Origin of the sequence: Rhizobacter sp. LjRoot28, from assembly GCF_964253025.1 — a bacterium.
GTDB lineage: Bacteria > Pseudomonadota > Gammaproteobacteria > Burkholderiales > Burkholderiaceae_C > Rhizobacter.
This window is the reverse complement of record NZ_CAXUQC020000001.1, coordinates 2,634,675-2,690,333: the sequence shown is the minus strand read 5'-3', so window position 1 is coordinate 2,690,333 and position 55,659 is coordinate 2,634,675. Positions and strand designations below refer to the sequence as shown.

49 protein-coding genes, 1 other RNA gene, 2 pseudogenes and 1 riboswitch (1 of these 53 cut by a window edge) are annotated in these 55,659 nt (G+C 69.2%); of the genes and pseudogenes, 23 read left to right on the top strand and 29 right to left on the bottom strand.

What is annotated here, in order from left to right; translation table 11 throughout:
- The 3 genes from ACSQ2F_RS12285 to yjgA form a co-directional block, all read right to left on the bottom strand.
- Positions 1 to 2,441, bottom strand: partial view of a putative bifunctional diguanylate cyclase/phosphodiesterase gene (locus ACSQ2F_RS12285; protein WP_436023141.1) — the 5' portion only. The gene continues 190 nt to the left of window position 1, outside the view; the window shows 2,441 of its 2,631 coding nt (coding positions 1-2,441); its start codon is at positions 2,439 to 2,441; its stop codon lies beyond the left edge, outside the window.
- A 95-nt stretch (positions 2,442 to 2,536) separates the two neighbouring features.
- Positions 2,537 to 3,139 carry a molybdopterin adenylyltransferase gene (gene mog, locus ACSQ2F_RS12280; protein ID WP_436023139.1) on the bottom strand — a complete coding sequence of 201 codons (603 nt, stop codon included), beginning with the start codon at positions 3,137 to 3,139 and terminating at the stop codon, positions 2,537 to 2,539.
- Positions 3,123 to 3,695, bottom strand: coding sequence for a ribosome biogenesis factor YjgA (yjgA, locus tag ACSQ2F_RS12275; protein ID WP_436023137.1), 573 nt, complete (start codon positions 3,693 to 3,695; stop codon positions 3,123 to 3,125). Before yjgA ends, mog begins: the two co-directional genes overlap by 17 nt.
- Before the next feature lie 183 nt (positions 3,696 to 3,878).
- Between yjgA and pmbA the strand changes: the two genes are divergently transcribed.
- Positions 3,879 to 5,267, top strand: coding sequence for a metalloprotease PmbA (pmbA, locus tag ACSQ2F_RS12270; RefSeq protein WP_436023135.1), 1,389 nt, complete (start codon positions 3,879 to 3,881; stop codon positions 5,265 to 5,267).
- A gap of 155 nt (positions 5,268 to 5,422) precedes the next feature.
- Entirely contained in the window at positions 5,423 to 6,505 is a 1,083-nt protein-coding gene (locus ACSQ2F_RS12265; RefSeq protein ID WP_436023133.1) for a TRAP transporter substrate-binding protein, read from the top strand.
- A gap of 871 nt (positions 6,506 to 7,376) precedes the next feature.
- Here the strand turns inward: ACSQ2F_RS12265 and ACSQ2F_RS12260 are convergent.
- Positions 7,377 to 7,850: pseudogene (locus ACSQ2F_RS12260) on the bottom strand (GreA/GreB family elongation factor).
- Between the two features lie 244 nt (positions 7,851 to 8,094).
- Between ACSQ2F_RS12260 and ACSQ2F_RS12255 the strand changes: the two are divergent.
- The gene (locus ACSQ2F_RS12255; RefSeq protein ID WP_436023131.1) at positions 8,095 to 8,496 is read left to right on the top strand and encodes a hypothetical protein; all 402 of its coding nucleotides are present in this window, start codon (positions 8,095 to 8,097) and stop codon (positions 8,494 to 8,496) included.
- A gap of 73 nt (positions 8,497 to 8,569) precedes the next feature.
- Here the strand turns inward: ACSQ2F_RS12255 and ACSQ2F_RS12250 are convergent, their stop codons facing one another.
- Positions 8,570 to 8,968, bottom strand: coding sequence for a hypothetical protein (locus tag ACSQ2F_RS12250; protein ID WP_436023129.1), 399 nt, complete (start codon positions 8,966 to 8,968; stop codon positions 8,570 to 8,572).
- 118 nt (positions 8,969 to 9,086) lie between these two features.
- On the opposite strand from ACSQ2F_RS12250, the gene ACSQ2F_RS12245 reads away from it, so the two are divergent.
- Positions 9,087 to 10,363 (top strand): IS3 family transposase gene (locus ACSQ2F_RS12245; RefSeq protein ID WP_436023127.1). Its coding sequence is split into 2 segments (ribosomal slippage): positions 9,087 to 9,417 and positions 9,417 to 10,363, totalling 1,278 coding nucleotides; the frame shifts between segments, so codons are not numbered across the junction.
- Between the two features lie 634 nt (positions 10,364 to 10,997).
- On the opposite strand, the gene ACSQ2F_RS12240 is transcribed toward ACSQ2F_RS12245, so the two are convergent.
- The gene (locus ACSQ2F_RS12240; protein ID WP_436023125.1) at positions 10,998 to 11,384 is read right to left on the bottom strand and encodes a hypothetical protein; all 387 of its coding nucleotides are present in this window, start codon (positions 11,382 to 11,384) and stop codon (positions 10,998 to 11,000) included.
- A gap of 104 nt (positions 11,385 to 11,488) precedes the next feature.
- Entirely contained in the window at positions 11,489 to 12,622 is a 1,134-nt protein-coding gene (locus ACSQ2F_RS12235; RefSeq protein ID WP_436023123.1) for a DUF1615 domain-containing protein, read from the bottom strand.
- A 203-nt stretch (positions 12,623 to 12,825) separates the two neighbouring features.
- Here ACSQ2F_RS12235 and paoA point away from each other — a divergent pair, with 203 nt between their 5' ends.
- Genes paoA through paoC form a run of 3 tightly spaced genes read left to right on the top strand, consistent with a single transcriptional unit; the run spans position 12,826 to position 16,630 of the window.
- Positions 12,826 to 13,470 (top strand): aldehyde dehydrogenase iron-sulfur subunit PaoA, encoded by a 645-nt coding sequence (gene paoA / locus ACSQ2F_RS12230; RefSeq protein ID WP_436023121.1) that lies wholly within the window; start codon positions 12,826 to 12,828, stop codon positions 13,468 to 13,470.
- On the top strand, positions 13,467 to 14,417 hold the full coding sequence (locus ACSQ2F_RS12225; protein ID WP_436023119.1) for an FAD binding domain-containing protein: 951 nt from the start codon (positions 13,467 to 13,469) through the stop codon (positions 14,415 to 14,417). The genes paoA and ACSQ2F_RS12225 overlap by 4 nt, the downstream gene beginning before the upstream one ends.
- 2 nt (positions 14,418 to 14,419) lie before the next feature.
- Positions 14,420 to 16,630 (top strand): aldehyde oxidoreductase molybdenum-binding subunit PaoC, encoded by a 2,211-nt coding sequence (gene paoC / locus ACSQ2F_RS12220; RefSeq protein ID WP_436023117.1) that lies wholly within the window; start codon positions 14,420 to 14,422, stop codon positions 16,628 to 16,630.
- A 306-nt stretch (positions 16,631 to 16,936) separates the two neighbouring features.
- On the opposite strand, the gene ACSQ2F_RS12215 is transcribed toward paoC, so the two are convergent.
- The gene (locus ACSQ2F_RS12215; protein WP_436023115.1) at positions 16,937 to 18,244 is read right to left on the bottom strand and encodes a M16 family metallopeptidase; all 1,308 of its coding nucleotides are present in this window, start codon (positions 18,242 to 18,244) and stop codon (positions 16,937 to 16,939) included.
- A gap of 135 nt (positions 18,245 to 18,379) precedes the next feature.
- On the opposite strand from ACSQ2F_RS12215, the gene ACSQ2F_RS12210 reads away from it, so the two are divergent.
- Positions 18,380 to 19,858: an FAD-binding oxidoreductase gene (locus ACSQ2F_RS12210; protein ID WP_436023113.1), complete on the top strand. Its 1,479-nt coding sequence runs from the start codon at positions 18,380 to 18,382 to the stop codon at positions 19,856 to 19,858.
- Positions 19,859 to 19,873: 15 nt separating this feature from the next.
- Here ACSQ2F_RS12210 and ACSQ2F_RS12205 read toward each other — a convergent pair whose 3' ends face one another.
- From ACSQ2F_RS12205 to ACSQ2F_RS12145, 13 genes and pseudogenes are all read right to left on the bottom strand, one after another.
- A complete protein-coding gene (locus ACSQ2F_RS12205; protein ID WP_436023111.1) occupies positions 19,874 to 20,353 on the bottom strand; it encodes a hypothetical protein in 480 nt (159 codons plus the stop codon).
- A complete protein-coding gene (locus tag ACSQ2F_RS12200; RefSeq protein WP_436023109.1) occupies positions 20,350 to 21,858 on the bottom strand; it encodes a TRAP transporter large permease in 1,509 nt (502 codons plus the stop codon). The genes ACSQ2F_RS12205 and ACSQ2F_RS12200 overlap by 4 nt, the downstream gene beginning before the upstream one ends.
- Positions 21,855 to 22,394: a TRAP transporter small permease subunit gene (locus ACSQ2F_RS12195; protein ID WP_436023107.1), complete on the bottom strand. Its 540-nt coding sequence runs from the start codon at positions 22,392 to 22,394 to the stop codon at positions 21,855 to 21,857. The genes ACSQ2F_RS12200 and ACSQ2F_RS12195 overlap by 4 nt, the downstream gene beginning before the upstream one ends.
- A gap of 82 nt (positions 22,395 to 22,476) precedes the next feature.
- Positions 22,477 to 22,827 carry a TIGR01244 family sulfur transferase gene (locus ACSQ2F_RS12190; protein ID WP_436023105.1) on the bottom strand — a complete coding sequence of 117 codons (351 nt, stop codon included), beginning with the start codon at positions 22,825 to 22,827 and terminating at the stop codon, positions 22,477 to 22,479.
- A 22-nt stretch (positions 22,828 to 22,849) separates the two neighbouring features.
- Positions 22,850 to 23,299, bottom strand: coding sequence for a GatB/YqeY domain-containing protein (locus ACSQ2F_RS12185; RefSeq protein ID WP_436023103.1), 450 nt, complete (start codon positions 23,297 to 23,299; stop codon positions 22,850 to 22,852).
- 163 nt (positions 23,300 to 23,462) lie between these two features.
- On the bottom strand, positions 23,463 to 23,675 hold the full coding sequence (gene rpsU / locus ACSQ2F_RS12180) for a 30S ribosomal protein S21 (RefSeq protein ID WP_047503026.1): 213 nt from the start codon (positions 23,673 to 23,675) through the stop codon (positions 23,463 to 23,465).
- A 170-nt stretch (positions 23,676 to 23,845) separates the two neighbouring features.
- Complete coding sequence (gene argG / locus ACSQ2F_RS12175; protein ID WP_436023100.1) at positions 23,846 to 25,180, bottom strand: argininosuccinate synthase; 1,335 nt, start codon at positions 25,178 to 25,180, stop codon at positions 23,846 to 23,848.
- A 98-nt stretch (positions 25,181 to 25,278) separates the two neighbouring features.
- Positions 25,279 to 26,499: an NAD(P)/FAD-dependent oxidoreductase gene (locus tag ACSQ2F_RS12170; RefSeq protein ID WP_436023098.1), complete on the bottom strand. Its 1,221-nt coding sequence runs from the start codon at positions 26,497 to 26,499 to the stop codon at positions 25,279 to 25,281.
- Positions 26,500 to 26,571: 72 nt separating this feature from the next.
- Complete coding sequence (gene ybiB / locus ACSQ2F_RS12165) at positions 26,572 to 27,549, bottom strand: DNA-binding protein YbiB (protein ID WP_436023096.1); 978 nt, start codon at positions 27,547 to 27,549, stop codon at positions 26,572 to 26,574.
- Between the two features lie 192 nt (positions 27,550 to 27,741).
- On the bottom strand, positions 27,742 to 28,092 hold the full coding sequence (locus ACSQ2F_RS12160) for a hypothetical protein (protein ID WP_436023094.1): 351 nt from the start codon (positions 28,090 to 28,092) through the stop codon (positions 27,742 to 27,744).
- A 216-nt stretch (positions 28,093 to 28,308) separates the two neighbouring features.
- Positions 28,309 to 29,679 (bottom strand): amidase family protein, encoded by a 1,371-nt coding sequence (locus ACSQ2F_RS12155; protein WP_436023092.1) that lies wholly within the window; start codon positions 29,677 to 29,679, stop codon positions 28,309 to 28,311.
- 339 nt (positions 29,680 to 30,018) lie between these two features.
- Entirely contained in the window at positions 30,019 to 32,784 is a 2,766-nt protein-coding gene (locus ACSQ2F_RS12150; RefSeq protein ID WP_436023090.1) for a nitrate reductase, read from the bottom strand.
- Positions 32,785 to 32,893: 109 nt separating this feature from the next.
- A pseudogene (locus ACSQ2F_RS12145) lies at positions 32,894 to 34,129 on the bottom strand (NAD(P)/FAD-dependent oxidoreductase); the annotation flags it as partial.
- A gap of 182 nt (positions 34,130 to 34,311) precedes the next feature.
- Between ACSQ2F_RS12145 and ACSQ2F_RS12140 the strand changes: the two are divergent.
- Positions 34,312 to 36,012: a protein kinase domain-containing protein gene (locus ACSQ2F_RS12140; protein ID WP_436023087.1), complete on the top strand. Its 1,701-nt coding sequence runs from the start codon at positions 34,312 to 34,314 to the stop codon at positions 36,010 to 36,012.
- Here the strand turns inward: ACSQ2F_RS12140 and ACSQ2F_RS12135 are convergent.
- Complete coding sequence (locus tag ACSQ2F_RS12135; protein WP_436023085.1) at positions 35,969 to 37,237, bottom strand: MFS transporter; 1,269 nt, start codon at positions 37,235 to 37,237, stop codon at positions 35,969 to 35,971. The two genes, ACSQ2F_RS12140 and ACSQ2F_RS12135, sit on opposite strands and share 44 nt — an antisense overlap.
- A 358-nt stretch (positions 37,238 to 37,595) precedes the next feature.
- Between ACSQ2F_RS12135 and ACSQ2F_RS12130 the strand changes: the two genes are divergently transcribed.
- Positions 37,596 to 38,633 carry a diguanylate cyclase gene (locus ACSQ2F_RS12130; RefSeq protein ID WP_436023083.1) on the top strand — a complete coding sequence of 346 codons (1,038 nt, stop codon included), beginning with the start codon at positions 37,596 to 37,598 and terminating at the stop codon, positions 38,631 to 38,633.
- 188 nt (positions 38,634 to 38,821) lie between these two features.
- Here ACSQ2F_RS12130 and ACSQ2F_RS12125 read toward each other — a convergent pair whose 3' ends face one another.
- From ACSQ2F_RS12125 to ACSQ2F_RS12110, 4 genes are all read right to left on the bottom strand, one after another.
- Positions 38,822 to 39,295, bottom strand: a complete 474-nt coding sequence (locus ACSQ2F_RS12125) for an EVE domain-containing protein (protein ID WP_436023081.1) — start codon at positions 39,293 to 39,295, stop codon at positions 38,822 to 38,824.
- Between the two features lie 351 nt (positions 39,296 to 39,646).
- Positions 39,647 to 39,827, bottom strand: a non-coding RNA gene (gene ssrS, locus ACSQ2F_RS12120) — 6S RNA.
- Positions 39,828 to 39,889: 62 nt separating this feature from the next.
- Positions 39,890 to 40,201, bottom strand: coding sequence for a cell division protein ZapA (locus tag ACSQ2F_RS12115; protein WP_436023079.1), 312 nt, complete (start codon positions 40,199 to 40,201; stop codon positions 39,890 to 39,892).
- Positions 40,198 to 40,434, bottom strand: a complete 237-nt coding sequence (locus ACSQ2F_RS12110; protein ID WP_436023077.1) for a DUF904 domain-containing protein — start codon at positions 40,432 to 40,434, stop codon at positions 40,198 to 40,200. The genes ACSQ2F_RS12115 and ACSQ2F_RS12110 overlap by 4 nt, the downstream gene beginning before the upstream one ends.
- A 62-nt stretch (positions 40,435 to 40,496) precedes the next feature.
- Positions 40,497 to 40,737: riboswitch (cobalamin riboswitch) on the top strand.
- A 65-nt stretch (positions 40,738 to 40,802) separates the two neighbouring features.
- On the opposite strand from ACSQ2F_RS12110, the gene ACSQ2F_RS12105 reads away from it, so the two are divergent.
- From ACSQ2F_RS12105 to ACSQ2F_RS12045, 13 genes are all read left to right on the top strand, one after another.
- A complete protein-coding gene (locus ACSQ2F_RS12105; RefSeq protein WP_436023075.1) occupies positions 40,803 to 42,647 on the top strand; it encodes a TonB-dependent receptor domain-containing protein in 1,845 nt (614 codons plus the stop codon).
- Positions 42,629 to 43,231 (top strand): bifunctional adenosylcobinamide kinase/adenosylcobinamide-phosphate guanylyltransferase, encoded by a 603-nt coding sequence (locus tag ACSQ2F_RS12100; protein WP_436023073.1) that lies wholly within the window; start codon positions 42,629 to 42,631, stop codon positions 43,229 to 43,231. Before ACSQ2F_RS12105 ends, ACSQ2F_RS12100 begins: the two co-directional genes overlap by 19 nt.
- Entirely contained in the window at positions 43,228 to 44,118 is an 891-nt protein-coding gene (locus ACSQ2F_RS12095; RefSeq protein ID WP_436023071.1) for an ABC transporter substrate-binding protein, read from the top strand. Before ACSQ2F_RS12100 ends, ACSQ2F_RS12095 begins: the two co-directional genes overlap by 4 nt.
- Positions 44,115 to 45,137: a FecCD family ABC transporter permease gene (locus ACSQ2F_RS12090; RefSeq protein WP_436023069.1), complete on the top strand. Its 1,023-nt coding sequence runs from the start codon at positions 44,115 to 44,117 to the stop codon at positions 45,135 to 45,137. Before ACSQ2F_RS12095 ends, ACSQ2F_RS12090 begins: the two co-directional genes overlap by 4 nt.
- Positions 45,134 to 45,925, top strand: coding sequence for an ABC transporter ATP-binding protein (locus ACSQ2F_RS12085; RefSeq protein ID WP_436023067.1), 792 nt, complete (start codon positions 45,134 to 45,136; stop codon positions 45,923 to 45,925). Before ACSQ2F_RS12090 ends, ACSQ2F_RS12085 begins: the two co-directional genes overlap by 4 nt.
- 73 nt (positions 45,926 to 45,998) lie before the next feature.
- Positions 45,999 to 46,571: a cob(I)yrinic acid a,c-diamide adenosyltransferase gene (cobO, locus tag ACSQ2F_RS12080; RefSeq protein WP_436023065.1), complete on the top strand. Its 573-nt coding sequence runs from the start codon at positions 45,999 to 46,001 to the stop codon at positions 46,569 to 46,571.
- Positions 46,572 to 46,575: 4 nt separating this feature from the next.
- Entirely contained in the window at positions 46,576 to 47,493 is a 918-nt protein-coding gene (gene cbiB / locus ACSQ2F_RS12075) for an adenosylcobinamide-phosphate synthase CbiB (RefSeq protein WP_436023063.1), read from the top strand.
- 32 nt (positions 47,494 to 47,525) lie between these two features.
- Positions 47,526 to 48,050 (top strand): hypothetical protein, encoded by a 525-nt coding sequence (locus tag ACSQ2F_RS12070; RefSeq protein WP_436023061.1) that lies wholly within the window; start codon positions 47,526 to 47,528, stop codon positions 48,048 to 48,050.
- A gap of 164 nt (positions 48,051 to 48,214) precedes the next feature.
- On the top strand, positions 48,215 to 49,033 hold the full coding sequence (locus ACSQ2F_RS12065) for an aminotransferase class I/II-fold pyridoxal phosphate-dependent enzyme (RefSeq protein ID WP_436023059.1): 819 nt from the start codon (positions 48,215 to 48,217) through the stop codon (positions 49,031 to 49,033).
- Positions 49,030 to 50,529 (top strand): cobyric acid synthase, encoded by a 1,500-nt coding sequence (locus ACSQ2F_RS12060; protein ID WP_436023057.1) that lies wholly within the window; start codon positions 49,030 to 49,032, stop codon positions 50,527 to 50,529. Before ACSQ2F_RS12065 ends, ACSQ2F_RS12060 begins: the two co-directional genes overlap by 4 nt.
- 4 nt (positions 50,530 to 50,533) lie before the next feature.
- Complete coding sequence (cobT, locus tag ACSQ2F_RS12055) at positions 50,534 to 51,577, top strand: nicotinate-nucleotide--dimethylbenzimidazole phosphoribosyltransferase (RefSeq protein WP_436023055.1); 1,044 nt, start codon at positions 50,534 to 50,536, stop codon at positions 51,575 to 51,577.
- Entirely contained in the window at positions 51,577 to 52,380 is an 804-nt protein-coding gene (gene cobS, locus ACSQ2F_RS12050; protein WP_436023053.1) for an adenosylcobinamide-GDP ribazoletransferase, read from the top strand. Before cobT ends, cobS begins: the two co-directional genes overlap by 1 nt.
- Positions 52,377 to 52,928 (top strand): histidine phosphatase family protein, encoded by a 552-nt coding sequence (locus tag ACSQ2F_RS12045; protein ID WP_436023051.1) that lies wholly within the window; start codon positions 52,377 to 52,379, stop codon positions 52,926 to 52,928. The genes cobS and ACSQ2F_RS12045 overlap by 4 nt, the downstream gene beginning before the upstream one ends.
- Here ACSQ2F_RS12045 and nth read toward each other — a convergent pair.
- The 3 genes from nth to ACSQ2F_RS12030 all read right to left on the bottom strand — a co-directional run bounded on the left by nth (position 52,877) and on the right by ACSQ2F_RS12030 (position 55,610).
- Complete coding sequence (gene nth / locus ACSQ2F_RS12040) at positions 52,877 to 53,530, bottom strand: endonuclease III (protein WP_436023049.1); 654 nt, start codon at positions 53,528 to 53,530, stop codon at positions 52,877 to 52,879. The genes ACSQ2F_RS12045 and nth overlap by 52 nt on opposite strands.
- Before the next feature lie 63 nt (positions 53,531 to 53,593).
- Entirely contained in the window at positions 53,594 to 54,253 is a 660-nt protein-coding gene (gene rsxB, locus ACSQ2F_RS12035) for an electron transport complex subunit RsxB (RefSeq protein ID WP_436026808.1), read from the bottom strand.
- 13 nt (positions 54,254 to 54,266) lie between these two features.
- A complete protein-coding gene (locus ACSQ2F_RS12030) occupies positions 54,267 to 55,610 on the bottom strand; it encodes a polyhydroxyalkanoate depolymerase (RefSeq protein ID WP_436023047.1) in 1,344 nt (447 codons plus the stop codon).
- Between the last annotated feature and the right edge of the window lie 49 nt (positions 55,611 to 55,659).

Sequence of the window (55,659 nt, the reverse complement as noted above, 5' to 3'; positions counted from 1 at the left end):
GAGGCGATGGCCTGGTCGTCGGGGTGGCTGGCGACTTCGCGCACGAAGGAGCGGTCGACCTTCAAGGTGTCGATGGGGAAGTTCTTGAGCTGACCGAACGAGGAATAACCCGTGCCGAAGTCGTCGATGGCCAGGCGCACGCCCAGTGCCTTCATGGCCTCGATCTGGCGCCGGGCCCGTTCCACGTCGTGGACGATCATGCCCTCGGTGATCTCGAGTTCCAGGTACTGCGGTGCGAGGCCGGTCTCGGCGAGCACCGATTGCAGGGTCTCCAGCAGGTGCTGGTCATGGAACTGCCGGGCCGACACGTTGACCGCGACGTGAAGCGGGGGCAAACCGTCGCGCTGCCAGGCCATGGCCTGGGTGCAGGCTTCGCGCAGCACCCAGGCGCCGATGGGCACGATGAGGCCCGTGGCCTCGGCCACCGGAATGAAGGTGGCCGGCGGCACGTGGCCGAGGGCGGCGTTGTGCCATCGCAGCAGCGCCTCGGCGCCGCAGATGTGGCCCAGGCGCAGGTCGACCTTGGGTTGGTAGTGCAGGGTGAACTCCTGCCGCTCCAGTGCGCCGCGCAACTGGGCCTCGAGCGCCAGGCGCTCGAGCGAGCGGCTGTCGAGGGCGTCGTCATAGATCTGGAAGACGTTGCGCCCTTCATCCTTGGCCTGGTACAGGGCCGCGTCGGCATGCTGCAGGAGCGAGGTCTCGTCCTCACCGTGGACAGGGTAGAGCGCCCCGCCGATGCTGGCGGTCACGCGGCATTCGAAACCCAGCAGCGGGAACGGCGTGAGCATGGCCGACAGCAGCTTGCGGGCCGCGCGCGCCACCTGCGCCGCGTCTTCGACCTCCTGCAGCAGCACCACGAACTCGTCGCCACCGACATGGGCGACCACATCACTGGCGCGCAAAGTGTCGCGCAGGCGCTGGCCGGCGGCCTGGAGGAGCTGGTCCCCCGCGGCGTGGCCAAGGCTGTCATTGATGGCACGGAAGCGATCCAGGCCCACGTGGAGCACCGCGAACTGGCGCGCATAGCGGCGGGCGGTGGGGATGGCGAGCGACAGCAGGTGTCCGAACATGGCGCGGTTCGGCAGGCCCGTGACGCTGCTGTGCGAGGCCATGTGCTGGGCGCGGGCCTCGGCGAGCATCTGCGCGGTGATCTCCCGCGTGACCCCCCGGTAGCCGGTGAAGCGGCCGGCCGCATCGCGGATTGGCTCGCCACTGACGCTGATGTAGAACGTCTTGCCGCTGGGCAGCGTGCCCTGCATCACCACTTCCCGGAAGGGCTGGTGGGCGTCCAGCATGGCGCGGTAGGCCTCCCAGCTGCTGCCATCGTGCAGGTTGACCTGGCTCTCCCAGATCGGGCGGCCGATGAAGGTCTGCTGGAAGGCGTCGGTGCGGGCGTGGCGGTTCTCCATGCGCACCAGGCGATGAGAGACGTCCTGCTCCCAGTACCAGTCGGACGAGATGCTGGTGAGGGCGCGAAAGCGCGCCTCGCTTTCGCGCAGCTCGGCTTCGATGCGGCGGCGCTCGGTGACGTCGCGCAGGATGCCCCGAAAGCCGACCGGGCGGCCGTGCGGATCGCGCACCAGCTGCACCGAGCCTTCCACCTGGACCCGATGGCCCTTGCGATGGACGTACTCCCACTCCTCGTTGCGGCGGGACACGCCGGTGAGGTAGACCTCGTTGAAGGCCTTGAACACCCGGGCCGCCATGTCGGGCGTCTGGCGCACGCGGTTGTCGCTGGTGATCATCTCGCCCGGCTCGTAGCCCAGCATGCGGTTGAAGGCGGCGTTGTGGTAGACCGGCTTGCCCCGCACGTCCACTTCGTAGTAGGCGTCCTCGATGGTGTCGAGGATGGCGCGGTACTTCTCCTCCGCTTGTCGTGCCTCCTGTCCGGACGCCGCGCGTTCGGCTTCGAGCAGCAACTTGTCGAGCGCGACGCCCACCAGCCCGCCCATGCGCTGCAGTCGCGCCAGCAGCACGGCGTCGCACGGGGCGCCCTCCGACCACAGCACGAGCACGCTCGTGGGTGCATGGTGGCGCCGCAAGGCGACGGCGAGGCCAGTGGCGTCGGGGGCGTGCGCCTTGAGCGCCGGCCAGGCGGTGGCGGCGTGCGGCCCGCAGCCTGCACCGCTGCGCCAGGTTCGCGCCACCCAACCCCAGGGGTCGCCGGGAATCTCCTTGGCCAGGAAGCGGATCTCGCCGAGCCGCGCCGCCTGGAAGCCTGCGGCGGCCTCCACGGCGAGCCATCCCACGTTGGCGTTCGGGCTGACGATGAAGGCCGACACGAAGCCGCCCCGCGTGACGGCACATTCGCAAAGGTGCTGCAGCAGCTGGGGGGCGGCCGAAGCGACGGCGATGGCGTCTTCCACTGCGTCCAGAAAACCGTCCAGGGACACGCGAGGTGGCGTGTCGGCGGGCGGGACGGCCTGGGCAGGCGGGACCATCGGGGCGTTCCTTCAGGGGTGGGGAGGCCAGGCCATGATGGCAGTGATCCGTGAGCGCTTCAAGGCCGCATCAACCCGCGGGGCCGCCCACCGGCTCAGCTGCGCCGCGCCGACTTCGGCCGGAAGGCGGCGCAGACCGTGTCATCCGTCACCAGGTACGGACCGCCGATCAGATCGACGCAGTACGGCACGGCGGCGAAGATGCCCGGCACGGGTGGGGTGGCGCGCGGCAGGCCCTCGAGCGTTTCGGCAATCGACTTCGGCTGCCCCGGCAGGTTCACGATGAGCGACTTGCCGCGCACCACCGCCGTCTGGCGCGACAGGATGGCGGTCGGCACGAAGGCGAGGCTGATCTGGCGCATCTGTTCGCCGAAGCCGGGCAGCACCTTGTGGGCGACGGCCAGCGTCGCCTCGGGTGTCACGTCGCGCGGCGCGGGCCCGGTGCCTCCGGTCGTGAAGACGAGGTCGCAGCCGGCCACGTCGACCAGCTCGCACAGGGCCGCGCTGATGGTGAACTGGTCGTCCGGGATGAGGCGGGTTTCCCACTCCACCGGATTGAACAGAGCGTGGGCCAGCCAGGCCTGCAGCGAGGGGATGCCCTTGTCCTCGTAGACGCCACTGGAGGCGCGGTCGCTGACCGACACGAGGCCGATGCGCACCGGCTCGAAGGTGGGGGTGGGCTCACTCGTCGGCGTCATGGTCGGGCGCTTCGTCGGATTCCTGGTCGGAGACGGTGTGGGTCTTGATGAACTGGAACAGCTCGCGGTAGGCGCGGCCGCTGCGCTGCTCGGGCTCGGCGGCCGCGTCCTTGCGGGCGGCGCGGATCAGGCTGCGCAGCTGCTGCAGGTCGGTGTCCGGGTGCTCCGACGTCCAGCGGGTGAGCGCGTCGTCGCTTGCGATGAGTTCGGCACGCCAGCGCTCGGCCTGGTGCAGGGCGAGCGAGTCCTTCGCGTGGCCCAGCTGGAAGGCGGCCACGGCTTCGCGGATGGGCTCGACCTCGACGCGGCGCATCAGCTTGCCGATGTACTGCATCTGCCGGCGTCGGCCCTCATGCGAGCGGGTGCGCTTGTACTGCTGCACCGCATCGAGGAGCGGCTCGTCCAGGCGCAGGCTCTGGAGCTGGCCTTCGGAAAGGGCGACGAGCTGCTCGCCGAGCGTCTGCAGCGCGTGCGACTCCTGCTTGAGGCGCGTCTTGCTGGGCCGCTCGTAGCCGGGGTCGTCGTAGTCGGGAGCGTTGTCGTCGGGGGAGGGCATGAGGGGCGCGGGCGAAAGGTGCAGCAGAACGGGCAGGGCGGTGAGGCAAGCGGGCGAGGCGCCCTGGCCGGCCTCGGACCCGGCCGGAACGGCCCTGCCGGGATGGTTGCTGCCATTGTCGCCGGTATGATAGCCGCGGCCCTTGCGGGCCCTCTTTTCTTCCCAGCTTCCGGCCCTGACCGCATGCCCACCTCCCAGACCCCCGCCCACGGTTTTTCGTACGGACGCGCCACGTTCGAGCAACTGGTCGAAGACGCCCTCGCGCATGCGAAGAAGCTCGGGGCCAGCGAAGCCGGGGTCGAGGTGTCCGAAGGTGCGGGACTGTCGGTCTCGGTGCGCAAGGGCGAGATCGAGAACGTCGAGCGCAACCGGGACAAGTCCCTCGGCGTCACGGTCTACATCGGCCGCCAGCGGGGCAACGCCAGCACGTCCGACTTCTCCCGCGCAGCGCTCGAGCAGACGGTGCAGGCCGCCTATGACATCGCCCGCTTCACGGCGGAGGACCCGGCTGCCGGCCTGCCCGAGGCCGACGACCTCGCGACGCCCGAACAAGCCGCGCGCGACCTGGACCTCTTCCACCCGTGGGCGATCGATGCGGCGGGCGCCGCCGAACTGGCCCTCCGCTGCGAAGCGGCCGCGCTGTCCACCGACCCGCGCATCACCAACTCCGAAGGCGCCGGCGTCTCCGCGCAGCAGTCGCACTTCTTCGCTGGCAACACGCGCGGCTTCCGCGGGGGCTATGCGAGTTCTCGTCATTCGCTGTCGGTGGCGCCCATCGCGTCGCTGCCCGGCCGCGGCGGCGACGACATGCAGCGCGACGCCTGGTACAGCTCCATGCGCTCGGCCGACGAACTGGCCGCACCTGAGGCCGTGGGCCGCTATGCCGCCGAACGGGCGCTGTCGCGACTGAAGTCTCGCAAGATCAAGACCTGCGAAGTGCCGGTGCTGTTCGAGAACACGCTGGCCGCTGGCCTGCTGGGGGCGTACGTGCAAGCCACCAGCGGTGGCGCCCTGTACCGCAAGTCCACCTTCCTGCTCGACAGCCTGGGCAAGCCCGCCATGGCGTCGCACCTCGACATCCACGAAGACCCGCACATCCCGCGCGCCAAGGGCAGTGCCCCCTTCGACGACGAAGGCGTGCTGACGCAGGTGCGCGACGTGGTGCGCGAGGGCGTGGTGCAGAACTACTTCCTGTCGAGCTACTCGGCGCGCAAGCTCGGCATGCGCACCACGGGCCATGCCGGCGGCTCGCAGAACCTCGTCCTCACCAGCCGGCTCACCGAGGCCGGCGACGACCTCGACGCCATGCTGCGCAAGCTCGGCCGCGGGCTGTTCGTCATCGAGCTCATGGGGCAAGGCGTCAACTACGTGACCGGCGACTACTCCCGCGGAGCCGCCGGGTTCTGGGTCGAGAACGGCCGCATCGCCTACCCGGTGCACGAGATCACCATCGCCGGCAACCTGCGCGACATGCTGAAGGGCATCGTGGCGGTGGGCGCCGACGCCTACACCATGGGCACCAAGACCATCGGCTCCGTGCTGATCGACCGGATGAAGATCGCCGGCTCGTGATGTTTGACCGATGAAGCCGGCTCGCAGCGATTGCGACGTCGCGGGGGGCCGCACGACCGGGGTAAATACCGGGCGGAGTGGCAGGAGCCCCCTCCTAGAATCCCGCCGATCTGCCCCGTTCGGGGCAAACCCTTAGTTCTTGACCAGGAGTTTCCATGGAACGTCGTTCCTTCATCCGCCAGACCGGCATCGCCGGCGTGCTGGCGGCCGGGGCCGCACCGGCCGTCGTCCACGCCCAGGCCAACGTGCGCTGGCGCATGGCATCGAGCTTCCCCAAGTCGCTCGACACCATCTACGGCGGCGGCGAGGTGTTCGCCAAGAAGGTCGGCGAGATGACGGGCGGCAAGTTCCAGATCTCGGTGCATGCCGGCGGTGAACTCATGCCGCCGCTGGGGGTGCTCGACGGCGTGCAGGCCGGCACCGTGGAGTGCGGCCACACCGTGCCGTACTACTACTTCGGCAAGGACCCGACGTTCGCCATCGGCGCGTCCATTCCGTTCGGCCTCAACAGCCGCCAGATGAGCTCGTGGATGATGGAGGGCAACGGCCTGAAGCTGATGCGCGAGTTCTACTCGAACTACAACTTCATCAACTTCCCCTGCGGCAACACCGGCGCCCAGATGGGGGGCTGGTTCCGCAAGGAGCTCAAGACCCTGGCCGACATGAAGGGCCTGAAGTTCCGCATCGGTGGCTTCGCCGGCAAGATCATCGAGCGCCTCGGTGGCGTGCCCCAGAACCTGCCGGGCGGCGAGGTGTACCAGGCGCTCGAGAAGGGCACGATCGACGCAGCCGAGTGGGTCGGCCCGTACGACGACCTGAAGCTCGGCTTCTACAAGGTCGCCCCCTTCTATGTGTACCCCGGTTGGTGGGAAGGCGGCCCGCAGGTCGACATGTTCATCAACAAGAAGGCCTGGGACGGTCTGTCGCCCGAATACAAGGCCATCGTGGAGGCCGCCTCGACCTACACCCACATGGACATGCAGGCCAAGTACGACGGCCGCAACCCTGCTGCCCTCAAGCAGCTCGTGGCGAACAAGACCAAGCTCGTCGCCTTCCCCAAGGCCGTGATGGACGCCGCCTTCAAGGAGTCGATGGAGGTCTACGCCGAGCTGTCCGCCAGCAACCCCGCCTGGAAGAAGATCTACGCCGACTACTCGACCTTCCGCAAGGACCAGAACCTGTGGTTCCGGTTCTGTGAGGCGCGCTTCGACAGCTTCATGCAGTCGGCGAAGCTCTGATCGCGACGGGTTGATGGCCATGGCGGCGGCCCGGGAGGGTGCCGCCATGACACGGGACGTGCGGACACCAAGCACAGCGGCCAGTCGGATGGCACCCGCCGTGGCCCGCGTGGAGCTCAAGTCTCGGACTGCTGCCCATACCCGGTCTCTCAATGGGAGGCCCGAGGCACGAGTCCGACTTTGTAGGATCATCCGGGACGTTGAGCTCGGCCGACCCTTTGCAGATCTCCGCGTGTGCACGCAGACGGACGCGCTAACACTCAGCAGGATGTTCCGCCTTCCGCGGAACGACGCGCATGCCTCGATTCAATCGAGCGCTCACGGAGGCAGACCCCGCGAGGCCGAGCCTGGCGAGAAGTCCTGGCGTCATCACGTCCTCGGCGCTCGCCGCGCGAGTCCCGCGGAGAAGGAGCAGCAGGGCCGAATAAGCTGAAGCTGGTGTTCAGGTGCTCTTTTGGTGACGTTTCTGCACCAGCAGAAAAGTTACTCGCCCGCCGGGGCGAACTCCCGGCGCGGTTTCACGCAGGAGAGAGACGATGGCGGTCGCGGAGGACAGGGTCAATTCATCCCTGCAACAAGGGAGGGTCGAGTCTCCCGTTTTGCAGATCGGCATTGGCCGATGCAAAAAGGCAGACCTGACCCCGGCCCTTCCAGTTGTGCCTGGCCAGTGAGGCCCGAGACACGCGCTGCCCAATCGGTCACTCACGACCGTCACAGCGGCAACGTCTGAGACCACGGGATCGTCTGTTTGAGCCTGACAGCGGAAGCAGAGCCACGGTCCTGGAGCCTGCCGGATCGTGCAGCATCGTCCGCTGGCCCATGCCCTCATGGGAGCTCTTTCTGATCGATTCGGCGTGAACTTGCTGGCGGCTTAAAGCACCCGCAGCACCTCAAACTGCTGTCGGATCGGTATCGACACCTGATCACCCTCGCATTTGCCCAGCATGGCCATGCCCAACGGGGCTTTGCTGCTGATGACCTAAACGAGCCGCGAGCCGCTGATCAGCTTCATGCTGCCCCCATCCGGGCCGAGAAAGAGCTGTTGCTGCTTGTCATCGGAGTCAGCGAGGCATACCAGCGCGCCGAGCTGTATGCCTTTGCTGGGGTCGTAGGGGAGCGGGCGGAATTGGCGCCAGTTCGCCATGGCTTGGCGGATCGCTTCAGCACGACGAGCTTGGCCGGTAGCGAGGTAGGCAGCCTCGAGACCCAATGTGTCGTATCTGTTCTCGGAAACGTTCTCTTCGTGAGTCGCCGTTTCATGGGCCGCCCGCGCTGCCTGTTCGGCTTGCAGCAGGTCTGCTGCGAGACGTTCCAGCACCTGCTGCTGCAGCAAGAATTTGTCCATGATGAATGGTAGGCGGCTCGAACAAGCGGGGGCGGACTTGATTACAACAAAGTAGGGTCAAGTCTCCCATTTTGCAGATCCGCATTGGCGATGCAAAAAGGCAGACCCGACCCCGGCCCTCGAGACGCGCGGTGCCAGCGGGTTGCCCGCGTCCGTCACGGCGGCAGTGTCCGATAGAGTGGGATCGTCTGTTCCAGGCTGACCGCGGTCATCGACTCCGGCGTCCCGCAGGTAAGCTGTGCGCATGAAACTGTTCAGCGCATTCCGCTCCCTCGCTCCATTTGGTTCAAGGCGCCGCGACGCGCAATCGCCTGCAAAGCGCTTGCAGGTTTGGGAGCTGGTCGTCGGACCGACCGTGCTGGGCCAAATGGAGTTCCTCTCGTACGAAACGCCATGGATCACGGCATTCTTTCGACCGACCCCTGATTTTCAAAGGTGGGTGCCGCTGATCGAATGGCTGAAGCAGCGCGAGGCCGCGCAGGACGACGACGACGAAGAGCAGCCGACTCCGCCTGAAGTCGAGCTCCTGTTGGTCGAGAAGCACGCTGCAGGAGGGCTTGTGGCCATTGAGCGCGAAGATCCGAGCGAGCCGAGAAGGACCGTGTTCCACTTCAACGACGATTTCACCCTCGTCAGTTTTCGCTGACGTGTGGATAGCGTCCTTCGCTGTCGGGGCGACAGAGCCGCTTCAGGTTGAAGGGGCCGGTTCGCAGGCGTCCTCACCCCGTCGTGTGCCAATACAGGAATACGAAGTCTGTCGAAGACTCGCACGCAAAGCACTCTTCCGTCCCGCTGAGCTTTGGCTCAAGCCAGAGCAGCCGATGGACCTCCGCAGGAGGTTCAAAACCCAGGATCTCTTCCCGTGGAAAGCACAGAGCCGACCCTGCCCGCAGGCGGCGGTCGTACGCGATCATCCACGGTTCCGGATCACAGGTCGCGACCTCCAGCCCATCCAGTGCCTCCACCGTCAATCCTTGATGGCGAATGATCGCAAGCAGTGCCACCGCAGCAAAGTGATGAACAGAGTCGAACGAACTCTTCTGTCCCCTGATGAAGTAGTTCTCTTCACACTCGCCGCGAGATCGGTCGACGACGGCAATCTGGACGCAGTGATCCATGCCTTGAGGCAAGGCAAGGTGTGCAAGGACCTGGCGAGCGAGCACGGTGTGAGCTGGCCCCCTGAATGACCGGACGCAGCCTATCGCTTATCTTACGGATAGGAATAGGACTGTGAGTATGACTAGGCATACGGAGACCATCGAGGTCATCACGAGGGACCAGCGCCGCAGGCGTTGGTCCCTGGTCGAGAAGGCCGCGCTGGTGAAGCGCACGTACGAGCCCGGCATGAGCGTGTCGCTCGTGGCCCGACAGGAAGGCGTGTCGGCCAGCCTGCTGTTCCAGTGGCGCAAGCTCGAACGGCAAGGTGCTCTGACGGCCGTCTCCGCCGGCGAGGCCGTGGTCCCGGCGTCGGAGCTGGCCGCGGCGCGGGTGGAGATCGCGAAGCTGCAGCGCGTGCTCGGCAAGAAGACCTTGGAGAACGAGATCCTCAAGGAAGCAGTGGAGTACGCCGCCGAAAAAAAGTGGATTGCGCGCTCGCCCTTGTTGCCCGGGGACGAGGAATGACGCGCGTGTGCGAGGCACTCGGTTTGGCGCGATCAAACGTTCATGCACGCGCGAACCGATCCGAGTCGTGGGCCGATGGCCGCACGCAGCGAACGCCCGACACCGACGAGCAGTTGCTGACGGACATCCGCGAGCAGATCGCTGCGTTGCCCAGCTACGGCTATCGGCGCGCTTGCGCGCTGGTGAACCGCCAACGCGCGAGGGTCGGCGGAGCGCGCGTGAATCCAAAGCGCGCGTACCGCGTGATGTCCGGCAGCGGGCTGCTGCTGCCCAGAGCCCCAAGGCGTCGCCAGTCCAGCAGGCCTCATGAGGGCAAGGTCGCGGTGCCGGCGAGCGATCTGCGCTGGTGTTCCGACGGGTTCGAGATCAAGTGCGACTCCGGCGAGACGGTGACGGCGACCTTCGCGAAGGACTGCTGTGATCGAGAGATCCTTGCCTTCCGCGCGTGGAACGGCAAGGGCCTGCCTGGCGAGCCGGTCTGCGAAATGCTCATCGAGGCCGTGGAGAAGCGCTTCGGCAGCGTTGAGGCGATCCCTGCCACGCACACGCTGGAGTTCCTCAGCGACAACGGCAGCGCGTACATCGCTCACGCTACGAGGAACGTGGCCAGGTCGCTGGGACTCAAGCCGATCAACACGCCGGTCTGCAGCCCTCAGAGCAACGGCATGGCCGAGAGCTTCGTGAACACGTTCAAGCGCGACTACGTCAGCCGGATGGACCTGAGCGATGCCGTCGTCGTGCTGGCGCAGCTTCCGGCCGCGTTCGAACACTTCAACGAGATACACCCGCACTCGAGCCTCAAGATGAAATCGCCGCGCGAGTTCAGGCGGCACCTTGCTGAGCAATCCCGCCGCCCTCAGCTCGAACAACCGGCGCTACATTGCGCATAGGCTGCGTCCGGGAATGCAGGGGCAAGATCAGGTGTGGGGCGGTGGAGAGTCCATGTGGGGATGCTAGCGCTGCACGCCCGGTTCAGGCGCTGAAAGCGGTCTGCAGCACCTCGCTGTACTGATTGGGGGAAGCAGCACTCGTCAATCGCAGAGTGCCCCTACAACAGGTGGTTGGACTTCCACTCCTGGGTCCACGCATACACCTCCACATGGTGAACGGAACAATGGTTGTCCTCCCGCTCGCTAGCGAGCATCGACGTGGTCAATTCGAAGCCGGCGCAATCCGCAGAGCGGAGGTGTTCATGATCGCACTCGCCGGCGTCAAGGCTTTTCAGGAGCGCGTCCAGGCGGTTTCGCAAGAACTCCAAGCCATCGCGATCCGCGTGCACGGTTGCCGATTGACCATCGGAACCAGAGGTGACGCTTAAGAGGTACGGGGGCTCATACATGCTGACCCAATGGAATGGAGGTTGCGATTGTGTCAGGACCACGTACCGCGGATGTTGCTACTTCACAGTATCGACTGCCCGGAATGTTGCTCCCTCGATCGTGTGGAGCGTGGTGCTTGGAGACCGTCTGCTTCCGCTGTGCATGTCGGCGGTCCCCTTCAGGCTGGAAGCGTTTGGTCGGCCTTCTATCGGCACTGCGTTGGCTGCCAGCGTTCAATCCAGTCAAGAACCTGGTTGGTCGTGGCACCAACAACTGAAGGCCACAGATCCAGAGCGGCCAGCTTGACCGTTGGGAGGCTCAAGCTGCGCACGGCTTCTCGGGCGGTCAATACGGCGGCCCGCTCCGGGCGAGCGCATAGTTTCAGCAGCACGCGAGCACTTGCAACGGTGTCTATGCCGCCCAGGAGGTATGCCATGCGCTCTTGCAGGTCGCCTGCAAGTAGCACGACTTGCCGCTCGAATCGATCCCACTCATCAGGTGACAGTCGCTCGACCTGGCATTGCACTTCATCGAATTCGACGTCGGACCAGAAGTCATCGGAGGCCCGCGCTACACGCTCGAAATCGATCACTCCGTCTCCTGGGAACTTCAGCGCCGAATGCCAAGGGCGCTTCACGGTGGGAGCGGGCCTTCCATGAAGCATCACACTTCGACATCATGAACTTTAACGCGGGTTCAACGGCGCACCAGTGTCCCGAGCCGCTCGATACACCGCCCGTGCCGCTCATCCACCCGCGATGCGAACCACTGGGTGGTCAGCTTGCGAGTGATCTTGGGGCTCTTGAGGGCGATGCGCGGCACGACGGCCCTGGGCAGCTTGCGGCCGTCCAGTTCTTCGGCGTAGGCGAACACGCGCTCGTAGAGCGCGGTGGTTTCGAAGCTCGCTTCGTCGCCACGTTCGAGGGCGCGTCGCACGTCGCCTTCGCTGAGCTTGAGCCGGCCGGCGATGGTCATTGCAGCGCGCTCGGTTTCGCCCATGCGTGCATCGGACGAGCGAGAGACGAGGTCGCCGTCAAGGGCCAGCGTCAGGCCGGTCGCCACGGCCAGGGCATTCTGGAAGGCGGCGTTGCGGCTCGCGAGGCGGCCGGCGTTGAAGTCCGCGAAGCGGTAGATCGGCGCGTCGTAGGGCGCCTCGTAGCCCAGCAGGTGGGCGGCGCCGAAGTACAGGCCGCCGCGCCGGGTGAACACCTCGCGGCGAATGGAGTCGTTCACCTCGTAGGGGTAGCGCCGCGCCTCGGCGTGGGCCCGGGCAAACGCGATGCTGACCTGCATGGGCCCGCCCGTGCGCACGGGGTTGCTGTCGCCGAAGAAGCGCTTGCCCATCGGCACCATGCCGATGAAGTCCTCGAAGACCTGGCTCAACTGACCTTCCGTCTTGACCGCGTTCAAGCGCTCGGCATAGCTGCGGCCGTTCGGGGAGTCGACGCTCAGTGCGGCCCGGACGGCGAGCATCGGCACGCCAGCCTCGTCAGCGCGGCGCTCGATTTCCTTCCACGCGATGGATGACAGGCCCGGAACGGCAGGGTCCGCCTTGTAGCCGGACTCCTGCTCGACGATGGCCATCACCGCGCACAGGTTGGGCACCGTGGAGGGGATCTCGAGGGTGGCCAGGGCCGCGTGGATGTCCGTGGCCCAGCCGGCGGGGTCGGGGACCCGCTCCTGCAGCAGCGCCGTCACCGCGCGGCGCGCCTCGGTGGGTCCGAGCCCGTCCGGTCTGGGCGCGGGTGCCGGTCCGGCGCATCCGGCCAGGACGGTCGCCATCGCCAGGACGATGGAGGCAGGGAAAGGGGCGCAGCGGAAGGCGGGCATGGATGGCGGCAGGGGCGATCGGTTCGACCCCCGAATCTACTGCAGGCGGCGCGCCGGGCTACGTTGAACGATCGTCGCGTTCGGGAACAGCGCTTGCCCTGCTCTGGCCTTGCTCCGTTGACAGGAGCCGGTTCCACTCGAGCCACCGCCGTCGGCTTGTCCCTGGATCGCGCCCCCCGCCTTTACTTCCGTGAGGATCTGCCATGGACCCGTCCGCCGACTTCCCCATTTCCCGCCGTGACCTGCTGATTGCCGGTGCTGCCACGTCTGCTGCGACCGCGCCGGCGGCCAGTGCCGAGGCGCCCGCACGGCCATCGCTGGCCGCGGGCAACGTGCCCACGATGAGCGTGACCCTGGAGGTCAATGGCAAGGCGCACACGCTGGACGTCGACACGCGCACCTCGCTGCTCGATCTGCTCCGGGAGCACCTGCACCTGACTGGCACCAAGAAGGGGTGCGATCACGGACAGTGTGGCGCCTGCACGGCGCTGGTCGACGGACGGCGCATCAACACCTGCCTGACCCTGGCCGTGATGCACGAGGGCGCGCGCATCACCACCATCGAGGGCCTGGGGCAGCCGGGGCAGTTGCACCCCATGCAGGCCGCCTTCGTCAAGCACGACGGCTACCAGTGTGGCTACTGCACCCCCGGCCAGATCTGCTCGGCCGTGGCCGTGCTGGACGAGGTGCGGGCCGGCATTCCGAGCCACGTGACCGACGACCTGACCGTTCGACCCTTGCTCTCGGAGGCGGAGCTGCGCGAGCGCATGAGCGGCAACATCTGTCGATGTGGCGCCTATTCCAACATCGTGGAGGCGATCACCGAGGTCGCCGGGAGTCGCGCATGAATCCCTTCACCTACGAACGAGCTCGCTCGCCGGCCGAGGCCGCGGCCGCGGCCGCCCGCACGCCAGGCGCCCGCTTCATCGCCGGTGGCACCAACCTGCTGGACCTGATGAAGCTGCGCATCGAGGCGCCCACCCACCTCATTGATGTCAACGGCCTCGGCCTCGACCGCATCGAGGCGACGCCGGAGGGCGGCCTGCGCATCGGGGCGCTGGTGCGCAACACCGATCTGGCGGCCGACGAGCGGGTGCGCCGCGACCACGCGGTGCTGTCGCGCGCCCTGCTGGCCGGCGCATCGGGGCAGTTGCGCAACAAGGCCACCACGGCCGGCAACCTGCTGCAACGCACCCGCTGTCCCTACTTCTACGACACCGACCAGCCCTGCAACAAGCGGCAGCCCGGCAGCGGCTGCAGTGCGATCGGGGGTTACAGCCGCCAGCTCGCGGTGGTCGGCACCAGCGAGGCCTGCATTGCCACTCACCCGAGCGACATGGCCGTCGCGATGCGGGTCCTGGACGCCACGGTCGAGACGGTCAGGGCGGAGGGCTCGTCGCGCCGCATCCCCATTGCCGACTTCCATCGGCTGCCCGGCAACACGCCACACGTGGAGACGGCCCTCGAGCGGGGTGAACTCATCACCGCGGTGACCCTGCCGCCGCCCGCGGGTGGCACGCACGTGTACCGCAAGGTGCGGGACCGCGCCTCCTATGCGTTTGCCCTCGTGTCGGTGGCGGCGATCCTGCAGCGGGATGGCACCGGCCGCGTCGCACTGGGCGGCGTGGCGCACAAGCCGTGGCGGGTGGAGGCTGCGGAAGCGGATCTGCCACGGGGTGCCAAGGCGGTGACGGCCAAGCTGCTGTCGGGCGCCCGACCCACCGAGGACAACGCCTTCAAGCTGCCCCTGGTCGAGCGCACGCTCGGCGCCGTGATCGCCTCGACGAGGACCTGACCATGAAATTCGACACCCCTGCCACGACGAACCCGATCGATCAGCTCAAGGTGGTGGGACGGCCCACCGACCGCATCGACGGCCCATTGAAGACGAGCGGCACGGCCCGCTATGCCTACGAGCGACACGATGCCGTCCCCCAGGCCGCTTATGGCGTGGTGGTTGGATCTGCCATCGCGAAAGGCAGGATCCTGTCCATCGACGATCGGGCCGCGCGCGCCGCGCCCGGTGTGCTGGGCGTGGTGACCGCCGCCAACGCCGGCAAGCTGGGCAAGGGCAACTTCAACACGGCTCGGTTGCTGGCCGGGCCGGGCGTGCAGCACTATCACCAGGCCGTCGCGCTGGTCGTGGCCGAAACCTTCGAACAGGCGAGGGCGGCCGCGCAACTGGTGCACGTGCGCTACGAACCCGCCCGAGGGCAGTACGACCTGACGAATGCGAAGGCCGGTGCCAAACCACCCAAGCCGAACGACTTCAACGGCCCGTCGAACACCGCCGTGGGCGACTTCACCGGCGCGTATGCGGCGGCGCCGGTCACGCTCGATGTCACGTACACCACCCCGGACCAGTCCCACGCGATGATGGAGCCGCATGCATCGACCGCCGCCTGGCAGGGCGATCGGCTCACGGTATGGACCTCCAACCAGATGATCGACTGGAGCACGGGCGACCTGGCGAAGACGCTCGGCATCCCCAAGGCGAAGGTCCGCCTGGTGTCGCCCTATGTCGGCGGCGGGTTCGGCGGCAAGCTCTTCGTGCGCACCGATGCCGTGCTGGCCGCACTCGGCGCGCGGGCCACCGGCCGCCCGGTCAAGGTGGCGCTGCAGCGGCCGCTGATGATCAACAACACGACGCACCGGCCGGCGACCATCCAGCGCATTCGCATCGGTGCCGATGCCGAGGGCCGCATCACCGCGATCGCGCACGAGAGCTGGTCAGGCGACCTGCCCGGCGGCGGCCCGGAAACCGCGGTCAACCAGACCCGGCTGCTCTACGCCGGCGCCAACCGCATGACGTCCATGAAACTCGCCGTGCTGGACCTGCCCGAGGGCAATGCGATGCGTGCGCCCGGCGAGGCGCCCGGCATGATGGCGCTCGAGATCGCGATGGACGAGATGGCCGAACGGCTGAAGCTCGACCCGGTGGAGTTCCGCATTCGCAACGACACGCAGGTGGACCCAGAGAAGCCGGCGCGGCCCTTTTCGCAGCGACGCCTGATCGAATGCCTGCGCACCGGCGCGGACAAGTTCGGCTGGGCCGCGCGCAACCCGGCGCCCGGGCAGACGCGGGACGGCCGCTGGCTGGTGGGCACGGGTGTGGCTGCGGCCTTTCGGAACAACCTCGTGATGAAGTCCGGGGCGCGGGTTCGGCTCGATGCGCGCGGCGTGGTGACGGTAGAGACCGACATGACCGACATCGGCACCGGCAGCTACACCATCATTGCGCAGACCGCTGCGGAGGTGATGGGCGTGCCGCTGGAGCAGGTGGTGGTGCGGCTCGGTGACTCCACCTTCCCGGTGTCGGCCGGCTCGGGCGGGCAGTGGGGTGCGAACAGCGCGACGGCCGGTGTGTATGCGGCCTGCATGAAGCTGCGCCAGGCGGTGGCTGCCAAGCTGGGCATGACGTCACCCGACGTGGTCTTCGCGGATGCCCAAGTGCGAGATGGCGGCCGCGCCGTTCCGCTGGCCGAGGCGGCGGGCGGCCAAGGGCTGGTCGTCGAGGACTTCATGGAATACGGCGACCTGGACAAGCGCTACCAGCAGTCCACGTTCGGCGCCCACTTCGTCGAGGTGGGAGTGGATGCCGCGACGGGCGAGGTGCGGGTGCGGCGCATGCTGGCGGTGTGCGCCGCGGGGCGCATTCTCAACCCCAAGTCGGCCCGCAGCCAGGTGATCGGCGCGATGACCATGGGCGTGGGGGCCGCGTTGATGGAGGAGCTGGCCGTGGACAAGCGGCGCGGGTTCTTCGTGAACCACGACCTCGCCAGCTATGAGGTGCCGGTGCATGCCGACATTCCGCACCAGGAGGTGATCTTCCTGGACGAGACCGACCCGATTTCATCGCCGATGAAGGCCAAGGGCGTGGGCGAGCTGGGTCTGTGTGGCGTGGCCGCGGCCATCGCGAATGCGGTGTACCACGCGACGGGCGTGCGGGTGAGGGACTACCCCATCACGCTCGACAAGCTCATTGCGCAGTTACCAGACGCCGCCTGACGTGCGCCACGCACGCGCAATGCGCTGACGGCAGGGGGTTGATCGACCTTGGCCGGTACGGCCAAGGAAAGCGCCCGAGCCGGCTTGCCGGCTCAGAGCCAGTGCCAGAGAGCGAGCGCCCATCGAGGCAGAGGCAGGGCCGGGCGGGGACGGTAGGTCTGGCGATACGCTGCAATCATGGCGGTCTCCATGGACTGTGATTGCATACAGTATAGGCCTGGGCGCCCACCATGCCAAGGCCCTGCGACACCCACCGGGTAACCGGACGTTGCCTCGCCGCTCCTTCGTGGCAGGGCGCCTCGGGCTTCAGCGTCGGGCCGCGGCCATCAGTTCTTCCAGTCGGTGGCTGGTGCCGGCCGGCACCTTGCCCGCCACGGCGATGGCGGGCTTCGCCTGGAGCAGCGCCTCGAAGGCCTGTCGCACCTGTTCGGCGTTCACCGCCTCGATGCCGGCTGCCATCTCGGCGCGCGAACGCACGCGGCCAAAGGCGAACACGTCCTGCGCAGCAGCTTCCAGCCGGCGTACCGGCCGTTCGTGAGTGCGCAGCTGCCGCACGGCGATCTGGTTGCGGGCGCGCTCCAGGTCCACGGGATCGATGCGCTCGACCTGGCGGGCCAGGAGGCCGGCGATGCCGGCCACGCATTCCTGCAGCTGCGACGGCGAGGTGGACGCCTCGATGACGAACTGGCCGCTGAGGTCGAAGACGTCCGCGGAACAGGAGGCGTAGTAGACGAGACCGCGACGCTCGCGGATCTCGTCCATGAGCGGCGAGCTCATGCCGTCGCCGAACAGCGCTGCGGCGACGACGGCGGCCTGGTGGTCTTCGCTCAGGCGGGGCACGGGGTACCCGAGGACAACGTGGGTCTGGCTGAAGCCCGGCTGCCGCTTGGTCGCGGCGCCGCCCACGTGGGCGGGCGGCGGGACGACGTTCTCCGGGCCGCCGGGCATGCTGCCGAACGCCGCCTCGGCCTCCCGCGCCATGGCGTCGGGGTCGACGTTGCCCGCAATGGCCACGATCACGTTGCCGGCGGTGTACTGGCGTTGCACGTAGCCGAGCAGGTCGTCGCGGGTGAATCGTTCGATGTTGCGCCGCGTGCCGATGACGGGTTGCGCCAGCGGGTGGTTGCCGAAGCACAGCTTGTCGAAGAGCTTGTAGGCAGTCGACAGCGGATCGTCCTCGTCCTCGGTGAACTCGTGCAGGATGACCTGCCGCTCGCGCTCGAGCTCCGCCTCGGGAAAGGTGCTGTTGCGCACGATGTCGCCCAGCATGCCGACGAAGCGCGCGGCGTCGCGGGCCAGGCCGCGCATGTGGTACGCCGTGTGGTCCTTGTCGGTGTGGGCGTTGACGTCGGCGCCCAGGCGCTCGGCGTCGAGGTTGATCTGCTGGCAGCTGCGCGAGGTGGTGCCCTTGAACGCCATGTGCTCGACGACGTGGCTGATGCCGTTGAGCAGTCGGCTCTCGTGGCGGCTGCCGGTTCGCACGAACACGCTGATCTGGACGCTCTCCACATTCGGCAGGCGCAAGGTCACCACCCTCACGCCGTTGGGCAGGGTGACGAGGTGGGTGTCGGGGTCGGCAGCGAAGGGCGCCGATGGCACGGGAGAGACGGACATGGGCATGGAGCTGGAAGCCAGGGAGCAGGGCAGAGCAGGGTGGGCCGGAGCCAGAACCCGATTGTCGCCGGTCAGGTCCGGTTCGCCCCTCGGAGGGGCTCCGCCTACGCGCCGGTGCTGGCAGACTCCGCACCCATGTCGCCGCCGCATTCGTCCCGCCCGCCAGCCATCGAGCCCTTCGCCGGGGAGCCGCATGCGCCGACCGATCCCGCCCGCCGAAGGCTCGTGCAGGCGTTGGGGGCTGCCGGCCTGCTCATGCTGGCGCCGGCGCTCGGCGCGGCGCCATTGGTGCTTCGCGTGGACAACGTGACGGCCCTCTATCCGGTGACCGTGGCCCGCATCGAACGGCCGGAGACGGTGGCGGAAGTGGCGGCGATGGTCACGGCCTGGCCCGGCGCCATCGGCGTCGGGGGCGGGCGCTTCAGCATGGGAGGGCAGGTCGCCGTGGCGGACGGCCTGCACCTCGACTTGCGAGGTTTGAACCAGCTGGTCTGGCTGCGTGCCGACGAGCGACGTGTGCGCGTGCAGGCCGGCATGCGCTGGCGCGCGCTGCAGGAGGTGCTCGACCCGCTGGGCCTGGCCGTCCACACCATGCAGAGCTACGCCAACTTCACCGTGGGAGGCTCAGTGTCCGTCAACGCCCACGGCCGCTACGTGGGCCACGGACCGGTGGGCCAGAGCGTGCAGGCCCTGGCCCTGGTGCTGGCGGACGGCTCGGTGGTGGAGGCGAGCCGCGAGCAGCACCCCGAGCTCTTTGCCGCGGCGATCGGCGGGTACGGCGCGGTGGGCGTCATCGTGGAGGTGGAGTTGGCCCTCGCGGAGAACGTGCGCATCGAGCGGCGTGTGAAGGAGCTGCCGCTGGCGGCGTACCGCGCCCACTTCGAGCAGGCCGTCCGCGGCCACGCCACCAGCGTGCTGCACAACGCCGACTTGCGGCCGCCGGCCTTCGATCGGCCGGTGTGCGTGACCTGGCATCGCACGGACGCCGCTGTCACGGACCCGCTGCGCCTGACGCCTCACGGGGCGAGCCACGGCCTGGAGCAGACGGCCCTGTGGGCGGTGACGGAGTTGCCGGGCGGGGGTGGCTTGCGCCGCAAGGTGATCGACCCCCTGCGGCTCGGTTCACCGGCGGTGTGCTGGCTCAATCGAGAGGCCAGCCTCGACGTCGCCGAGCTGGAGCCACGCACGCGCCGCATCACGACCTACGCCCTGCAGGAGTACTTCGTGCCGCCGCGCCACTTCGAGGCCTTCGTGCAGGGCATGGCCCAGGTGCTGCAGCGGCACCGGGTGCACGTGGTGAACGTGTCGGTGCGGCACACGCCGGCCGATACCGTCGCGCTGCTGCCGTGGGCGCGGGAGGAGGTCTTCTCCTTCGTGCTCTACCACAAGCAGCGCACCTCGGACGAGGCCTGCGAGGCGGTGGGCATGTGGACGCGCGAGTTGATTGACCTGGCGCTGGCGCACGAGGGGCGCTACTACCTGCCCTACCAGCTGCACGCCACCCGGGCGCAGTTCGAACGCGCCTATCCGGAGGTGCAGGCCTTGCGGGCACTCAAGGCGCGGGTCGACCCGGCGGGCCGGTTCAGCAACAGCCTGTGGGCGCGCTACCTCTGATCGAGCCACCGGGGATCAGCGCGCGGACTGGCGCAGACCCGGCGACAAGGCGTAGTGCGTGAAGGTGGTGAGCAGCTCATGGTCGGCCGCATGGAAGACGGTCACCATGCCGGCGCCGGAACGCACCACCAAGCGGGGCGCCACCAGCCAGGCGAGGTAGGGCACGTAGATCATCTTCGCGTGGCTGACATCGGCCCACGCCACCCGCTTCGGCCAGATCCACGTCTGCCGGATGAATTCCGCGTTTACCTCGGTGCGGCTGCGCCAGACCCAGAGCGTGACGATCACCAGTACCGCGAGACCGGCCGCGACGAGCGCCTTCGCCTCGAACGAGGCCTGCTGCACGGCGGGCTTGTCCATGGCCTGCCAGCCGGCGGCGAACACCCAGGCGGTGAGCGCCGTCACCAGCGCGCGAACGACGACCGGAAAGGCCGGGCCTTCGGCGCTGGGTGCGGCCTCGGCGTTCGGGCCGACCGGTGCCACGGCGTCACTCACGGCGCCGAAGCCGGTGCGGCCGCGGGCTCCGCCGGGGTCTCATTGAAGAGATCGCTCATGTCGTCGGTGGACGGCTCGGGTGCCATCTCCTCGACGGGCGCCTCGATCTGCACCTTGTCCAGGTCGACCTTGACCTCCTCGTCGAGCAGGAAGGTCACTGTCTGCGGGACGAAGATCACGATCACCACCAGCAGCAACTGCAGCATCACCCAGGGAATGGCGCCGAGGTAGATGTCGGACGACAGCACCTTGCGGGGCAGCGAGCCGTTCTTGAACAGCGAATCGGAGATGCCGCGCAGGTAGAACAGCGCGAAGCCGAAGGGCGGGTGCATGAAGCTCGTCTGCATGTTCACGCACAGCAGCACGCCGAACCAGATGAGGTTGATGCCCATCTTGTCGGCCACGGGGCCCAGCATCGGCAGGATGATGAATGCGATCTCGAAGAAGTCGAGGAAGAACGCCAGGAAGAAGATGAAGATGTTGACGACGATGAGGAAGCCCGTCTGGCCGCCCGGCAGGTTGGTCAGCAGGTGCTCGATCCACAGGCCGCCGTCGACGCCCTGGAACACGAGCGAGAACACACGCGATCCGATCAGGATGAACACCACCATGGCGGTGATGCGCATGGTGCCGGCCATGGCGCCCTTCATCAGCGGCCAGTTCATGCGTCCGTGCAGCGCGGCCAGGATGAGCGCGCCGACGGCCCCCATGGCGCCCGCCTCGGTAGGCGTCGCCACGGCGATGTCGATGCCGGGCAGGCCGCCCATGCTGCCGAGCACGGCGAAGATGAGAATGGCCGAGGGGATGATGCCCCGCAGGCACTTCTTCCACAGCGCCCAGCCGTCCAGCGTGCGCGCCTCCTTCGGCACGCCGGGCACGTGCCCCGGCTTGATGCGGCTCAGCAGGAAGGTGTAGAGCGCGAACAGCACCACCTGCAGGATGGACGGGCCCCAGGCGCCGCGGTACATGTCACCCACCGACTTGCCGAGCTGGTCGGCCAGCACCACGAGCACGAGCGACGGCGGCACGATCTGGGTGATCGTGCCCGAGGCCGCCAGCACGCCGGTGGCATAGCGCATGTTGTAGCCGTAGCGCATCATCACCGGCAACGAGATCATCGCCATGGCGATCACCTGTCCGGCCACGGTGCCCGTGATGGCGCCGAGGATGAAGCCGACGATGATCACCGAGTAGCCGAGGCCGCCGCGCACCGGCCCGAAGAGCTGGCCCATGGAGTCGAGCATGTCCTCTGCCAGCCCGCACTTCTCGAGGACGGCGCCCATCAGCGTGAAGAACGGAATGGCCAGCAGCAGGTCGTTCGAGAGGATGCCGAACACGTTCAGCGGCAGCGCCGTCATGAACGCGGGCGGGAACCAGCCCATGTTGATGGCGATGAAGGCGCACAGCAGGCCGAGGGCGGAGAGCGAGAAGGCCACCGGGAAGCCGATCAGCATGACCAGGATCAGCCCCCCGAACATCATCGGGGCGAAATCTTGCATGCTCATTGGAGCGGTCTTTCGTAGGTGGTGTCCATGTCGTGCACGCCGAGCAGCCAGCCGACGCGCTTGATGATCTCGGAGACGCCCTGCAGCAGCACGAGCCCGAAGCCGAGCGGCAGCATGAGCACGGCCGGCCAGCGGATGAGGCCGCCGGCGTTGCCCGACACCTCGCCCGACTGGTACATGCCGACGAAGTAGGGCCACGAGAGCCAGAGCATCAGCGTCATGACCGGCAGCAGGAAGAACACGAGGCCGAAGAGGTCGATGAAGACCTTGCCGCGGCCCTTCAGCCGGCCGTAGATCACATCGACCCGCACGTGTTCATTGACCTTCAGCACATGGGCCGCGCCCAGCATCACGCAGGCGGCGAAGAGGTACCACTGGATCTCGAGCCAGGCATTGGAGCTGTTGCTGAAGATGAACCGGATGATGGCGTTGCCGGCGCTGATGAGGCACGAGGCGATGACGGCCACGGCGGCGATCCAGCCGGTCTTGTGGGTCAGCCAGTCGATGCCGCGGGACAGGAGGAGCAAGGCTTTCATGCGAACACCCGCTGAGGAAAAGGACTACGGGAAGGGTCAACCGCACCCCGGCCGCGCGGCCGGGCATCGGGCGCCCCGGGGTTCACGGGCGCGATGCGCTGGCCGCCTGGAACAGCTTGCCCACGCGGGCGCCGCTGCGGCAGAACGCCAGGATGGGCTTGGGCAGCGAATCCAGCAGTTCGCCGAAGCGGGCGATCTCTTCGGGCGACTGGTAGCCGCCGGCCACCGGCAGGTGCACATAGGCCAGGCCGGCGTCGCGAGCAGCCGCTTCCATGGCGGCGCTGGTCGGCTGGTCGGGGCCGTGCTCGAAGTCCGGACGGTTGTTGATCACGCTGCGAAAGCCCTGGGCGGCCGCCCAGGCCATCGCCTCGGGCTGCAACTGCGCCGTCGCGCAGACCTCATCGCTCAGGCGTTGGAGGGTGGGTTCGCTCATCGCTTGGCCTCCGGACGTGGTTTCAGCGGGCCAGGGCCTGCTTGACGGCGGTGGACACCTGGGCCATGTCGGCCTTGCCGGCGAGTTGCGCCTTGGCAGCGGCCATCACGCGGCCCATGTCGCCGGGGCCCGCGGCGCCCAGCTCAGCCACGATCGCGCCCACGGCGGCGGCCACTTCGTCGGCGCCCATGCGCTGCGGCAGGTAGGCCTCGAGCACCGCAAGTTCAGCGCTTTCCTTGTCGACCAGGTCCTGCCGGCCGCCAGCGGTGAACTGGGTGATGGAGTCCTTGCGCTGCTTGACCAGCTTGTCGACGATGGCGATCACGGCCACGTCGTCGAGCTCGACGCGCTCATCGACTTCCTTCTGCTTGAGTGCGGCCAGCAGCCCGCGAATGGTCAGCAGGCGGGCCGAATCCTTGGCGCGCATCGCCGCTTTCATGTCGTCGTTGATCTTGTCTTTGAGGGGGCTCATGGCGGCTCCTGGGTCGGTACGGAAAGGGCGCGGCGGGTCGCGGGCAGATTCAGCGGGGGGCGAGCGAGCGGGTCGGGCGCAAGGTGAATGAGGTAAGTTGAAAGGGGCAGGGCAGAAACAACAAAGCCCGCATGAGCGGGCTTGGCGTGCTGAGCGGGAGGGCTCAGTACAGGCGCTTCGGCAGCTGCATGCTGCGGATGCGCTTGAAGTGGCGCTTGACGGCGGCAGCCTTCTTGCGCTTGCGCTCAGCCGTGGGCTTCTCGTAGAACTCGCGGGCGCGGAGGTCGGTCAGCAGGCCCAGCTTTTCAATCGTGCGCTTGAAGCGGCGCAGGGCCACGTCGAAGGGCTCGTTCTCTTTAACGCGAATCGAAGTCATAGATCCAGATGTTTGTGCGCTCGGTGTTCGCCCGGTGTCTCGAAGTGGAGGTTCCGGAATCCAGCCTCAAGGCCTGGACGAATCGACGCGCGGGTTTGCCAGCAAAGACGGCGATTATAGACACCGTCTTTGGCTGGCGCAAGCCATTCGTCAGTGCGTGCCCGCCTGCATCACTTCTCGGTGCCGCCCAGGCGCGGCATGGCCGTGCCGGTGCCCGGCGACAGCAGGCCCACCTTGGCGTAGGTTTCCAGCTTGTCGCGCGTGTCGATGATGTCGAGGTTGCGCATGGTCAGCTGGCCGATGCGGTCCTGCGGGGAGAAGGTGGACTCGCCCTTTTCCATCGTCAGGCGCTCGGGCTTGTAGGTGAGGTTGGACGACACCGTGTTCAGGATCGAGTAGTCGTTGCCACGGCGCAGTTCGATGGTCACCTCGCCGGTGATGGCGCGGGCCACCCAGCGCTGGGCGGTCTCGCGCAGCATGATGGCCTGCGGGTCGAACCAGCGGCCCTGGTAGAGCAGGCGGCCGAGACGGCGGCCGTTGTCGCGGTACTGCTCGATGGTGTCTTCGTTGTGGATGCCGGTGATCAGGCGCTCGTAGGCGATGAACAGCAGCGCGAGGCCGGGGGCCTCGTAGATGCCGCGGCTCTTGGCCTCGATGATGCGGTTCTCGATCTGGTCGCTCATCCCGAGGCCGTGGCGGCCGCCAATGCGGTTGGCTTCCATCAGCAGGTCGACCGGGCTCGCGAACTCGACGCCGTTCAGGGCGACCGGGTGGCCCTCCTCGAAGCGAACCGTGACTTCCTCACGCTTGACCTCGACGTCGTCGCGCCAGAACGCCACGCCCATGATGGGCTGCACGATCTTCATGCCGCTGCTGAGCAGCTCCAGGTCCTTCGCCTCGTGGGTGGCGCCGAGCATGTTGGAGTCGGTCGAGTACGCCTTCTCGGCGGACATCTTGTAGGCGAAGCCGGCCTGGCGCATGAACTCCGACATCTCGGCGCGGCCGCCGAGTTCGTCGATGAACTGCTGGTCGAGCCAGGGCTTGTAGATCTTCAGGCCCGGGTTGGCGAGCAGCCCGTAGCGGTAGAAGCGCTCGATGTCGTTGCCCTTGAAGGTGCTGCCGTCACCCCAGATGTTGACGTCGTCTTCCTTCATGGCGGCCACGAGCATGGTGCCCGTGACGGCGCGGCCGATCGGCGTGGTGTTGAAGTAGGTGACGCCGGCGGTGGAGATGTGGAAGGCGCCGGCCTGCAGGGCGGCGATGCCTTCGGCCACGAGCTGGCTGCGGCAGTCGATGAGGCGGGCCGCCTCGGCACCGTACTGCAGCGCGCGGCGCGGGATGTCTTCGTAGTCGGGCTCGTCCGGCTGGCCCAGGTTGGCGGTGTAGGCGTAGGGGATCGCACCCTTGTTGCGCATCCAGTGGAGCGCCGCGCTGGTGTCGAGTCCGCCGGAAAACGCGATGCCGACCTTCTGGCCGGCAGGCAGTTGCTGAAGAATGGTTGCCATGGTGTGAATGAGCCGCGAGCTGGGGGTGTTCAAAGGCGCCGACGCGCCAACCCGGCATTGTCGGGCAATTTCGGGCCGGCCCCGCGATTTCGTGGCGATCAGGCCCTGTCGGCGGCGGCCGCGGCCCCGATCGCACGACCGCACGCGGCGCCGCTGGCCCAGGCCCACTGGAAGTTGTAGCCGCCCAGCCAGCCGGTCACGTCCACCACCTCGCCGATGAAGTGCAGGCCGGGCACGCTGCGGCTCTCCAGCGTCTGCGAGCTCAGCCCCTGCGTGTCCACGCCGCCGGCCATCACCTCGGCCTTGCGGTAGCCCTCGGTGCCGCTCGGCGTGAGCTGCCACGACTGCAGGCTCGCGGCCAGTCGGTCCAGGTCCTTGTCCTTGGTCTCGGCAATCGGGCGATCGGAGAGGCCGGGCTCCTCGCCCAGCCACGCCTCGGCCAAGCGCGCAGGCAGGAAGCGCAGCAGTTCGTTGCCGACCTTGCGCCGCGAGGCGAGCTTGGCCTCGCGCAGGGCCGTGCCCAGGGCCTGGCCCGGCGCCAAGTCGATGGTGATCGGCGTGCCGCCGCGCCAGTAGCTCGAGATCTGCAGCACCGCCGGCCCGCTCAAGCCCCGGTGGGTGAAGAGAAGGTCTTCCAGGAATTCGCCGCCGCCCTTGGCGGGACCCGTGCGGATCGTGACCGGCAGGGACAGGCCGGCCAGCGGCACGAAGGGCGCCCATGCGGCCGAATCGAAGGTCAAGGGCACGAGCGCGGGCCGCGTCTCGATGATCCGGTGGCCGAACTGGCGGGCGAGCCGCAGGCCGAAGTCGGTGGCGCCGATCTGCGGCACGGGCAGGCCGCCGGTGGCGACCACCACCCGCGCGCTGCGCACCACGCCGCGATCGGTATCGACCTCAAAGGCCGCACCCGCCTGGCGCACGGCCTGGACGCCGCACGGCTGCCAGCGTGTCACGCGCCCCTGATCGCATTCGCGCAGCAGCATGGCGATGATGTCCTCGGCCGATTCATCGCAGAAGAGCTGGCCCTTGTGCTTCTCGTGCCAGGCGATGCGGTGCCGCTGCACGAGCGCGATGAAATCCTGGGGCGTGTAGCGGGCGAGGGCGGACCGGCAGAAGCGCGGGTTGTCCGACAGGAAGTTGGCCGGGCCGGCATCGCGGTTGGTGAAGTTGCACCGGCCGCCGCCCGAGATGCGGATCTTCTCGGCCACCTTGGCCGAATGGTCGATGACCAGCACGCGCGCGCCGGCCTGGCCGGCAATGCCGGCACAGAACAGGCCGGCAGCGCCGGCGCCGATGACGACGGCGTCGTAGGAATGCATGGGAAGGCGCCGCAGGTCGCGCGGGCAAAGGCAGGGATTATCGCGGGCCGCCGCGGGGCCGCCGGCGCGGTCTCAGGCGGCTGTCTCCGACGACGCGGATGCACCGGCCTGGGCGGCCGGCGTGCCGGACACGGCCGCCAGGGTCTTGAGCAGGCAGTCCACCTGCCGCAGCAAGGGTTCCGGTGCAGGCTTCTCGCCGCTCAGGACCGACTGGATGTAGAGCGCGGTCGTGGGCGCATCGCAGGTGCGCGGCAGCACCGGCAGCTCGCGCAGCACGCCTTCGTGCGCGCCAAGGGACAGGTCGGGGCGGGGCTCGCCGCGCACGAACACGTCGAGCTTGGGCAGGCGCCGCGCATCGGCGACGGGTTCGCCCTCGGTCCCGCGCATCAGCACCGCATTGGCGCCGATGTGCTGGAGGAAGGCGGCGTGCATGTGGGCGTACTCCGGGTGGGTGTAGTTGACGATGCGCACTGAACCCGAACTGCTGAACGGATCCAGCAGCTTCGCCACGGTGTGGGCCGGGTTGCGCAGGCCGATGACCCAGCGGGCGTCCAGCAGCCGCGCAAGCGGCGGGCACAGGCGGTCGGTGCGCATGTACACCGGCTCGCGCCGGGCCCAGGCCTGCGCGGCTTCCTCGGGCGAGGTGGCGGCCGGCAGACCGAGGTCGTGGAACACCTCCGCCGTCGTGACTCGGGTCGGGTCCTCCGGCATGCCGTGCACGAGCACGGGCACGCCCTCCTGGGCCAGCATCAAGGCCAGCAGCGGCGTGAGGTTGGGCAGCTTGCGCGCGCCGTTGTACGACGGCAGCACGACCGCCGGGCCGGGCGCCTGCAAGGGCACGCAGCGCTCCGTGACCGCGTCGAGAAAGCCCGCGAGCTCGTCGGTCGTCTCGCCCTTGATGCGCATCGCGACGGCGAAAGCGCCGACCTCCAGGTCGGTGGCCTGGCCGTCCAGCACCTGCGCCATCAGGTCCCGGGACTGCGCCCGGTCGAGCGGACGGGCGCCGTCCTTGCCGCGGCCGATTTCCTTGATGTATGCGCTGATGCTCATGGGTGGGTTCCTGGCGTGGATTCAGCAAGAGCCGGGCCAGAAGCCCAGGCTTGCCGTGTCGGCCGATTCTAGGAGCCCACGCGGGACGCCGCGCAACCCGAGCGTCACCCTGCAAGGCAACGCGTCCTTCCGCGACGCGCCCGGATTGGCGTGGTAGCCGACGGCATGCCAAGCGGGTGGCGGCGCGAGCGGTCAGCCGCAACGGTATGCAGTGCCGCGCGCCGTTGCCAGGGCATAGCGAAGGTCGCGCTCCGCGAGCACCAGGTGCGTCGCGCCCAACGTCCGTGCCTCGGCGAGCAGCTGTTCCCGTACGCGCTGCAGGTCGGCCGCAGGCGAGCCGCTGTCGCGCAGGCTGCGCGCGTTCAGTTCACCCACTGCCGTGCAGCCGCGCACCGCCGCAGCGTCCACTTCCTCCACCGGTGGTCCTTGTGGCGCGACCGTCGTGCACCCTGTCGCAACGACGATGCCGGCGGCGAGCAGCAGGTTGTGCAAGCGTGGCAGCGTCGCCAATGGACGCGCGCCAACGAGATGGGCTTGGATCATGGAAGAGGCCGATGGAGCGAAGGCCTCAATCTGCGCCGAAGCTTCGGGCGCTGCAAAGGCGTTCCGGAATGCCCCGGCTGTCGTTGCAGGAAAGCGATCCGAGCCGCCTGGTGAGTCGCGCAGTGGAAGACAAGCTCGGGCCCGTTGCTGGCGGCCTCTGCCGGCAGACGCTTGACGAGCACGTCGCGACAGCGTCAACGACCCTTCAGCCGAAGGTCAATCGGCCTGCAGCGCGCTCAACCATCCGGCGATGGAGATTGTCGTCCGGTCCTGCAAAAACGGGCCGATCACCTGGACACCGATTGGCAACCTGTCCGGCGTGCAGCCGATCGGTGCCGAGGTCGCCGGCAGGTTGGCAAAGGTGGCGACGCCAGGCCAGGCCAGTTGTGCGCCGTAGGGCGTGGCCTCGCCATCGATCATCAACGTCGTACTGGCCATGTCCGGAAGGTCAATGTGCGGATAGGCCACGGTGCCGAAGGTCGGCGCGACGACAGCGTCGAAGCGTTCGAACAGGGCCTGCCACTGACGGCGAAGCCGGATCTGCTTGTCGAGCAGGTCGAACCACTCGTGTGCCGAGAGCACCTTCTCGACGTCTGGCGCACCGCGCGTCACGATTGCCGTCAGCATGGCCACGTAGTCGTCGTGCGCAATGCCCAGGTCCGGCAGCAGCGCGCTCTCGCGGGCGATGTCTGCGCCGGCGCGTGACGCATTGCGGCAGAGGCCTTCCAATGCGTCGCGGATGACGGCATCGGTGCGGGCCCGCGGGTGAGTGTCGAGAACCAGCAGTCGGCAATCGGCAAGGCCCCGCACCTTCGGGGCCGGCGGATCCGCGCGCCACGCGACGCTGTCCATGGAACCCGCGCCGGCGAGAACGCCCAGAGCGATTTCAAGGTCGACGACGTTGAGCGCCAATGGCCCGACCACCGCCAGGTCCACTTCGGCACCGTCGGTGCCGGGAAACACGTGCCCTTGGCTGGGAACCAGGCCAAAGCTCGGCTTGAGGCCGAACACCCCGCAGAACGCGGCAGGGACACGAATCGAACCGCCGATGTCGGAACCGCATTCGAGGGCCACCATGCCCGACGCGAGCGCCGCCGCCGAGCCGCCCGACGACCCGCCAGGGCCGCGCGAGGGATCGTGTGGGTTCACGGTCCGACCGTAGACCGGATTCGTGCTCTGCCAGTCGGCGAGCGACGGCGCCACGTTGGTCTTGCCGAGGATGACGGCGCCGGCAGCCTTCAGGCGTTCGACGGCGAGCGCGTCCTTCTTCGGCCGGAAGTCTCGGAACGGCGGCAGCCCCCAGGTGGTCGGCAGGCCGGCGACGTCGAACGATTCCTTGACTGTCATCGGCAGACCGAGCAGTGGTAGCCGGTCGCCTTGCGCGCGTTGCCGGTCCCGCATCGCTGCCTGTTCGCGCGCGCGGTCGAAGTCCCGGACCACGACCGCGTTGAGCGTGGCGTCGAGTCGTTCAATGCGCGCGATCGCCGCATCGCAAGCTTCGCGCGCGCTGATTCGCCCCGACGCAATCGCGGCAACGAGGGCATGGCCGGAATCCATCTCGAAGTCGGACAAAGAGGCTTGCGTCATGGGAGCACTCCCTCACTGCGGGCGGCGATGATGGCACGGCCTGTCGGAAACCCAGACATGGGACATTCCCGACGCGGGAATGCGGCAGGGCGGTCAAGTCGGAGAGTGCCCTGCGCGGCCACTTGTCGCGGGCGACGGTGCGCCTGCCCCAGCGGGGGCTGCTGCCAAGGGGTCGTCAAGTCACTGGGGTGCCGACCGCGGGCACACACACACCGAGCGTGGGGTCGCTTGCGCGATGTCCACCCGAGTCTTCGGTAGACACCATCGTTGCCGCCTCGGTTGCCAGCTTCACGACGGGATGGCCGCGTACCCTTGTTGCACGGTCGCGCAGTTGCGGTCCTACGCGACGGCCACTCCCTGCGCCACCATGCGCTTGAGTTCCGGCACGCATGAACCGCAGTTGGTGCCGCACTTCAGCTCGGTCTGCAGTTGCAGCAAACGCTCCGCGGGCGGGCCGTCGCAGCGGGCGAGCACTTCGACGATGCGGGGTTCGGTGACGTTGAAGCAGGTGCACACCTGCCGACCCCGGGCCTGCACCGCGACGGGCGCTTCGGCGCCGGGGACCAGGAGCAGGCGGCCGTAGGCCTGGGCGGGCAGCTCGTCTTGCAGCAACGGGCGCAACCAGACTTCTGCACTGATGTCGCCGCCAAGCAGGAAGGCCTGCAGCTGGGTCTGCCCGTCGATGGGGGCGAGCCGCATCGTGCGGCGCTGGCCGCGGCGCCGGTCTTCGTAGCGCAGGGCCTGCCCCTCATCGAGGCCGATGATCCGCTCGATGCGCTGCAGGAGTTCGGCGGGCGCTGGCTCAGGGCCGGCGGCGCGCAGCAGAACCCCGGTGCGCTCCCGGCCGAACGGCACGCAGCTGGCAAAGGCGAACTCGCCCATCAGCGCCTTGAGCTGCTCGCGCGCGCGCAGCGCGAGGTCCTTGGGCAGCCAGGCGAGCGCCAGCAGCCGCCAGGGCAGGTCGGCGCGTTGCACCCGGATGGCGGCGTGCTTGAGTTCCGGCTGTCGTGAGATGGGGCAGTACGCGGATGTCGTCAGCGCGTTCACGCCGTGCAGGACGGTGCCGTCGGTTGCACGGCCGGAAAGGAATTCCTCGCCCCAGTGCATCGCCATGAAGGCCTGTGATTCCGCGACCTCGTCGCTCGGTTGAACCGGAACGACGAGGCTGCCGCGGCGTGACGTGACCTGAACCAGGTCGCCCGCTGCCAGCGCGAGGCGCGTCAGGTCCGCCGGATGCATGTCGAGCGAGGGCTCGGGCACATGACCGAACAGCCGGCCGATGGTGCCGGTGCGGCTCATGCCGTGCCACTGGTCGCGCAGTCGGCCGGTGGTGAGGGACAACGGGTAGTCGCCGTCGCGGCCCTCGGCGAGCGGCACGAACGCCGCGTCGTGAAAGCGCGCGCGGCCGTCGCTCGTGGGAAAGACGCCGTCTTCGTACAGGCGAAGTCGGCCCTCGGTGGCGCCGGACGGGAAGGGCCACTGCGCGGGGCGCATCGCCAGGCGCGCGTAGGACAGGCCAGTGATGTCGAGGTCACGGCCGCGCGTGCTCTCGCGGTGTTCGTTCCAGACGGCTTCGGGCGACGCGTAGGGAAAGAGCGACGGCAGGCCGGGGCGCAACCGCGCCTCGAGGCGCCGGGCGAAGTCGCAGGCGGCGGCCCAGTCGTGGCGTGCGCCGCCGGGCGGTGGCACCGCCGGGCGCACGCGCGAGATCCGCCGCTCGCTGTTGGTCACCGTGCCGTCCTTCTCGCCCCAGGTCGTGGCGGGCAGCAGCAGGTCGGCGTACTGGCAGGTCGCCGTGGTGGAGAACGCCTCCTGCACCACCACGAACTCGGCGCGCTGCAGGGCGCGGCGCACCAGGGTCTGGTCGGGCATGGACTGGGCGGGGTTGGTGCAGCTGATCCACAGCGCGCGAATCTCGCCGGCGGCCGCCGCCTCGAACATCTCGACCGCCGTCTTGCCGGGCTTTCCAGGCACGTCCGGCACTCCCCACAGGCGCGCCACTTCGGCGCGATGCTGCGGGTTGCCCAGGTCGCGATGGGCGCTCAGCAGGTTGGCCATGCCGCCCACTTCCCGCCCGCCCATCGCATTGGGTTGTCCGGTGAGCGAGAAAGGGCCCGCGCCGGGCTTGCCGATCTGGCCGGTGGCGAGGTGCAGGTTGATGAGCGCGGCGTTCTTGGCCGTGCCGCTGCTGCTCTGATTGAGGCCCTGGCAGTAGAGCGACAGGGTTCGGCCGCCGGCATTGGCGAACCAGCGCGCGGCCTGTGCCAGGTCCGCTTCGGCAATGCCGCAGAGTCGGGCGGCCACCGCAGCCGGGTAGTCGCGGACACGCTGGTGCAGGGCGTCGAAGCCCGTGGTGTGCTCCGCGATGAAGGCGCCATCGACCCAGCCTTCGGCCAGCATGACGTTGAGCATGCCATGGCAGAGGGCGACGTCGGTGCCCGGTTGGATGGCGAGGTGCAGGTCGGCGGCGCCCGCGGTGTCGGTGCGGCGCGGATCCACCACGATGACCTTCATGGACGGGTTGGCGGCGCGTGCATCCTCGATGCGCCGGTAGAGGATGGGGTGCGCCCAGGCCGGGTTGGCGCCCGTGATGAAGAGCGTGCTGGCGTGCGGGATGTCGTCGTAGCAGGCCGGTGGCGCATCGGCCCCCAGCGTGGCCTTGTAGCCGGCCACGGCGCTGCTCATGCACAGGCGCGAGTTGGTGTCGATGTTGTTGGTGCCGAGCAGGCCTTTGGCCAGCTTGTTGAAGACGTAGTAGTCCTCGGTGAGTAACTGGCCCGAGATGTAGAAGCCGACTGAGTCCGGCCCGTGCTCGCGCACCGTTGCGGCAAAGCGGTCCGCGGCAAGGTCGAGGGCCGAGTCCCAGCTGATGTCGTGCGGCGCATCGCCCCGCTGCGGTCGGAGGGCCGGCTGCAGCAGCCGCGCCTGCAGGGTGATGGGCGCGGCCGCGGTGTGGTGCAGCGAACTGCCCTTGGTGCACAGGCGCCCGAAGTTGGCCGGATGATCGGGGTCGCCGCGCACCCCGGTGATCTGGGCGCCATCGGACTCGATGATGACCCCGCAGCCGACACCGCAGTACGGACAGGTTGATCGCGTTTCAGTCATGCAGGAACTCGTTCAAGGATGCGGCGACCCCGGGCAGTCTTTGCCCGGCGGCGAGGCCGTGAGACGGTCGACGTCAGGAGAATGCAGGGGAGGGCGGCGCCTTGACGGACGGCACCGGTGTTGCCTCGGCATGGCCGGCAGGCTCGCCGAACATCAGGCGGTCGCGCAGCGCGCCGATGCTGCGCCCTTCGCGAAGCAGGCGGAAGTACCAGCTGCCGTCGGCGGTGTCGCCGTACATGCAGGCGCCCACCAGGCGGTCGTCCTTGATGACGAGCTTGCGGTAGACGCCACCGTAGGGGTCGTTGAGCACGATCTCCTCGCAGCCGTCGCCTCCCATGAAGTTGCCGGCGGAGAAGAGCTCGATGCCGGTGACCTTGAGCTTGGTGGACGTCTGCGAGCCGAGGTAGCGGCCGATGCCGAACTCGGCCAGGTGCGTCGCGCAGACCTTGCCCTGTTCGAACAGCGGGGCCACGAGCCCGTAGGCCACGCCGCGGTGGGCCGCACACTCGCCGACGGAGTAGATGCGCGGGTCCGTCACGGTCTGCATGGTGTCGGTGACGACGATGCCGCGGTGGCAGTGCAGGCCGATCTTCTCGGCCAGTTCGGTGTTGGGGCGGATGCCGGCGGCCATCACCACCAGCTCGGCCGGAATCTCGGAGCCGTCCTTGAACTGCACGGCCTTCACGCGGCCGTCCGCATCACCCAGCAGCGCCTGGGTGTGTGCGGCCATCATGAAGCGCAGGCCACGCGATTCGAGCGTCGCGCGCAGGAGCGAGGCGGCCTGGTCGTCGAGCTGGCGCTCCATCAACCAGGGGGCCACATGCACCACCGTGACCTGCATGCCGCGCAGCATCAGGCCGTGGGCCGCCTCGAGGCCGAGCAGGCCCCCGCCGATCACGACCGCATGGCGGTAGCGGGTGGCGGCCTCGATCATGGCGCTGGTGTCGGCGATGTCACGGTAGGCGATGACGCCCTCCAGCGAGTGGCCCGGCACGGGAAGCACGAAGGGCTTGGAGCCGGTGGCAATCAGCAGGCGGTCGTAGGATTCCTCGGTTCCGTCGTCGGCCCGGACGATGCGGCGCCGGCGATCGACCTCCACCACCTTGCGACCCAGGTGCAGGGTGATGCCGTGGTCCTCGTACCAGGCAAGGGGATTGAGGACGATCTCATCCAGCGTCTGCTCGCCCGCGAGCACGGGCGACAGCATGATGCGGTTGTAGTTCGGATGCGGCTCTGCGCCGAACACCGTGATGTCGTAGCGGTCGGGTGCGAGGCGCAGCAGCTCCTCCAGCGTGCGCACGCCGGCCATGCCGTTGCCCACCATCACGAGCTTCATCTTCTTCATGCCGCTTGTCCTCGCTGTCTCCTCGGTGCAAGGGAGTTAGCAAGCACGGTGCCAGTTTTCGGGGCTCGCATCGGCTGCAATGTGGTGCCATGGTGCGATGGCCGCACTGTTTACGGGCAGGCATCTTGCTTCTTTTGGCCCGCCTTCCACTTCGGCACTCGCAAGGTGCATCCAACGCCCTCATGAGCTTCGACATCGACATCGGCCACTGCAGCCAGGCCGGCCCGCGCGAGCGCAACGAGGACTTCGGTGCCGCCGTGCCTCCGGCGCCCCACGACGAGGCGCTCGGCTTCGTGGCCGCCATTGCCGATGGCGTCTCGCGCGGCGGACAGGGCCGCATGGCGGCGCAGACCAGCGTCACGTCCCTGGTGCAGGACTACTTCGCTGCGCCTCCCACATGGGACACGACGGTGGTGCTCGATCGCATCATCGGTGCACAGAACGCCTGGCTTGCCGCGCACAACCGGCGCCAGTCCGGTGCGGCCATGTGCACCTTGACGGCGTTGACCTTGCGCGGGCAGACCTGGACCGTCGCACATGTCGGCGACACCCGCGCCTACCTTCTGCGCGGCGGCGAGTGCCGCCAGCTCACGCAGGACCATTGCATCGACCATCCCGACCTGCGCAGCCAGCTCACCCGCGCGATGGGGCAGGACGATGCGGTTCGCATCGACTACCTGCAGGGTGACCTGCAGCTCGGGGACACCTTCGTGCTCGTTTCCGATGGCGTGCACGGGCGGCTCGGCGCGGCGCGTCTCAGGGCGCTGGCGTCGGAGCCCGACGTGCAGCAGGCGAGCGAGCAGCTCGTCGCCGCGGCGTTGGCCGCAGGCAGCCAGGACAACGCGACCGCGCTCGTGCTGAGGGTGCGGGGCCTGGCCCGCTCGCGGCTGGAGGATGCGCTGGTGCGCAGCCGTCAGCTGCCAGTGCCGCCTAAATACAAGCCGGGGGATGCGGTGGACGGGCTCGTCGTCGAGTCGCTGGTGGCCGACTCCGGCGTTCACCTGGCGTACCGGGTCCGGTGCGTGGCGGATGGGGCATGGCTGTTGCTCAAGACGCTGCACCCCTCGCGTGCGGGCGACCCCCAGGAGCGAGCGATGCTGGCGCATGAAGCCTGGCTTGCCGCCCGCGTGGGTGAGCGAGGCGACTCGGGCTTTGCGCGCCTGCGCGAGCCCGCCGGACCGACGGCGTTCTACCTGCTCTACGACTGGCACGACGGTGAGACGCTCGAGACCCTGGCCGCCCGGGTCGGGCCGGGCGGGGTCGCAGTGGGTGACGCGGTCGCCTGGGCCCGCGCGGCCGTTCGCGCCATCGGGCGACTGCACCGTCTCGGCGTGATCCACCGCGACGTCAAGCCGTCGAACCTGCACCTCGGACGGGACGGGGAGCTGCGGTTGCTCGACCTGGGCGTGGCGCTCTCGGGCAACGAGCCGGAGGAGCAGCGCAGCCTGCACGCGGGCACGCCCAGCTACATGAACCCCGAGCTCTGGGACGACGAACCGGTGGACGCGCAGACGGACCTCTTCGCCCTGGCGGTGTCGATCTACCAGCTGCTGACCGGCCACCTGCCGTTCGGCAACATCGAGCCGTACCAGAAACAGCGCTATCGCCGCGACCCGAAGCCGCCCTCGCGCGTGCGCCCCGACGTGCCCATCTGGCTAGACCACGTGCTGCTGAAGGCCTTGTCGCTCGACAAGCGCCATCGCTTCGAGACCGCGGAGGAGCTGGCGCTCGCCCTCGACCGCGGTGCGTCACGCCCCCTGAACGCCCCAGCGGCCACACCGATGGCGGTGCGCGATCCGGTGGTGCTGTGGCAGGTGGCGTGCGCCATGTCGGTGCTGTTCAACCTGATGCTGGTCTGGTGGCTGCTGTTCCTGCCGACCTGACGGGCTCGGCCACGTGCGGGCGTGCACGCCCGCCTTTCTCGGCCCAGGTGCGCGTCCAGCGCAGCTGCATGCGCCTCATCATCACCAGCACCGCCAGGGCCAGCGCGGCAAAGAGCAGGAAGCCCCACACATAGCTGCCCGCATGCTGTTTCGACAGGCCCATGGCGTTGGGCACCAGGCCCCCGCCGAGGGCACCGATCTCGCCGATCATCGAACCGGCCACGGCCGTGCTGAGCGGCCAGCGCAGCGGCACGAGCTGGAAGAGTGCGCCGTTGCCGGCGCCCAGCGCTGCAAAGCACAGCATGAAGAGCAGCGTCGACAACGCGAGCGAGCCGCCCGCGAAGCCGCAGGCCACCAGCGTGACGACGACGATGGCCAGCACGGCCGTGAGCGTGTTGATGCCACCGAGCCGGTCGGAGATCCAACCGCCGAAGACGCGCACCGTGGCGCCCATGAAGGCGGCCAGCATGGTCAGTTGGCCTGCCTCGACCTTGCTGACGCCGAACTGGTCGAAGTAGTAGGTCGGCAGGAAAGTGGTGAGACCGATGAAGCCGCCGAAGGTGATGCCGTAGATGAGGCTGAAGGCCCAGCCGTCCTTCTCGAACAAGCAGGCGACGTGCTCGCGGAAGCTGGCATGGTGGTTGACGTCGGCAGGCTCCTGCGCGAAGAGCACCATCACCACCATCGGAATGGCGATCGCGACGGCCGCGATGCCGTAGACGGCCTGCCAACCGAAGGCCTGGGCGAGGGGCGGCGCCACGAGCACCGAGACCGCCGTGCCGATGTTGCCGGCACCCACCAGCCCCATGGCCAGTCCCTTGTGCCGCGCCGGGAACGAGCCCGACCCGAGCGAGAGCGCCACGCCGAAGCTCGCGCCGGCGATCCCGAGCAGTACGCCCATGGCGAGCAGGTCGTTGAAGGAATCGACGAAGAAGAAGCCGAACAGCATGGCCACCGCGATGAGGCCCATTTCGACGAGTGTGGCGTTCTTGCGGCCGATGTACTGCGCCAGCACCCCGAGCGGGAAGCGCATCAAGGCGCCCGCGATGATGGGGACCGAAAGCATCAGGCCCTTCTCGGCCGGGCTCAGCGAGTACGTCTCGCTGATGAACGGCGCCATGGCGCCGTTGAGCACCCAGATGCAGCATGAGAAGCTGAAGTACAGGAACGAGGCGAACAGCGTCGGGCTGTGCCCCGACTTCAGGAAGGCTTTGAAACCGGTCACGGGCAATCCTCAGTGTGCGAGCGCCCCAACGCAGGGCGGACGCGTTTGTTGTGCGCCTGCCGATGCGAAAGCCATGCCAGCCGACGGGGCGCGACGCGCCCCGCTTCAGGGAGCCGCCGGCGCATTGCGGTCGGCTCGGGCAAGGTGAGGGCCCCGTTTCGAGGCATCCTTCCCCCCGTGATTCGGGTGGTGCGGCGGCCAGCGGCGGGCGCCGGTCTCACCGGCCGCTATGATCAAGCTAGGGGTTTGCAGAGTCCCGCAGCAGTGCATAAATAGACACCGGTGAGATCCACCGGACAGGGCTGCCCGCCGGGCCCCGAGGCCTACACACTGCCTGCGGGCACGGACGAGAAAACGAATGACGGAATCGAATCAGCTGGCCTTGTCGGCGCGTGCCGAACGCGCGGCGGGCCTGGCCCAGGCGCTGGGGCTCGCCCCTGAAGCGCTGGGCGTCGTGCTGCTCACGCTGCTGGAGCGCACCGATGCGCTGTTTGCCGTGAAGGAAGCGGCCACCGGCCGCTACGTGCACAGCAACGACCGCATGGATTCGCTCGTCGGGCGTCCCCTGACCGGTCTGCTCGACGAAGACTGGGCGCCCACCGATGCCTTGCACGCCTTGCGGGCAGCTGACCAGTCGGCCATGGTGCAGACGCTGCCCCAGGTCAGCGAGCACCGCATCGACACCGGCGAATTCAAGCGCGAGTTCACCGTCACGCGCCTGCCGTTGGCATCTGCCGACGGCGCGCCCGCACGCCACCTGGCCGTGGTGTGGATCGACATGACGGCGCAGCGCCAGCTCGAGGCCCAATTGGCCCTGGCGCTGGCCCAGCTCGAGGCGCAGCAGCAGGCCGCTGAAGCGCAGCGCCGCGAACTCCAGGACACCTCCTTGAAGGACCGGGCAACCGGCCTTTACCAGCGCGGCCATTTCGAAGACCAGCTGCGGCGAGAGGTCGACCTGTCTTCGCGCGAGCACCGCGAATTCGCGATGGTGTCGGTTGCGCTCGATCCGCTGTCCGAGCGGGCCCTCGCACTGGGCGAGGAAGCGCGTGCTCGCATCCTGGAGGCCTTGGGACGGCTGCTGCGCAGCAACACGCGTGCGATGGACGGCTCATGCCGGCTCGGTGAAGACCGCTTCGCCGTGCTGCTCTCGGGCGTCGGCCTCGCCACGGCCCATTCGCGCATGGAAGGCCTGCGCCGGCAGTGCGCCACCCAGATCGTCATGCTCAACGGCGAAGACCTGGGTTTCACGGTCTCGATGGGCGTGGCGAGCTTTCCCCATACCGCCCACAGCCAGGAAGAACTTGTCGACGCGGCCGATTCGGCGCTGGCCGAGGCGCAGCGCCGTGGCGGCAACCTGGTGACGCTGGCGAGCATCCGGTTCGAATCCAAACAATAGGCCCCCACGTCGCTCCCGCTCCTGCCCCCCGCGGGGGCGCCCCGGGTCGTCCTGCTGGAGTCTTGGCCCCCCAGTCACTTCGTTCCTGCCCCCGAGGGGCGCCCCGGGTCGCCCGGGAAACCCGGGCTCGCGGGTGGCTTGATGGGCGCTTTGCTTCGCTTGCGGGCTTGACGGGCCGGTCGGTTGGCTCAGGCGGGTGCGTCGAGGCGCTTGCACACCGCCTGCCACTCGGTTTCGGTGACCGGGGTGATGGACAGGCGGCTGCCGGGACGCAGCAGGGCCATGCTTGCGAGGGCCGGGTCTTCGCGCATCGCCTTGAGGGTGAGCAGCGGGGTCTTGCGGCGCAGCTTCACGTCGACCAGCAGCCATCGCGGCGCGTCGGGCGACGACTTGGGGTCGTGGTAGGGGCTCGAGGGGTCGAACTGCGTGGGGTCGGGGTAGGGGGCGCTGGCTACTTCGGCGAGGCCGGCCACACCGGGTACGGCACAGGACGAATGGTAGAAGAGCACGCCGTCGCCAGGACGCATGTTGTCGCGCATGAAGTTGCGCGCCTGGTAGTTGCGCACGCCGATCCAGGGCACCGTCTGCCCGGGCGCTGCCGCCAGGTCGTCGATGCTGCACTCGTCGGGTTCGCTCTTCATGAGCCAGAACTGTGGGGACATGGTGGTGCAGGGAGGTGAGGTTCAGGTCACACGGTGGCCGGGGTGCGAGATGCACACACGCGCCGTTGCCCGGAGACCGCCATCATCGCAAATCGGGGCGGCTGTCGCGACGGAACCGCCGAGTGGATCGATGAGAACAAGGGTGGTGCGTTGCGCGTTCGCCTGCGGCGCGGACCGATGAGGCGGTCGCGCGCATCATCCGCAGCGCGTCGTGTGCGGACAGTGCAGAACGGGTGCAAGGGACGCGCCATGCATGCACGCTGCGCGCATGGCCCACGCGCGATAGGAGCGCGAGCAAGCGCCGCACGAGCGCGGCACGAGCGCGGCACAAGCGCGCAGTCGAAGGAAGAGGGTGTCCGCCGCGAACCGTGAGCCGCATTCCTGAACCCAGGCAGTTCAGGTGGGCGAGGTCAGCCTGGTTTCGGGTTCATCTGACGCGAGACGATCGCACCTGCCAGGCGATGTTCCAAGCCCTTGCTCTTGCGAGCATCGGTTCAAGGAAATATAAAACTCACGCGAACGCGACGGACGAATCCATTCTACGCGCCGACCCGTTGCCGCAGCGGGCGCCGGTCATCGCAAAGTGGTCTTGCGTCACAGCAGTTGACCGTCGGCGCCGAGCGCCTGGTCAACTCGACGGATGAGGGCGTCGACATGCGCTTCGTCGGCCGGGGAGGGCGCCGCGATGCCGCTCGACGGCGCGGCGGGCCGCTCGGCCAGCGCGTAGGCGAGGTTCAGCGCCGCGAGCACCGCGATGCGCTCGCGCGCCTTCACGCGGCCACCGTCACGGATGGCGCTCATTTCGCGGTCGACGGTGCTCACGGCCTCGAGCAGGGACGTCTCGCCACCTTCGGGGCAGCCGAGGATGTAGCTCTGGCCCATGATCGTCACTTCGATCTGTTTCATTCGTCTTCCCTGGCAGGCGCCTCGGCCGGGGCGTCGGCCGGGTTGCCGGCCGGCAGCCGCTGCAGCAGCGAATCGATGCGGGCGCGGGCCGCGTTCAGGCGCGATCGGAGGTTGTCGCGCTCCTGGGTGACGGTGGTGAGCTGCTGTGCGAGCAGGTCGTGCGTTCGCTTGAGCTCTTCATGTCGCAGCAGCAGGCGCTCCACGCGTTCCGCAAGTTCTTGGGTCTTCGACATGGCAAGCGAGGGCTCTCGGTGACGACGGACTGATGGCATTGTAGGGGGCCCGAAGCAGGCCCTCTACAATGCCGCTCGTTGGTGCAGCGTCGGTCTTCACGCCGGCGCAGTTAAACGGGAAGCAGAGGGAGCGAGTCCGACGGACCACGCCCCCCGCCTGCGCTGCCCCCGCAACGGTCAGCGGACGAATCGGTTGACGCCGATTCAACCTGGAGTGCAAAAGCCACTGGGGCCCCAAGCCCTGGGAAGGCCACACAGGTCGTGCCGCCAGCCCGGATACCGGCCAACAGGGCGGCCTCGTTTCCTCGAGGCCGATGGTCGGGTGCCTGCGGGGAAGCGGGCGCCCGGAACTTGTGTCTTCCTTTCTCATGAACTTCTCTTTCCGGCGCCATGCGCGCCCGCTGATGCCTGGCCTCTTGACATTGGCCTGGGCCGCCGCCGCATGGGCGGCCCCCGCCGATACGCGGCTTGAACCCGTGGTCGTCACTCCCACCCGCACGCCCGTGCCCCTGCGGGAGGTGCTCTCCGACGTGACGGTGCTCGAGCGAGAGGACCTGCAGCGGCGAGGCGCGGTGGGCGTGGCCGATGTGCTGCGCGCCGTGCCGGGCATCGAGATGAACCGCAGCGGCGGCATGGCGGGCACCACGTCGGTGTTCATCCGTGGCGGTGACACCCGGTTCACCGCCGTCATGGTGGACGGCGTGCGGGTCGATTCGCAGTCGACGGGCGGCGCCACGTGGGAGGCCATTCCCCTGAGCCAGATCGAGCGCATCGAGATCGTGCGCGGCCCGGCGAGCGCGGTGTACGGGTCCGATGCCATCAGCGGCGTGGTCCACATCTTCACGCGCCGCGGCGCGCCGGGTTTGCGCGGCGATGCCGGTGTGGTGGCCGGTGCCTTCAACACCGTGACTGGCGATGCCGGCATCTCGGGCGGGACCGGGCCCTTCGATTTCGCCGTCTCCGGGCAGACCGCCCGCAGCGACGGCTTCAACGCCCGTCCGGCAGGCAACCCGGACCGGGACGGTCACGTGTCGAACGGGGGCAGTGGCCGCTTCGGCCTGGCCCTGGGCGAGGCGCATCGACTGGAGGCGTCCTTCCTGCGCAGCCATGTGGATGCGCAATGCGATGTGTCCGGGGTCACGGACGATCATTGCGTGCACGACCTCGACACCGCGCGCGTCGCCTGGTCGGCCCGCTTCGTGCCAGAGTGGACGAGCCTCGTGAGCTTCGGCCAGTCGGACGATCACTACGAGACCGGCCCGTCCGCGTACATCACCGACACGCGCGTGCGCACGACCACGTGGCAGAACGACGTGCAGCTCGGCTCGCATGGGTTCAACGTGACCGTGGAGCACCGTGAGGACCAGCTCGAGAACACCGGTTTGCTCGGGGCGCCCATCCAGGATCGCACCCTGGCCTCCCTGGCGCTCGGCTACGGGTGGCGCAACGCAGGCCGTGCCGTGCAGGTCAACGTGAGGCACGACGAGGAGAGCGACTTCGGCAGCGCCACCACCGGCACCGTAGCCGCGGGCGCCGACATCGCCGCCGGCTGGCGCGTGCACGCTTCCGTGGGCAACGCCTTCCGCGCGCCGACGCTCTACCAGCGCTTCAGTGACTCGGGGCCGTCCGCCGGTCAACCGGCGCTGAAAGCGGAGCGATCGAGCAGCAACATCGAACTGGCACTGAAACACCGGGCCGGCGCCTTCGATTCGAGCATCACCGCCTACCGCAACCGGGTCGCCGACCTGATCATCTATGGTGCCCCGGGCACCTGCGTCAGCACCTGGGGCTGTTACGGAAACGTCGGACGAGCCACGTTGCAGGGCCTGACCCTGGCCACCGTGTTTGCGCACGAGGGCCTGCGCGTGGCTGGGTCCATCGACCTGCAATCCCCGAAGAACGCCGACACCGGCCGGGTGCTCGCCCGCCGTGCGCGCCGGCATGCCACGCTGGACGTGCAACAGGAACTCGGAGACACGACGGTCGGCATGCAATGGATCGCCGCCAGCAAGCGCTTCGATCGCGAGACGACCGATACCGTGCTGCCGGGTTATGCGGTGGTCAACCTCGACCTGTCGCACCGCTTGTCGAACGAATGGCGCCTGCAGGCACGCATCGACAACTTCTTCGATCGGAAGTACCAGACGGCGGGCGGGTTCAACACCGAGCCCCAGGCCGCCTACGTGGGGGTGCGGTGGACACCGTCGCGCTGAGCACGGGTGCGGCCCGCCCGCGGCATCAATTGCTGCTGGGCGGGCAGCGCAGTGGCAAATCGCGGCGTGCCGAGGAACTGGCGGCCGCCTGGCTCGCCACTCCCGGGCGCAGCGCCTGCCTCGTGGCCACGGCGCTCGCGGGCGACGACGAGATGTCGGCACGGATCGACCGCCACCGCGAAGACCGGGCCCGGCGGGTGCCCGGCCTGCGCACCGTGGAGGCACCGCGGGCGCTCGGTGCGGAGGTCGCGCGCCTGAGCCGTTCCGACACGATGGTGCTGGTGGACTGCCTGACGCTGTGGCTCACCAACCTGCTGATGCCGATGGAAGGGGCGCCGCTCGATGCGACGGGACTGGACGTCGCCTGCGATGCGCTGCTCGCGGCGCTCGCCTGCGCACCCGGACCGGTCGTGCTCGTGTCCAACGAGATCGGGCTCGGCCTGTCGCCGATGACGTCCGAGGCGCGGCGCTTCGTCGATGAGCTGGGGCGCTTGCACCAGCGGGTCGCGCGTGGTTGCGCCAGCGTGACGCTCATGGTGGCGGGGCTGCCGCTGGTGGTGAAGGCGACGGAGGAGGGCGCATGAGGTCTCTCGGTCTGGCGCGGCGCTGGGCGCTGGCCTGCCTGCTGTCACCGCTGGTGGCGGCAGCAGCGCCCGTCAAGCTGGTTGACCACCGCGGGGTGTTGCTCACGCTGCCTGCGCCACCTGCGCGCATCGTGTCGCTCATGCCGTCGCTCACCGAGGGCGTCTGCGCGCTCGGGGGGTGCGACCGGCTGGTGGGGACCGACCGCTTCTCGAACGAGCCGCCCGAGGTGGTGCGCCTGCCCAAGCTCGGCGGCATCGAGGACGCCCAGGTCGAGCGCATCGTGGCGCTGCGGCCCGACGTCGTGATTGCCGCGCCCTCGGCCCGGGTGGTCGACCGGCTCGAGCAGCTCGGCGTGCCGGTGTTCGTGATGGATTCGAACAGCCACGCCGACGTGCACCTGGGCCTGCAGCGCATCGCGGCGCTGCTCGGCACGCCCGAGCGCGCGGCGCCCGCCTGGGCCCGCATCGAACAAGCCATGGCGGCGGCGCGGTCCCGCGTGCCCGCGACCTTGCGTGGCAAGCGCGTCTACTTCGAAGTCGACGGGTCCACCTATGCGGCCGGGCCCGGCTCCTTCATTGGCGAGACCTTGTCACGGCTCGGCCTCGGCAACGTGGTCGATCCGAAGCTGGGCCCGTTCCCGAAACTCAATCCGGAGTACGTGCTGCGTGCCCAGCCGGACATCATCATGGCCACGCGTGAGAATGTGGATGCCATGCCGGGGCGTCCCGGCTGGTCATCCCTGCGGGCGCTGCAGCACCGGACGACCTGCGCCTTTGCGCCGGGGCCCTATGAACTGTTGATCCGCCCGGGGCCGCGCTTGGGCGAGGCGGCATCGCTGCTGGCCGACTGCCTGGTCCGTCTGGGCGCGGCGGAGCAGGGCCCGTGACTTCTGGACCGGATGCCCGTCGACGCCGCCGGTTGGCCTGGGCGCTCCTGGCGCTGAGCTTGGGCGCTGTCGTGGCCGGGCTCGCGGCCGGCAGCGACGGCTGGTCCCTGAGCGCCTTGTGGCAGCTGGGCACGTCGCCTGACGGCGAACTCATCCTCGGCCGCATCCGCGCGCCGCGCTCGATCGGCGCCTGGTTGGTGGGCGCCCTGTTCGGACTGGCGGGCGCAATCGCGCAGGGACTCTTCCGCAACCCGCTGGCCGACCCGTACTTGCTGGGCTCGGCGTCCGGCGCCTCGCTGGGCGTGGTGCTGGTGCTGGGGGTGGGGGCGTTCTCGGGCCATGCGGCCGGGCTGGCCACCGCCACCGTGCTGGCGCGCGTGGGGCTGGTGGGCGCCGCCTTTATCGGCGCCTGCGTCGGCGTGACCTTGTCGCTGGTGCTGGCGCGCGGCGCCCAGCACACGGTGCGCCTGCTGCTGGCCGGCGTCATCGTCGGCGTGGTGCTGGGGGCGGCGACAGACATGGTGACCACGCTCGCGCCGGATGCCCTGCGCGGCAAGCAGGCCTTCCTGCTCGGCTCGACCGGGTTTCTCGGATGGGAAGCCTGCGGCATCCTGGCTGCCGGGCTCATGCTGTCGGCGCCGCTCGCCTGGCGCCATGCCCGCGCGCTCGACGCGCTCGCCCTGGGCGAGGACAGCGCGCGCAGCCTCGGCCTGTCCCTCGGACGTGTGCGGGTCGTGATGGTGCTCGCCATTTCCCTGGCCACCGGCCTGGCCGTCTCGCAGGCCGGCCTGGTGGCCTTCGTCGGCTTGGTGGCGCCGCACCTCGTGCGGCGCTTCGCGCCTTCGTCCCACGGCTTCCTGCTGCTGGCCAGTGCCGGCACGGGCGGGGCGCTGCTGCTCTCGGCGGATGTGCTTGCGCGCTCGCTGGTGGCGCCGCAGGAGTTGCCGGTCGGCGTGCTGACCGCGGTGCTGGGCGGCGGCTACCTGTTGTGGCTGCTGCACCGAAGGCGGCTCGCATGACGGGCACGTTGTGCCATCGCCTGGCCGCCGACCAGCTGCGCGTCTCGCTCGGTGGGCGCACCGTGATCGACGGCGTCTCGCTGGCGCTGGAGCCGGGGTGGACCTGCATCGTCGGGCCGAACGGCGCGGGCAAGTCGACCTTGCTGCGGGCCATGGCTGGCCTGCTGCCGCTGGAGGCCGGACAGGTGCTCATGGACGGCCGCGCGCTGGCCCGCTGCCACCTGGCCGAACGCGCGCGCCACACCGCCTGGCTGGCCCAGCAGGGCGAGGCCGCGGGGGACCTGACCGCGCGCGACATCGTCATGCTGGGCCGCCTTCCGCATCTCGGCCTCTTCGGCACGCCGGGGCCGGCCGACCAGGCGGCGGTCTCCCGCGCCATGGCCGACACCGAATGCACGGGCTGGGCGGAGCGCCGGCTGGGCGACCTGTCCGGGGGTGAACGGCAGCGGGTGCTGCTGGCGCGCGCCCTGGCCGTCGACGCGCCGGTGCTGTTGCTCGACGAACCGACCACGCACCTCGATCCGCCGCACCAGGTGGCGCTGGTGCGCCTGCTCCGGCGATTGGCGGGAGAGGGCCGCACCGTCGTGAGCGTGTTGCACGACCTGCCCCTGGCCCTGCTGGCCGACCGGCTGGTGGTGATGGCGCAGGGGCGGGTCGCCGCCGAAGGCGCCTGCGGAGACGCCGCGCTGCACGATCGGCTGGTGGCCGTCTTTGGCGGCGCCATCCGCATCGTCCGTTCCGACGACGGGTGGGTGGCCTTGCCGCGGCTGTCGGGCCGCACACCATGAAGGGGTCCCTTGCGCCAGCGCAGCGGCCCCTGCTTTCAACGGGCGCTACAGTGCGCCCTCCACGGAGACACTGATGGACATCGAACAACCTCCCACCGACGTTCGCTACGAGCGCCCGGACCCCGAAGGCCGGCGCGGCCTCGTGCTGATGCACACGGGTGACGGCAAGGGCAAGAGCACTGCCGCCTTCGGCCTCGCGCTGCGTGCCCATGGCCGCGGCAAGACGGTGAAGATCTACCAGTTCATGAAGGTGCCCTCGGCGCGCTTCGGTGAACACCGCGTGTTCGAGCAGCTCGGCGTGCCGATCGAGGGCCTGGGCGACGGCTTCAGCTGGAAGAGCAAGGACCTGGAGCACTCGGCTCAGCTGGCCCGGGATGGCTGGGCGCGGGCCGAGGCCACCATCCGCGCAGGGGAGCACTTCCTCGTGGTGCTGGACGAGATCACCTACCCGCTGCGCTACGGTTGGGTGCCGCTCGAGCCGGTGCTGGCCTGCCTGCGCGAGCGGCCGTCGCACGTGAACGTGGTCCTCACCGGGCGCAACGCCCCGCAGGAGCTGATCGACCTGGCCGACACGGTGACCGAGATGACGCTCGTGAAGCACCATTTCAACGCGGGTGTCCCGGCCCAGCGCGGCATCGAGGACTGAGGCGGTGACGCAGGCGGCGCTGTGGTCGGCGGGCGCCCTGCTGGGCGCCTGGGGCCTGGACCTCGCCTTCGGCGAGCCGCGCAATGCGTGGCACCCGGTGGCGTGGCTCGGACGACTGCTCGCGCCGCTCGGCCGGCAGGTGCGCGCGCTGGCGCCGCCCGCGGCGTTGGTGAGCGGTGCCTGCGTCTGGCTGCTGTTGGCGCTCGGCGTGCTGCTGCTGGCCGCCTTGGCCGAGGCCGCCTTGCGCGCCCTGCCGTGGTGGTGCGGCGTGCCGCTGCTCGCGCTGCTGCTCAAGCCCGCCTTTGCCTGGCGCATGCTGCGGGACGAGGTGGCGGCCGTGGAACGGGCCTTCGCAAGTGGCCTGCCTGCGGCACGCGAGTGCGTCGCACGTCTGGTCAGCCGCGATGTGAGTGCCTTCGAAGCACCCGCCGTGCGCGAGACGGCGATCGAGACCTTGGCCGAGAACCTGAACGACTCGCTCGTGGCGCCTCTGTTCTGGTTCGCGGTGGGCGGCCTGCCCGGCGCCGCTCTCTACCGACTGGCCAACACGATGGACGCGATGTGGGGCTACCGCGGGCCGTGGGAATGGGCGGGCAAGTGGTCGGCACGGGCCGACGATGTGCTGTCCTGGATTCCCGCACGCATCACGGCCGGCCTGATCATGATCGGCGCGCCGCGCGCCGAATGGCGTCGTCTGCCTCGCCATGCGTGCGGCACGCCTTCGCCCAACGGGGGTTGGCCCATGGCGGCCATGGCCTTGCGACTCGGGGTCCGACTGGGCAAGCCGGGCGTGTACTGCCTCAATCCCCAGGCCCCCGTGCCCGACGAGCGCGGTGTTGCCCTGGCACTGGCCCATGCCACCCGCAGCGCCTGGCTTGCGATCGGCCTCGCCGTGGCCGCGTGCCTGTTCATCCGCGCCTGACGCGTTTTCACCGCCTGCCACTCACGACCTCCATGCCTCGCCTCGCCACGCTCATCCTTCTCGCCGCCAGCCTGGCGCTCGCCGCGTGTGAACGAAGTGGCTGGCGCATCAGCCAGCGTCTGGCCGTCGCGGTCGACTCGGCGACATCGCCCATCGACATGACCGAGGTGGCCCCGCTCGACTGGGATCGGGTGTGCGTGCTCGGTCCCTATTCGGGGCCTCGCCAGGCGCGCGAGGTGCTGGGATTCGACTGGGCGGTGGAGGACAAGAGCGATATCGGCAGCCAGGACGCCATCAGCCTCCTCGTTTTCGTGCGGGGCCGCGAGGTCGTTGCCTACGCGGAGCATCCGCGTGGCCAGGGTGATCTGGCCGCGTTGACGGGCCGGTGTCTCGACCGCGGCGGTGCCCGACTGGTGCGCATCTCAAGGCCTGACGCGCCCCCGCAACTCGTTGCCGAAGCCCCGGTCGCGGAGACGATCACGGCGCCAGCGTCCGGCGAGCCGGTGGCGCCGCCAGCTTCCGCCGCCAGCGGCGCCACGCCCGGGAGGCGTCCGTGACGCTGCCAGCGAACCATGCGACGCATCACGGCGGGCCTGATGCGCAGGGCGTCCCGCGCTGGGATTTTTCGACCAATGCGAACGCCTGCGGACCGGCGCCACACGCATGGGAGGCGGTGCGGAAGGCGGACCGCGCGCGATACCCGGATCCGTCGGCGGCCGCGTTGCGCGAACGGCTCGGTGCGCTGCACGGTGTGTGCGCCGATCGCATCGTCGTCGCGGCCAGTGCAAGCGAGTTCATCGGCCGCATGACGGCGGCCGTGCACCAGCGCGCGCCGGCAGCGAGCGTCTTCACACCGTCCCCGGGGTACGGCGACTACGCGCGGGCGGCCCGGCAGTGGCGCCTGCGTCCGCTCGGTGCAGCCGGCGATGCCACGCTCGTGTGGGCGACGGAACCGGCAAGTCCAACGGGGAAGACAGCGCGGATTCCCTCGGTGCGGCCCGATGCGGTCCTGGTGGTGGACGAAGCGTATGCGCCGCTGCGTCTGGAAGGGACGGCACCCCCGGTGCCGCAACATGCCTGGCGCTTGCTGTCACCCAACAAGGCCCTGGGCATGACGGGCGTGCGGGCCGCCTATGCCGTGGCACCGGTCGACGCCGACGAGCTGGCGCAGGCCTTGGTGGCCCTGGCCCCTTCGTGGCCGCTGGGTGCTGACGGGGTGGCCCTGCTCACTGCCTGGTCCGCCGCCGAGACGCCGGCCTGGCTTGCCGCGAGCCGCGAGCGGCTCAGTGCCTGGAAGTCACAGCAGCTGGCGCTCTGTGCGTCGCTCGGGTGGGCGTGCGAGCCGAGCGTCACCCCGTTCTTCGTGGCGCGCTGGCCCGGCGTCGAGGCACCCGCCGCGCTCTTGCCGTCGCTGCGCGCGCAGGGCGTGAAGCTGCGAGACACGGCCGACATGGGACTGCCCGGCGCAGTGCGCCTGTCGGTGCAGCCGCCCGACGCGCAGGCCGCCTTGCGTGCGGCGTGGCAGGCGGTGATGGCATGACGGCGCGCGCGGTGATGGTGCTCGGGACCACCAGCAACGCGGGCAAGAGCTGGCTCGCGACCGCGCTGTGCCGCTGGTATGCCCGCCAGGGCCTGAAGGTGGCGCCGTTCAAGGCGCAGAACATGAGCAACAACGCCCGGGTCGTGCCGGGCCCCGGCGGGCGGTACGGCGAGATCGGCAGTGCGCAGTACTTCCAGGCGCTGGCGGCCGGAGCCGCACCCGAGGTGCGCATGAACCCGGTATTGCTCAAGCCCGAGCGGGATACGGCGAGCCAGGTGGTCGTCCTGGGCGAGGTGCGGCCCGATCTGGCCGCCGTGCCGTGGCGAGCGCGCAGCGACGTGCTCTGGCCCCATGCGCAGCAGGCGCTGCACGGCCTGATGGCCGAGCATGACGTGGTGGTGATCGAAGGCGCCGGCTCGCCCGCGGAGATCAACCTGCACGCGAGCGACTACGTCAACATGCGGACGGCCCGCGAGGCAGGGGCCGCCTGCCTGCTCGTGACGGACATCGACCGCGGCGGCGCGTTCGCCCACCTCTACGGCACCCATCAGCTGCTGCCGGCCGCCGAACGGACCTTGCTGCGCGGCTTCGTGCTGAACCGCTTCCGCGGCGACGCGGCGCTGCTCGCGCCGGGCCCGGCCCAACTGCAGGCCCTGACCGGGGTGCCCACAGTCGGCGTGCTGCCGATGTGGCGGGGGCACGGCTTGCCCGAGGAAGACGGCGTCTTCGACGAGGCGCCCGGGGGCGAGGGACTGCACATCGCCGTGGTGGCGTATCCGCGCCTCAGCAACCTGGATGAGTTCCAGCCCCTGCGCGGCCTGGCCGGCGTGCGGCTGAGCTGGGCCCGCAGCCCCGAAGCGCTCGCGGCTGCCGACTGGGTGGTGCTGCCCGGCTCCAAGCACACCAGCTCCGACCTGGCCTGGCTGCAGGCCAGCGGACTTGCCGACGCCATCCAGCGCCATGCGGCCAACGGCCGGCCGGTGCTGGGTGTGTGCGGCGGGCTGCAGATGCTGGGCGATGCGCTGCTCGACCCGCATGGCGTCGACGGAGAAGGGCAGGGCCTCGGTCTGCTGCCCTTGACCACCCGCTTCGCCGCGGACAAGCGCCTGTGCCGCACGCGGGCGCGCTTCGCCGGCGCCGGTGGCGCCTGGTCGGCACTGTCGGGCGTCGAGGTCCAGGGTTATGAGATTCGCCAGGGACGCACCGCCCCGTCCGAAGGGGCGTCAGCCTCCCGCCTTGCGGACTTCTCGAGCGTGCTGCACAACCCGGCGGGCGACGCCATCGGCTGGCAGCGCCGGAACGTACTGGGCGTGTATGCCCACGGCCTCTTCGAGTGCCCTGCGGTGCTGCAGGCGCTCTTCGGGGCCACGGCGCGCTCGCTGCCGCAGGTCTTCGATGGCCTCGCGGATTTCATCGACCGGCATTTCGAACCCGGCACGCTGGCGGGCCTGCTCGACCGGGCGCCTGCCTTTCCATCCATTTCACCAGCCCCCTGACCGCATGACCCACCGCCTTCCCACCGTTGCACCGCTGGCCGACACCGTGTTGGCTGCCGCCTTGCGGCATCGCATGGACCGCAAGACCAAGCCGCTCGGTTCGCTGGGCCGCCTCGAGGCGCTGGCCGTGCAGATCGGCTGCGTGCTCGGCACGGAGCAGCCGGCGTTGCAGTCGCCCCAGTTGGTGGTGTTCGCCGCGGACCACGGCCTTGCTGCGCGTGGCGTGTCGGCCTTTCCGTCCGATGTCACCTGGCAGATGGTGGAGAACTTCCTCGCGGGCGGCGCGGCGGTGAGCGTGCTGGCGCGGCAGCACGGCCTCGCGCTCACCGTCGTGGACGCCGGGGTGAACCACGACTTTGCCTCCCGGGCCGGGCTGCTCGATCGCAAGGTCGGCCGCGGCACGGCGGACGCCTCGGTGGGCGCGGCCATGACGGCGGCCCAGTGCGAACAGGCGCTGCAGGCGGGCGCATCCATCGTGCGCGAGCTGCCCGGCAACGTGGTCATGTTCGGCGAGATGGGCATCGGCAACACGTCCAGCGCCTCACTGCTGTTGTCTCGCCTCACAGGCGCTCCGCTGGCCGATTGCGTGGGCCGCGGCACGGGGCTCGACGACGTGGGCCTCGCGCGCAAGCTGGACGTCCTCGGCCAGGTGCTCGCGCTTCACGACGGGGTGACCGATCCGCTGGCGCTGATGGCCTGCGTCGGCGGCTTCGAGATCGCGATGATGGCGGGCGCCGTGCTCCAGGCTGCAGCGGAGCGACGCGTCATTCTCGTGGACGGCTTCATCACGGGCGCCGCTGTCCTCTGGGCCGCCCGCGTCGCGCCGGCCGTGCTCGAGCGCTGCATCTGGGCGCACAGCTCGGCGGAGCCGGGCCACCGTGTGATGACGCGGCACCTCGGCGTCGAACCCCTGCTCGACCTCGGCATGCGGCTGGGCGAAGGCTCGGGGGCGGCGCTCGCCTGGCCGCTGCTCGTGAGCGCGGTGCAGCTGCTGCGCGAGATGGCGAGCTTCGAGTCGGCCGGCATCTCGGACGCGGACGGCGCCTGATGCGCGCGCGCCTGCACCACGAGCTGCGGCTGTTCCTCGTCGCGGTGCAGTTCTTCACCCGTGTGCCCGTGCCCGCATGGGTGGGCTTCTCGCCGGCATGGTTGCAGGCGTCGGCCCGGCACTTCCCCGGCGTGGGCCTGTGCGTGGGCATGGTGGGCGCGGCGGTGCTCGCCTGCGCGTGGGGCCTGACGTCGCCCCTCGTGGCCGTCGTCCTGTCGATGATGGCCACCGTGGTGCTCACCGGGGCCTTCCATGAAGACGGCCTGGCCGACACCTGCGATGCCCTGGGAGGCCATGTGAGCCGGGCGCGTGCGCTGGAGATCATGAAAGACTCGCGCATCGGCAGCTACGGCACCGTGGGGCTGGTGCTGGTCCTCGGGTTGAAGGCCGCGTTGCTGGCCAGCCTGCCGTTGGCGCTGGCCGTGCCGGCCCTGATCTTCGGCCACACGGTGTCGCGGGGCGCGGCGGTGGTGCTGCTGCGCACCTTGCCCTACGCCGGGGATGTCGACCAGTCGAAGGCCAAGCCGCTGGCCACGGGCGTGTCGAGTCGGGGGTTGTTCGTGGCACTCGGCTGGGTCGCGCTCGCGGCCGCTGCCATCACGGCCTGGCAGGTCGCCTGGGCCGTCCCGCTGCTGCTGTCCACGGCGCTTGCCGCATCGGGCACCTGGGGGTGCCGTCGCTGGTGGCAGGGCCGGCTCGGCGGGTTCACCGGCGACACCTTGGGCGCCACCCAGCAACTCACCGAATGCCTCGCCTTGCTCGGCTGGCTCGTGTGGCTGCGGTCGATGGGGTGGGGCGCATGATCAGCGTCTGGCGGCATGCGCGCCCGGATCAGGTGATCGGCCGCTGCATCGGCCGCACGGACGTGACCGTCGATCGGCGGCGGAGCCGTCGCCTGGCGCACCGCATCCGCGCACAGGCACGGCGCGAGGGGGCGCCGCGGGTCATCTGGACATCGCCCCTGCGGCGCTGCGCCGATGTGGGACGTTGGCTGTCCCGCTGGGGCTGGACCCACCACATCGACCCGCGCCTGCTCGAGGTGGACTTCGGCCGCTGGGACGGGCGCCCCTGGGACGATATCGGAACGCAGGAGGTCGACGCCTGGTGCCGCGACCTTGCCGATCACGCGCCCGGCGGCGGCGAATCGGTGGTGATGCTCATGGCGCGCTGTGCCGGTTTCATCGGGGAGCACCCGAATGCCTGGATCGTCGGCCACGCCGGGTGGATGAACGCCGCGGCCCGCGTGCTGGCCGGGTCGGGCCCGCCACGCGAGCCCGGCGACTGGCCCCCCGGGGCGCGCTATGGCGCGCTCTGGCGCGCCAGCAGTGAAGGTGGCGCCGAGTCGCAGTAGCGCAGCACCTGGCACTGCTCGCACAGCGGGCGGCGTGCCTGGCAGATGTAGCGGCCGTGCAGGATGAGCCAGTGATGGGCATCCACCATGTACTCCACGGGCACCCGCTTGAGCAGCTTCATCTCCACGTCGAACGGCGTCTTGCCCGTGGCCAGCCCGGTGCGGTTGCCCACGCGAAAGATGTGTGTGTCCACGGCCATGGTGGCCTCGCCGAAGGCGACGTTGAGCACCACGTTGGCGGTCTTGCGGCCGACGCCGGGCAGGGCTTCGAGCGCTTCCCGGGTGCGAGGCACCTGGCCGCCGTGCTGCGTGACGAGGATGCGGCAGGTCTCCATCAGGTTGCGCGCCTTGGTGCGGTACAGGCCGATGGTGCGGATGTGTTCGGTGACGGCGTCGAGCCCGAGGTCGAGCATCTTCTGCGGCGTGTTCGCGCGTGCGAACAGTCGCCGCGTGGCCTTGTTGACGCCCACGTCCGTCGCCTGAGCCGACAGCAGCACGGCCGCCAGCAGCTCGAACACGTTGGTGTACTCGAGTTCGGTGTTGGGCTGGGGGTTGGCCGCCTTCAGGGTGGCGAAGAAGGGGGCGATGTCGGCGATCTTCATGGGCGGCGATTGTGCCGTGGCCAGCGGCATCGGCATTGCGCCGAGCGAGTCGACGCCGGCCGGTCAGTCGCCCGTGCCGCGCCGTTCCCGCGCGCGGGCCATCGCGGCCTCGATGATGGCGCGCTTGCGCGCCAGCGCCGCAGGATCCTCGATGCGCGAGGCGGTGGGCAGGTCCGCCAGCTTGGCTGCCGCCTTGCGGGCCAGGCGCTCGTCGTTCTCCGCCTTGTCGCGCACGAGGCGCATGCGGTGGAAGGCGAAGCGCTCGCGGGCTTCATCCGCCTGCGCCTGACTCCAGGCGTCCCAGGCGGTGTGTCCGGGGGTTGCGTCCACCAGCGAGATGCAATCGACGGGGCACACGGGCACGCAGAGCTCGCAGCCGGTGCACAGTGCATCGAGCACGCTGTGCATGCGCTTCGGCGCGCCGATGATGCTGTCGACGGGGCAGGCCTTGATGCACAAGGTGCAGCCGATGCACCACGCCTCGTCGATGACGGCCAGCTGTCGCGGGCCCTCGCGACCGTGGGCCGGGTCCAGCGGCAGGGCCGGACGGCCCGTCAGGCGGGCCAGCGAGGCCACGCCTTCCGCACCTCCAGGGGGGCACTGGTTGATCCCGGCCTCGCCCGCAGCGATGGCTTGGGCATAGCTGCGGCAGTCCGGGTAGCCGCAGCGCGTGCATTGCGTCTGCGGCAGGGCGCGGTCGAGCGCTTCGGCGAGGTCGTCCAGGGCGGTCACGTGCTCAGCGGCTGCGCTTGGCCCCCGGCTTGGCGGAGGCCGTGGAGTCCACCGTGCGGGCGGCCGCAGCCGCTCGCGCCGGGCGTTTGGCCGGTGCCTGAGCCTGGGCCTGCTGGTGGCGGGCGATGAAGTCACGCACCTGCGGATAGCAGTGCTCGCGCCAGCGCCGGCCGGAGAAGATGCCGTAGTGGCCGGCACCGATCACGTCGTAGTGGAACTGGCGGTCGGCGGGGATGCCCGAACACAGGTCGTGCGCGGCGCGCGTCTGGCCGGCGCCCGAGATGTCGTCCAGCTCGCCCTCGATCGTCAGCAGCGCCGTGGTCTTGATGTCCTGCGGCCGCACCAGCTGCCCGTTGACTTCCCAGGTGCCGTTCACGAGCGAATAGTCCTGGAACACCGTGTGGATGGTGTCGAGGTAGTACTCCGCGGGCATGTCGAGCACGGCGTTGTATTCGTCGTAGAAGGCCCGGTGGAACTCGGCGCTTTCGTCCTCACCGCGCATCAGGTCGAGGAAGTAGTCGTAGTGCGAGGTGAGGTGGCGGTCCGGGTTCATGGCGATGAAGCCGGTGTGCTGCAGGAAGCCCGGGTACACCCGGCGCCCGGCGCCGGGGTAGTTGGTCGGCACGCGATAGATCACGTTGTTCTCGAACCACTCGTAGCTCTTGTTCATGGCCAGGTTGTTCACGGCCGTGGGCGACTTGCGGGCGTCGATCGGGCCGCCCATCATCGTCATGGTGCGCGGCGTGAACTCGCCGTTGGTGGCCAGCAGCGAAATGGCGCCGAGCACCGGCACGGTGGGCTGGCACACCGACATCACGTTCACTTCAGGGCCGATGTGACGGATGAAGTCCTGCACATAGATGACGTAGTCGTCGAGGTGGAACGGACCCGCCTCCACCGGCACCATGCGCGCGTCGGTCCAGTCGGTGATGTACACCTTGTGGTCGACGAGCAGTTGGCGCACCGTCTCGCGCAGCAGCGTGGAATGGTGGCCCGACAGGGGCGCCACCACCAGGACCACCGGGTGGTCCTTCATCTTGGTGAGCAGGTCCAGGTCGTCGGTGAAGCGCTTGAAGCGCAGCAGGCGGCAGAAGGGCTTCTCGAGCGCCACCTGCTCCTGCACCGCCACATCGCGGCCGTCCACCTTGACCGAGGTGATGCCGAAGGGCGGCTTCTCGTATTCCTTGGACAACCGGTGCATCAGGTCGAGGCCGGCCGACAGGCGGTTCGACAGCGGCGTGTGCGCCAGGGGCGACAGCGGATGGCTGTACAGCTTGGAGGTGGCCGAGGCGAACTCGGAGAACGGGCTCAGCATGGCCCGCTGGGATTCATAGAGCTGGTACAGCATACGGCGATCCTTTCAACGACTGACCGAAGCGGCGCACGCGTTGTGCATT

What these genes read in the sequence shown, in the direction of transcription:
- ACSQ2F_RS12105 (WP_436023075.1), top strand. Translation starts at nt 40,803, where the DNA reads ATGAACTTCTCTTTCCGGCGCCATGCGCGCCCGCTGATGCCTGGCCTC.
- ACSQ2F_RS12160 (WP_436023094.1), bottom strand. Translation starts at nt 28,092, where the DNA reads ATGATCCAAGCCCATCTCGTTGGCGCGCGTCCATTGGCGACGCTGCCA.
- ACSQ2F_RS12235 (WP_436023123.1), bottom strand. Translation starts at nt 12,622, where the DNA reads ATGCCCGCCTTCCGCTGCGCCCCTTTCCCTGCCTCCATCGTCCTGGCG.
- nth (WP_436023049.1), bottom strand. Translation starts at nt 53,530, where the DNA reads ATGAAGATCGCCGACATCGCCCCCTTCTTCGCCACCCTGAAGGCGGCC.
- cobO (WP_436023065.1), top strand. Translation starts at nt 45,999, where the DNA reads ATGGACATCGAACAACCTCCCACCGACGTTCGCTACGAGCGCCCGGAC.
- ACSQ2F_RS12060 (WP_436023057.1), top strand. Translation starts at nt 49,030, where the DNA reads ATGACGGCGCGCGCGGTGATGGTGCTCGGGACCACCAGCAACGCGGGC.
- ACSQ2F_RS12070 (WP_436023061.1), top strand. Translation starts at nt 47,526, where the DNA reads ATGCCTCGCCTCGCCACGCTCATCCTTCTCGCCGCCAGCCTGGCGCTC.
- ACSQ2F_RS12215 (WP_436023115.1), bottom strand. Translation starts at nt 18,244, where the DNA reads ATGTCCGTCTCTCCCGTGCCATCGGCGCCCTTCGCTGCCGACCCCGAC.
- ybiB (WP_436023096.1), bottom strand. Translation starts at nt 27,549, where the DNA reads ATGAGCATCAGCGCATACATCAAGGAAATCGGCCGCGGCAAGGACGGC.
- yjgA (WP_436023137.1), bottom strand. Translation starts at nt 3,695, where the DNA reads ATGCCCTCCCCCGACGACAACGCTCCCGACTACGACGACCCCGGCTAC.
- ACSQ2F_RS12130 (WP_436023083.1), top strand. Translation starts at nt 37,596, where the DNA reads ATGACGGAATCGAATCAGCTGGCCTTGTCGGCGCGTGCCGAACGCGCG.
- argG (WP_436023100.1), bottom strand. Translation starts at nt 25,180, where the DNA reads ATGGCAACCATTCTTCAGCAACTGCCTGCCGGCCAGAAGGTCGGCATC.
- ACSQ2F_RS12170 (WP_436023098.1), bottom strand. Translation starts at nt 26,499, where the DNA reads ATGCATTCCTACGACGCCGTCGTCATCGGCGCCGGCGCTGCCGGCCTG.
- ACSQ2F_RS12140 (WP_436023087.1), top strand. Translation starts at nt 34,312, where the DNA reads ATGAGCTTCGACATCGACATCGGCCACTGCAGCCAGGCCGGCCCGCGC.
- cobT (WP_436023055.1), top strand. Translation starts at nt 50,534, where the DNA reads ATGACCCACCGCCTTCCCACCGTTGCACCGCTGGCCGACACCGTGTTG.
- ACSQ2F_RS12265 (WP_436023133.1), top strand. Translation starts at nt 5,423, where the DNA reads ATGGAACGTCGTTCCTTCATCCGCCAGACCGGCATCGCCGGCGTGCTG.
- ACSQ2F_RS12095 (WP_436023071.1), top strand. Translation starts at nt 43,228, where the DNA reads ATGAGGTCTCTCGGTCTGGCGCGGCGCTGGGCGCTGGCCTGCCTGCTG.
- ACSQ2F_RS12200 (WP_436023109.1), bottom strand. Translation starts at nt 21,858, where the DNA reads ATGAGCATGCAAGATTTCGCCCCGATGATGTTCGGGGGGCTGATCCTG.
- ACSQ2F_RS12150 (WP_436023090.1), bottom strand. Translation starts at nt 32,784, where the DNA reads ATGACTGAAACGCGATCAACCTGTCCGTACTGCGGTGTCGGCTGCGGG.
- ACSQ2F_RS12125 (WP_436023081.1), bottom strand. Translation starts at nt 39,295, where the DNA reads ATGTCCCCACAGTTCTGGCTCATGAAGAGCGAACCCGACGAGTGCAGC.
- ACSQ2F_RS12255 (WP_436023131.1), top strand. Translation starts at nt 8,095, where the DNA reads ATGAAACTGTTCAGCGCATTCCGCTCCCTCGCTCCATTTGGTTCAAGG.
- ACSQ2F_RS12110 (WP_436023077.1), bottom strand. Translation starts at nt 40,434, where the DNA reads ATGTCGAAGACCCAAGAACTTGCGGAACGCGTGGAGCGCCTGCTGCTG.
- pmbA (WP_436023135.1), top strand. Translation starts at nt 3,879, where the DNA reads ATGCCCACCTCCCAGACCCCCGCCCACGGTTTTTCGTACGGACGCGCC.
- ACSQ2F_RS12210 (WP_436023113.1), top strand. Translation starts at nt 18,380, where the DNA reads ATGTCGCCGCCGCATTCGTCCCGCCCGCCAGCCATCGAGCCCTTCGCC.
- ACSQ2F_RS12115 (WP_436023079.1), bottom strand. Translation starts at nt 40,201, where the DNA reads ATGAAACAGATCGAAGTGACGATCATGGGCCAGAGCTACATCCTCGGC.
- ACSQ2F_RS12190 (WP_436023105.1), bottom strand. Translation starts at nt 22,827, where the DNA reads ATGAGCGAACCCACCCTCCAACGCCTGAGCGATGAGGTCTGCGCGACG.
- paoA (WP_436023121.1), top strand. Translation starts at nt 12,826, where the DNA reads ATGGACCCGTCCGCCGACTTCCCCATTTCCCGCCGTGACCTGCTGATT.
- ACSQ2F_RS12185 (WP_436023103.1), bottom strand. Translation starts at nt 23,299, where the DNA reads ATGAGCCCCCTCAAAGACAAGATCAACGACGACATGAAAGCGGCGATG.
- cobS (WP_436023053.1), top strand. Translation starts at nt 51,577, where the DNA reads ATGCGCGCGCGCCTGCACCACGAGCTGCGGCTGTTCCTCGTCGCGGTG.
- ACSQ2F_RS12045 (WP_436023051.1), top strand. Translation starts at nt 52,377, where the DNA reads ATGATCAGCGTCTGGCGGCATGCGCGCCCGGATCAGGTGATCGGCCGC.
- ACSQ2F_RS12225 (WP_436023119.1), top strand. Translation starts at nt 13,467, where the DNA reads ATGAATCCCTTCACCTACGAACGAGCTCGCTCGCCGGCCGAGGCCGCG.
- ACSQ2F_RS12195 (WP_436023107.1), bottom strand. Translation starts at nt 22,394, where the DNA reads ATGAAAGCCTTGCTCCTCCTGTCCCGCGGCATCGACTGGCTGACCCAC.
- ACSQ2F_RS12030 (WP_436023047.1), bottom strand. Translation starts at nt 55,610, where the DNA reads ATGCTGTACCAGCTCTATGAATCCCAGCGGGCCATGCTGAGCCCGTTC.
- mog (WP_436023139.1), bottom strand. Translation starts at nt 3,139, where the DNA reads ATGACGCCGACGAGTGAGCCCACCCCCACCTTCGAGCCGGTGCGCATC.
- ACSQ2F_RS12250 (WP_436023129.1), bottom strand. Translation starts at nt 8,968, where the DNA reads ATGGATCACTGCGTCCAGATTGCCGTCGTCGACCGATCTCGCGGCGAG.
- paoC (WP_436023117.1), top strand. Translation starts at nt 14,420, where the DNA reads ATGAAATTCGACACCCCTGCCACGACGAACCCGATCGATCAGCTCAAG.
- rpsU (WP_047503026.1), bottom strand. Translation starts at nt 23,675, where the DNA reads ATGACTTCGATTCGCGTTAAAGAGAACGAGCCCTTCGACGTGGCCCTG.
- ACSQ2F_RS12085 (WP_436023067.1), top strand. Translation starts at nt 45,134, where the DNA reads ATGACGGGCACGTTGTGCCATCGCCTGGCCGCCGACCAGCTGCGCGTC.
- ACSQ2F_RS12155 (WP_436023092.1), bottom strand. Translation starts at nt 29,679, where the DNA reads ATGACGCAAGCCTCTTTGTCCGACTTCGAGATGGATTCCGGCCATGCC.